At 58.4% G+C, this 53,526-nt stretch carries 62 protein-coding genes and 9 pseudogenes (1 of these 71 only partly in view); 23 read left to right on the top strand and 48 right to left on the bottom strand.

Going from position 1 to position 53,526, the window contains the following annotated elements:
• Together WM94_RS17340 and WM94_RS17335 are read left to right on the top strand one after the other, a co-directional pair.
• Window positions 1-225 carry the 3' portion of a heavy metal response regulator transcription factor gene (locus WM94_RS17340; RefSeq protein WP_004577572.1) on the top strand. It extends 453 nt beyond the left edge of the window, so only the last 225 of its 678 coding nucleotides appear in the window; its start codon lies off the left edge, out of view; it ends in the stop codon at window positions 223-225.
• Window positions 226-227: 2 nt separating this feature from the next.
• A complete protein-coding gene (locus WM94_RS17335) occupies window positions 228-1,604 on the top strand; it encodes a heavy metal sensor histidine kinase (protein WP_177342403.1) in 1,377 nt (458 codons plus the stop codon).
• A gap of 36 nt (window positions 1,605-1,640) precedes the next feature.
• Here WM94_RS17335 and WM94_RS17330 read toward each other — a convergent pair whose 3' ends face one another.
• Window positions 1,641-2,255, bottom strand: a complete 615-nt coding sequence (locus tag WM94_RS17330) for a DUF6088 family protein (protein ID WP_004374692.1) — start codon at window positions 2,253-2,255, stop codon at window positions 1,641-1,643.
• A gap of 315 nt (window positions 2,256-2,570) precedes the next feature.
• Between WM94_RS17330 and WM94_RS30195 the strand changes: the two genes are divergently transcribed.
• Entirely contained in the window at window positions 2,571-2,858 is a 288-nt protein-coding gene (locus WM94_RS30195) for a hypothetical protein (protein ID WP_016487034.1), read from the top strand.
• A 28-nt stretch (window positions 2,859-2,886) separates the two neighbouring features.
• Here WM94_RS30195 and WM94_RS17315 read toward each other — a convergent pair whose 3' ends face one another.
• The gene (locus WM94_RS17315; protein WP_004577575.1) at window positions 2,887-3,846 is read right to left on the bottom strand and encodes a site-specific integrase; all 960 of its coding nucleotides are present in this window, start codon (window positions 3,844-3,846) and stop codon (window positions 2,887-2,889) included.
• 181 nt (window positions 3,847-4,027) lie between these two features.
• On the opposite strand from WM94_RS17315, the gene WM94_RS17310 reads away from it, so the two are divergent.
• The 3 genes from WM94_RS17310 (at window position 4,028) to WM94_RS17300 (ending at window position 6,169) form a co-directional block, all read left to right on the top strand.
• Window positions 4,028-4,930: a DNA-binding protein gene (locus WM94_RS17310; protein ID WP_031325695.1), complete on the top strand. Its 903-nt coding sequence runs from the start codon at window positions 4,028-4,030 to the stop codon at window positions 4,928-4,930.
• 134 nt (window positions 4,931-5,064) lie between these two features.
• Window positions 5,065-5,709 (top strand): DUF6036 family nucleotidyltransferase, encoded by a 645-nt coding sequence (locus WM94_RS17305; protein ID WP_061551781.1) that lies wholly within the window; start codon window positions 5,065-5,067, stop codon window positions 5,707-5,709.
• Window positions 5,690-6,169, top strand: coding sequence for a hypothetical protein (locus WM94_RS17300; RefSeq protein ID WP_004374702.1), 480 nt, complete (start codon window positions 5,690-5,692; stop codon window positions 6,167-6,169). Before WM94_RS17305 ends, WM94_RS17300 begins: the two co-directional genes overlap by 20 nt.
• A gap of 769 nt (window positions 6,170-6,938) precedes the next feature.
• Here WM94_RS17300 and WM94_RS30190 read toward each other — a convergent pair.
• The 10 genes and pseudogenes from WM94_RS30190 to WM94_RS31155 form a co-directional block, all read right to left on the bottom strand.
• Window positions 6,939-7,091: a hypothetical protein gene (locus tag WM94_RS30190; protein WP_016487031.1), complete on the bottom strand. Its 153-nt coding sequence runs from the start codon at window positions 7,089-7,091 to the stop codon at window positions 6,939-6,941.
• A 155-nt stretch (window positions 7,092-7,246) separates the two neighbouring features.
• Complete coding sequence (locus WM94_RS17295) at window positions 7,247-8,722, bottom strand: DNA cytosine methyltransferase (RefSeq protein WP_004577579.1); 1,476 nt, start codon at window positions 8,720-8,722, stop codon at window positions 7,247-7,249.
• 168 nt (window positions 8,723-8,890) lie between these two features.
• Window positions 8,891-9,811, bottom strand: coding sequence for a recombination-associated protein RdgC (rdgC, locus tag WM94_RS17290; protein WP_061551784.1), 921 nt, complete (start codon window positions 9,809-9,811; stop codon window positions 8,891-8,893).
• Window positions 9,812-9,924: 113 nt separating this feature from the next.
• Window positions 9,925-10,713, bottom strand: coding sequence for a hypothetical protein (locus WM94_RS17285; RefSeq protein ID WP_004577581.1), 789 nt, complete (start codon window positions 10,711-10,713; stop codon window positions 9,925-9,927).
• 12 nt (window positions 10,714-10,725) lie between these two features.
• Window positions 10,726-11,046, bottom strand: a complete 321-nt coding sequence (locus WM94_RS17280) for an Arc family DNA-binding protein (RefSeq protein WP_024717873.1) — start codon at window positions 11,044-11,046, stop codon at window positions 10,726-10,728.
• 50 nt (window positions 11,047-11,096) lie between these two features.
• The gene (locus WM94_RS17275; protein ID WP_004577583.1) at window positions 11,097-11,501 is read right to left on the bottom strand and encodes a TraR/DksA family transcriptional regulator; all 405 of its coding nucleotides are present in this window, start codon (window positions 11,499-11,501) and stop codon (window positions 11,097-11,099) included.
• A 250-nt stretch (window positions 11,502-11,751) separates the two neighbouring features.
• On the bottom strand, window positions 11,752-12,258 hold the full coding sequence (locus WM94_RS17270; protein WP_004577584.1) for a hypothetical protein: 507 nt from the start codon (window positions 12,256-12,258) through the stop codon (window positions 11,752-11,754).
• Between the two features lie 113 nt (window positions 12,259-12,371).
• Window positions 12,372-12,872, bottom strand: a complete 501-nt coding sequence (locus WM94_RS17265) for a hypothetical protein (protein WP_004577585.1) — start codon at window positions 12,870-12,872, stop codon at window positions 12,372-12,374.
• Between the two features lie 59 nt (window positions 12,873-12,931).
• The gene (locus WM94_RS17260) at window positions 12,932-13,441 is read right to left on the bottom strand and encodes a hypothetical protein (RefSeq protein ID WP_231995369.1); all 510 of its coding nucleotides are present in this window, start codon (window positions 13,439-13,441) and stop codon (window positions 12,932-12,934) included.
• 15 nt (window positions 13,442-13,456) lie between these two features.
• Window positions 13,457-13,675, bottom strand: a pseudogene (locus WM94_RS31155) (SprT-like domain-containing protein); the annotation flags it as partial.
• 459 nt (window positions 13,676-14,134) lie between these two features.
• On the opposite strand from WM94_RS31155, the gene WM94_RS17255 reads away from it, so the two are divergent.
• Both WM94_RS17255 and tnpC read left to right on the top strand, forming a co-directional pair.
• Window positions 14,135-17,152 carry a Tn3 family transposase gene (locus tag WM94_RS17255; protein WP_026140367.1) on the top strand — a complete coding sequence of 1,006 codons (3,018 nt, stop codon included), beginning with the start codon at window positions 14,135-14,137 and terminating at the stop codon, window positions 17,150-17,152.
• The gene (gene tnpC, locus WM94_RS17250) at window positions 17,152-17,514 is read left to right on the top strand and encodes a Tn3 family transposase post-transcriptional regulator TnpC (RefSeq protein WP_017849612.1); all 363 of its coding nucleotides are present in this window, start codon (window positions 17,152-17,154) and stop codon (window positions 17,512-17,514) included. Before WM94_RS17255 ends, tnpC begins: the two co-directional genes overlap by 1 nt.
• Before the next feature lie 293 nt (window positions 17,515-17,807).
• Here the strand turns inward: tnpC and WM94_RS29290 are convergent, their stop codons facing one another.
• The 8 genes from WM94_RS29290 to merT (WM94_RS17215) all read right to left on the bottom strand — a co-directional run bounded on the left by WM94_RS29290 (window position 17,808) and on the right by merT (WM94_RS17215) (window position 22,011).
• The gene (locus WM94_RS29290) at window positions 17,808-18,020 is read right to left on the bottom strand and encodes a DUF3330 domain-containing protein (protein ID WP_032805095.1); all 213 of its coding nucleotides are present in this window, start codon (window positions 18,018-18,020) and stop codon (window positions 17,808-17,810) included.
• A 161-nt stretch (window positions 18,021-18,181) separates the two neighbouring features.
• Window positions 18,182-18,418: a broad-spectrum mercury transporter MerE gene (gene merE / locus WM94_RS17245; RefSeq protein ID WP_017849613.1), complete on the bottom strand. Its 237-nt coding sequence runs from the start codon at window positions 18,416-18,418 to the stop codon at window positions 18,182-18,184.
• Window positions 18,411-18,773: a mercuric resistance transcriptional repressor MerD gene (gene merD / locus WM94_RS17240; protein ID WP_017849614.1), complete on the bottom strand. Its 363-nt coding sequence runs from the start codon at window positions 18,771-18,773 to the stop codon at window positions 18,411-18,413. Before merD (WM94_RS17240) ends, merE begins: the two co-directional genes overlap by 8 nt.
• The gene (locus tag WM94_RS17235; protein ID WP_017849615.1) at window positions 18,770-19,189 is read right to left on the bottom strand and encodes a hypothetical protein; all 420 of its coding nucleotides are present in this window, start codon (window positions 19,187-19,189) and stop codon (window positions 18,770-18,772) included. Before WM94_RS17235 ends, merD (WM94_RS17240) begins: the two co-directional genes overlap by 4 nt.
• Before the next feature lie 20 nt (window positions 19,190-19,209).
• Entirely contained in the window at window positions 19,210-20,889 is a 1,680-nt protein-coding gene (merA, locus tag WM94_RS17230) for a mercury(II) reductase (protein WP_033869426.1), read from the bottom strand.
• A gap of 32 nt (window positions 20,890-20,921) precedes the next feature.
• Entirely contained in the window at window positions 20,922-21,356 is a 435-nt protein-coding gene (gene merC / locus WM94_RS17225) for an organomercurial transporter MerC (protein WP_003131881.1), read from the bottom strand.
• Window positions 21,357-21,368: 12 nt separating this feature from the next.
• Window positions 21,369-21,647: a mercury resistance system periplasmic binding protein MerP gene (gene merP / locus WM94_RS17220; RefSeq protein ID WP_003131880.1), complete on the bottom strand. Its 279-nt coding sequence runs from the start codon at window positions 21,645-21,647 to the stop codon at window positions 21,369-21,371.
• A 13-nt stretch (window positions 21,648-21,660) separates the two neighbouring features.
• Window positions 21,661-22,011, bottom strand: a complete 351-nt coding sequence (gene merT, locus WM94_RS17215) for a mercuric ion transporter MerT (RefSeq protein ID WP_023102385.1) — start codon at window positions 22,009-22,011, stop codon at window positions 21,661-21,663.
• Between the two features lie 52 nt (window positions 22,012-22,063).
• On the opposite strand from merT (WM94_RS17215), the gene merR (WM94_RS17210) reads away from it, so the two are divergent.
• The 3 genes and pseudogenes from merR (WM94_RS17210) (at window position 22,064) to WM94_RS17200 (ending at window position 24,022) form a co-directional block, all read left to right on the top strand.
• Window positions 22,064-22,537, top strand: a complete 474-nt coding sequence (merR, locus tag WM94_RS17210) for an Hg(II)-responsive transcriptional regulator (RefSeq protein WP_023102386.1) — start codon at window positions 22,064-22,066, stop codon at window positions 22,535-22,537.
• A gap of 33 nt (window positions 22,538-22,570) precedes the next feature.
• Window positions 22,571-23,395: pseudogene (locus tag WM94_RS17205) on the top strand (IS256 family transposase); the annotation flags it as partial.
• Window positions 23,396-23,605: 210 nt separating this feature from the next.
• Window positions 23,606-24,022 carry a SufE family protein gene (locus WM94_RS17200; protein ID WP_033869425.1) on the top strand — a complete coding sequence of 139 codons (417 nt, stop codon included), beginning with the start codon at window positions 23,606-23,608 and terminating at the stop codon, window positions 24,020-24,022.
• Between the two features lie 3 nt (window positions 24,023-24,025).
• Here WM94_RS17200 and yidD read toward each other — a convergent pair whose 3' ends face one another.
• The 9 genes from yidD to merT (WM94_RS17165) all read right to left on the bottom strand — a co-directional run bounded on the left by yidD (window position 24,026) and on the right by merT (WM94_RS17165) (window position 29,136).
• Window positions 24,026-24,358: a membrane protein insertion efficiency factor YidD gene (yidD, locus tag WM94_RS17195; protein WP_034389870.1), complete on the bottom strand. Its 333-nt coding sequence runs from the start codon at window positions 24,356-24,358 to the stop codon at window positions 24,026-24,028.
• Window positions 24,355-24,828 carry a phosphoribosyl-AMP cyclohydrolase gene (hisI, locus tag WM94_RS17190; RefSeq protein WP_034389874.1) on the bottom strand — a complete coding sequence of 158 codons (474 nt, stop codon included), beginning with the start codon at window positions 24,826-24,828 and terminating at the stop codon, window positions 24,355-24,357. Before hisI ends, yidD begins: the two co-directional genes overlap by 4 nt.
• Window positions 24,828-24,998 (bottom strand): transcriptional repressor, encoded by a 171-nt coding sequence (locus WM94_RS31150; RefSeq protein ID WP_196484667.1) that lies wholly within the window; start codon window positions 24,996-24,998, stop codon window positions 24,828-24,830. The genes hisI and WM94_RS31150 overlap by 1 nt, the downstream gene beginning before the upstream one ends.
• On the bottom strand, window positions 24,991-25,332 hold the full coding sequence (gene merD, locus WM94_RS17185; RefSeq protein ID WP_033869424.1) for a mercuric resistance transcriptional repressor MerD: 342 nt from the start codon (window positions 25,330-25,332) through the stop codon (window positions 24,991-24,993). The genes WM94_RS31150 and merD (WM94_RS17185) overlap by 8 nt, the downstream gene beginning before the upstream one ends.
• Complete coding sequence (gene merB, locus WM94_RS29280; RefSeq protein WP_033917449.1) at window positions 25,329-25,967, bottom strand: organomercurial lyase MerB; 639 nt, start codon at window positions 25,965-25,967, stop codon at window positions 25,329-25,331. Before merB ends, merD (WM94_RS17185) begins: the two co-directional genes overlap by 4 nt.
• Window positions 25,968-26,050: 83 nt before the next feature.
• Window positions 26,051-26,704, bottom strand: coding sequence for a phenylmercury resistance protein MerG (merG, locus tag WM94_RS17180; RefSeq protein ID WP_033869423.1), 654 nt, complete (start codon window positions 26,702-26,704; stop codon window positions 26,051-26,053).
• Between the two features lie 35 nt (window positions 26,705-26,739).
• Complete coding sequence (gene merA / locus WM94_RS17175; protein WP_034036508.1) at window positions 26,740-28,425, bottom strand: mercury(II) reductase; 1,686 nt, start codon at window positions 28,423-28,425, stop codon at window positions 26,740-26,742.
• A 71-nt stretch (window positions 28,426-28,496) separates the two neighbouring features.
• Window positions 28,497-28,772: a mercury resistance system periplasmic binding protein MerP gene (merP, locus tag WM94_RS17170; protein WP_003131872.1), complete on the bottom strand. Its 276-nt coding sequence runs from the start codon at window positions 28,770-28,772 to the stop codon at window positions 28,497-28,499.
• Window positions 28,773-28,785: 13 nt separating this feature from the next.
• Window positions 28,786-29,136, bottom strand: a complete 351-nt coding sequence (gene merT / locus WM94_RS17165; RefSeq protein ID WP_033869416.1) for a mercuric ion transporter MerT — start codon at window positions 29,134-29,136, stop codon at window positions 28,786-28,788.
• A gap of 71 nt (window positions 29,137-29,207) precedes the next feature.
• On the opposite strand from merT (WM94_RS17165), the gene merR (WM94_RS17160) reads away from it, so the two are divergent.
• Entirely contained in the window at window positions 29,208-29,648 is a 441-nt protein-coding gene (gene merR / locus WM94_RS17160) for an Hg(II)-responsive transcriptional regulator (RefSeq protein ID WP_003131870.1), read from the top strand.
• 162 nt (window positions 29,649-29,810) lie between these two features.
• Here the strand turns inward: merR (WM94_RS17160) and WM94_RS31030 are convergent, their stop codons facing one another.
• Together WM94_RS31030 and WM94_RS30815 are read right to left on the bottom strand one after the other, a co-directional pair.
• Window positions 29,811-30,026 carry a co-regulatory protein PtrA N-terminal domain-containing protein gene (locus WM94_RS31030; protein ID WP_017849619.1) on the bottom strand — a complete coding sequence of 72 codons (216 nt, stop codon included), beginning with the start codon at window positions 30,024-30,026 and terminating at the stop codon, window positions 29,811-29,813.
• Window positions 30,027-30,221: 195 nt separating this feature from the next.
• Window positions 30,222-30,338 (bottom strand): annotated as a pseudogene (locus WM94_RS30815) (type II toxin-antitoxin system RelE/ParE family toxin); the annotation flags it as partial.
• 262 nt (window positions 30,339-30,600) lie between these two features.
• On the opposite strand from WM94_RS30815, the pseudogene WM94_RS29265 reads away from it, so the two are divergent.
• From WM94_RS29265 to WM94_RS17135, 5 genes and pseudogenes are all read left to right on the top strand, one after another.
• A pseudogene (locus WM94_RS29265) lies at window positions 30,601-30,858 on the top strand (MerR family DNA-binding protein); the annotation flags it as partial.
• Between the two features lie 43 nt (window positions 30,859-30,901).
• Window positions 30,902-31,147, top strand: a pseudogene (locus WM94_RS17145) (transposase); the annotation flags it as partial.
• 13 nt (window positions 31,148-31,160) lie between these two features.
• A pseudogene (locus WM94_RS30810) lies at window positions 31,161-31,615 on the top strand (DDE-type integrase/transposase/recombinase); the annotation flags it as partial.
• 314 nt (window positions 31,616-31,929) lie between these two features.
• Entirely contained in the window at window positions 31,930-32,262 is a 333-nt protein-coding gene (locus tag WM94_RS17140; RefSeq protein ID WP_033979951.1) for a DUF2790 domain-containing protein, read from the top strand.
• A gap of 159 nt (window positions 32,263-32,421) precedes the next feature.
• Window positions 32,422-33,182, top strand: a pseudogene (locus WM94_RS17135) (OprD family outer membrane porin); the annotation flags it as partial.
• A 36-nt stretch (window positions 33,183-33,218) separates the two neighbouring features.
• Here WM94_RS17135 and WM94_RS17130 read toward each other — a convergent pair.
• The 6 genes and pseudogenes from WM94_RS17130 to WM94_RS17100 form a co-directional block, all read right to left on the bottom strand.
• Window positions 33,219-33,488, bottom strand: a complete 270-nt coding sequence (locus WM94_RS17130; RefSeq protein ID WP_033979952.1) for a hypothetical protein — start codon at window positions 33,486-33,488, stop codon at window positions 33,219-33,221.
• A 135-nt stretch (window positions 33,489-33,623) separates the two neighbouring features.
• Entirely contained in the window at window positions 33,624-34,202 is a 579-nt protein-coding gene (locus tag WM94_RS30185) for a hypothetical protein (RefSeq protein WP_153575891.1), read from the bottom strand.
• A 24-nt stretch (window positions 34,203-34,226) separates the two neighbouring features.
• Complete coding sequence (locus WM94_RS17115) at window positions 34,227-35,189, bottom strand: SdiA-regulated domain-containing protein (protein ID WP_011645027.1); 963 nt, start codon at window positions 35,187-35,189, stop codon at window positions 34,227-34,229.
• Window positions 35,190-35,233: 44 nt separating this feature from the next.
• Window positions 35,234-35,514 (bottom strand): annotated as a pseudogene (locus WM94_RS17110) (TraR/DksA family transcriptional regulator).
• A complete protein-coding gene (locus WM94_RS17105) occupies window positions 35,514-36,365 on the bottom strand; it encodes a universal stress protein (RefSeq protein ID WP_011645025.1) in 852 nt (283 codons plus the stop codon). The pseudogene WM94_RS17110 and the gene WM94_RS17105 overlap by 1 nt, the downstream one beginning before the upstream one ends.
• 14 nt (window positions 36,366-36,379) lie before the next feature.
• Window positions 36,380-37,867 carry a SulP family inorganic anion transporter gene (locus WM94_RS17100; protein WP_011645024.1) on the bottom strand — a complete coding sequence of 496 codons (1,488 nt, stop codon included), beginning with the start codon at window positions 37,865-37,867 and terminating at the stop codon, window positions 36,380-36,382.
• Window positions 37,868-38,376: 509 nt separating this feature from the next.
• Between WM94_RS17100 and WM94_RS17095 the strand changes: the two genes are divergently transcribed.
• Window positions 38,377-38,937 (top strand): recombinase family protein, encoded by a 561-nt coding sequence (locus WM94_RS17095; RefSeq protein WP_011645023.1) that lies wholly within the window; start codon window positions 38,377-38,379, stop codon window positions 38,935-38,937.
• Between the two features lie 3 nt (window positions 38,938-38,940).
• On the top strand, window positions 38,941-41,907 hold the full coding sequence (locus WM94_RS17090; RefSeq protein WP_019486346.1) for a Tn3 family transposase: 2,967 nt from the start codon (window positions 38,941-38,943) through the stop codon (window positions 41,905-41,907).
• Here the strand turns inward: WM94_RS17090 and WM94_RS17085 are convergent.
• Together WM94_RS17085 and WM94_RS29255 are read right to left on the bottom strand one after the other, a co-directional pair.
• Window positions 41,884-42,474 carry a DNA-binding protein gene (locus WM94_RS17085; protein ID WP_061551779.1) on the bottom strand — a complete coding sequence of 197 codons (591 nt, stop codon included), beginning with the start codon at window positions 42,472-42,474 and terminating at the stop codon, window positions 41,884-41,886. The genes WM94_RS17090 and WM94_RS17085 overlap by 24 nt on opposite strands.
• 507 nt (window positions 42,475-42,981) lie before the next feature.
• A pseudogene (locus tag WM94_RS29255) lies at window positions 42,982-43,068 on the bottom strand (AAA family ATPase); the annotation flags it as partial.
• A 192-nt stretch (window positions 43,069-43,260) separates the two neighbouring features.
• Here WM94_RS29255 and WM94_RS17080 point away from each other — a divergent pair.
• The gene (locus WM94_RS17080) at window positions 43,261-43,590 is read left to right on the top strand and encodes a four-helix bundle copper-binding protein (RefSeq protein WP_032489165.1); all 330 of its coding nucleotides are present in this window, start codon (window positions 43,261-43,263) and stop codon (window positions 43,588-43,590) included.
• Between the two features lie 185 nt (window positions 43,591-43,775).
• Here WM94_RS17080 and WM94_RS17075 read toward each other — a convergent pair whose 3' ends face one another.
• Genes WM94_RS17075 through WM94_RS17035 form a run of 9 tightly spaced genes read right to left on the bottom strand, consistent with a single transcriptional unit; the run spans window position 43,776 to window position 48,117 of the window.
• On the bottom strand, window positions 43,776-44,045 hold the full coding sequence (locus tag WM94_RS17075) for a hypothetical protein (protein WP_003458515.1): 270 nt from the start codon (window positions 44,043-44,045) through the stop codon (window positions 43,776-43,778).
• Window positions 44,035-45,666, bottom strand: coding sequence for an IS66 family transposase (locus tag WM94_RS17070; RefSeq protein WP_004423346.1), 1,632 nt, complete (start codon window positions 45,664-45,666; stop codon window positions 44,035-44,037). Before WM94_RS17070 ends, WM94_RS17075 begins: the two co-directional genes overlap by 11 nt.
• A 28-nt stretch (window positions 45,667-45,694) precedes the next feature.
• Window positions 45,695-46,039, bottom strand: coding sequence for an IS66 family insertion sequence element accessory protein TnpB (tnpB, locus tag WM94_RS17065; protein ID WP_004423345.1), 345 nt, complete (start codon window positions 46,037-46,039; stop codon window positions 45,695-45,697).
• On the bottom strand, window positions 46,036-46,326 hold the full coding sequence (locus WM94_RS17060) for a hypothetical protein (protein WP_004423344.1): 291 nt from the start codon (window positions 46,324-46,326) through the stop codon (window positions 46,036-46,038). Before WM94_RS17060 ends, tnpB begins: the two co-directional genes overlap by 4 nt.
• A 40-nt stretch (window positions 46,327-46,366) precedes the next feature.
• Window positions 46,367-46,708, bottom strand: a complete 342-nt coding sequence (locus WM94_RS17055; RefSeq protein WP_025999701.1) for a hypothetical protein — start codon at window positions 46,706-46,708, stop codon at window positions 46,367-46,369.
• A gap of 15 nt (window positions 46,709-46,723) precedes the next feature.
• Window positions 46,724-47,050, bottom strand: coding sequence for a hypothetical protein (locus WM94_RS17050; RefSeq protein WP_000091614.1), 327 nt, complete (start codon window positions 47,048-47,050; stop codon window positions 46,724-46,726).
• A 23-nt stretch (window positions 47,051-47,073) separates the two neighbouring features.
• The gene (locus tag WM94_RS17045) at window positions 47,074-47,409 is read right to left on the bottom strand and encodes a hypothetical protein (RefSeq protein ID WP_000741275.1); all 336 of its coding nucleotides are present in this window, start codon (window positions 47,407-47,409) and stop codon (window positions 47,074-47,076) included.
• A gap of 14 nt (window positions 47,410-47,423) precedes the next feature.
• Window positions 47,424-47,759 (bottom strand): helix-turn-helix domain-containing protein, encoded by a 336-nt coding sequence (locus tag WM94_RS17040; protein WP_001172026.1) that lies wholly within the window; start codon window positions 47,757-47,759, stop codon window positions 47,424-47,426.
• Entirely contained in the window at window positions 47,740-48,117 is a 378-nt protein-coding gene (locus WM94_RS17035; protein ID WP_003151133.1) for a type II toxin-antitoxin system RelE/ParE family toxin, read from the bottom strand. The genes WM94_RS17040 and WM94_RS17035 overlap by 20 nt, the downstream gene beginning before the upstream one ends.
• Window positions 48,118-48,308: 191 nt before the next feature.
• Between WM94_RS17035 and WM94_RS17030 the strand changes: the two genes are divergently transcribed.
• From WM94_RS17030 to WM94_RS17020, 3 genes are read left to right on the top strand one after another with little or no spacing between them, the layout of a single operon-like run.
• Entirely contained in the window at window positions 48,309-48,911 is a 603-nt protein-coding gene (locus WM94_RS17030) for a recombinase family protein (protein ID WP_010465829.1), read from the top strand.
• The gene (locus WM94_RS17025; RefSeq protein WP_010799689.1) at window positions 48,895-51,924 is read left to right on the top strand and encodes a Tn3 family transposase; all 3,030 of its coding nucleotides are present in this window, start codon (window positions 48,895-48,897) and stop codon (window positions 51,922-51,924) included. The genes WM94_RS17030 and WM94_RS17025 overlap by 17 nt, the downstream gene beginning before the upstream one ends.
• Entirely contained in the window at window positions 51,893-52,954 is a 1,062-nt protein-coding gene (locus tag WM94_RS17020; protein WP_082416175.1) for a site-specific integrase, read from the top strand. Before WM94_RS17025 ends, WM94_RS17020 begins: the two co-directional genes overlap by 32 nt.
• Window positions 52,955-53,526: the final 572 nt, after the last annotated feature.

Here is a 53,526-nt window from a genome sequence, read left to right as displayed (position 1 = left end):
ACCGCGAAGGAGTTTTCACTGCTGGAACTGCTACTGCGCCGGCGCGGCGAGGTGCTCCCGAAGTCGCTGATTGCCTCTCAGGTTTGGGACATGAATTTCGACAGCGACACCAATGTCATTGAGGTTGCGGTACGCCGGCTACGCGCAAAAATCGATGACGATTTCGATCTCAAGCTGATTCATACCGCCCGCGGCATGGGATACATGATGGATGCGCCGGAGTGAATATGAAGCACCTTTCGCTGACAGCACGCATGAGCCTGATGTTCATGTCCGCGGTAGTTGCAGTCCTGACGGTAGCAGGGCTGAGTTTCAATATGCTCAGCCAGCACCACTTCAAGATGCTGGATCGGCAGGCCCTGGTGGAGAAACTCGAATCCGCCAAACATATCCTCAACAATGCTCGCGGTGAAGCGAGCCTTTCGGAAGAATTACCGCAGTTGCGAGCCTTGCTGGGAGCCCATCAGGATCTGGCGGCCACTATCCTGGCCAGTGACGGTTCTGTACTGTTCTCCGACCCCAGAGCAGTCGAAGTACCAGAGCGTTTCAGACGTGAAAATGAGCAGAGCATGTGGGAGTGGCAGAACGGCCAACACATGTACCGCGGCATGACGGCGCAAATCTCGGTAGCCGATCAGGCTGAGCCGCTCACAGCTTTGCTGATTCTTGACGTCACCAATCACACACACTTTTTCGACACGCTGCAACGATGGTTCTGGATTGGATTGGTCATCAGTGCCCTGTTCAGTGCCGCGCTCGGCTGGGTGGTTGCTCGCAGCGGCCTTAGGCCTCTGCGGCAAGTCACTCATGTGGCCTCCGGGATGTCCGCTCGCTCGTTACAGGAACGAATCCCTCTCGAACCAGTGCCGCGGGAACTTCAGCAACTGGTTCTATCCTTCAATGCGATGTTGGCTCGGCTAGAGGATGCCTTCGTTAGGCTCTCCAATTTTTCGGCCGACATTGCCCACGAGCTACGCACGCCCGTTAGCAACCTGATGACCCACACCGAGGTCGTGCTGAGCAAGAAACGCGATATCAATGCCTATGAAGAGAATCTCTACTCCAACCTGGAGGACTTGAAGCGCATGTCTCGGATGATTGATGACATGCTTTTCTTGGCCAAGGCTGATAATGGCCTGATCATCCCCGAGCAGGCCAGGATCGAACTGGCTGACGTAGTCTTCAAGCTGTTTGACTACTACCACCTTCTGGCCGAAGAACATGGCATTGAACTATCGCTCACAGGCACAGGCCAAGTGCTGGGAGATCGGCTGATGCTTGATCGTGCACTTTCCAACTTGCTGTCCAATGCACTGCGCTACACGCCGGTGGGACATACAATTTCGGTTTTGATCCGCGAGACAGCGGACTCCACAACCTTCAGCATCGAGAACCCAGGGGACACAATTAGCTCAGAGCATTTAGAGAAGCTCTTCGACCGCTTTTACCGGGTCGACCCCGCTCGGCGGGAGGGAAGCCCGAGCAACGCCGGGCTCGGACTTGCCATCACCCGATCCATCATTGAGGCTCACAAAGGCCGCATCTGGTGCACCTCAGCCGCCGGCCTCACGGGCTTTCACATCGAATTGCCCCATTCCAGATGATGCCGATCTGGCGGTAAGTAGGCTACAGCTAAACCGCTAGCCCAACTTGACAGGGTGGGTGCAACTCGACTGAGCGCAGATTGCATTCGCCATCCAGATAGGTAACGAGCGGTGAGCTGACACCAGATCACCCCATTCGCTCTCGGGTAGTAGTTTATGAAGTTTGAAAACGGCATACCCCACGCTTGCCTCGCCAATCCAATCCAATGCTCGAATGGCTTCCCCCGCTCCAGTAGCGCCTAGAGCCATCAACCATCGAGGCGCATACCGAATCGACACGGTGGTCTTGCCTACCTGAAGCTCCCTAGAGCGTCCGTCGGTTAGAAAGACATAGCGAACTGGAACCTGTGTGCTCAGCCCTAATTTATTCGCGGCACGAGCCCCGTGGTCGACCAGCACTTCACCCAGCGCATTAGCCAGCGAGTGGACAACCTTCTCCGGTGCCGGCGGGCGCACGCCGAACCGAGTTTCGACTGCGGCAACATAAATGCCCCGAGCAACGCGAAACAGCTTTCCACCTTCGACCAGGCGAGAGAGTCCTCGCTGCACAGCATGGCGAGAACCATGATGCAGGAATCTGCTAGGTGTCAGAACCTCACCTTCTGGAAGCTGTTGAATGATGTCCAGGATTTTCTCGGGAAGAGCCTTCATTGTCCTGTCAAACCTCGTGAGTGGCCCTGCCAAGAACCACCAGAGGTGGCGACCATCTCATGCGGGACACATCATCGAACAATAGACCTGGTGCTTGGCTCCGTCCTGTGAGTACAGGCAATCTCTGTGCGAGTAGGTCTGGCCTGATGCCGTTTGGAAGTCGTAGCCCAAGACTCGTTCGTCCCGGTCATAGACCCTTATCAGCTCGGTCAGCTTCTCCATCGTCCAGTCATTGGATCCATTCAGCCTCGCAGGCAGTACAACCTGGACTGCCTCGACCAGCGTTCCCTCAGCGCGTCTTTGTAGCATGAACACTTGACCATTTCACTCAACGCGGGCGAATGGGAAGAGAAAAAACTAACGCCTTACCAGGTGGTCGTCCTTTGGAGCGAGTGGTCAGCAGCTGCCCGCGGGCGACTGAAAAATGAGCTGGAAATAGCCCGGCAAGAGAACATAAAAGCCAAAAAAGACAAGCAGGCATCCCGCAGTTACCTCTTCTTTGTGGGGGCCCAGGATGCCAAGAACCCTGCAATTTTCCATGTGCTGGATCATCGACTCATTTGCACCGCACATGACGAGCTGGTGTTCCCAGTGCGCAGCTAGGTGCAGATCGGGGCCGCGGAAGGCGGTCTTATGGCAGTCCCTCGGGCCAGTTTGAGATGTGTTGTAGCGCACTCAGTTGCCCAGGGAACACTCCTGTGCTCTCGACATAGCGCAATGCGGATTGCCCATCGCTCCAGCCTACGTACTGCATCAGCGCTTTGATATCCCAGCCGCTGCGGGTGGCCCAGGTGGCAAACCCGCGGCGCAGCGAGTGGCTACTGTACAGCTCCGAAGGCAGCCCTGCTGCCTGCAGTACGGCGCGCATGAGTGGGACAACGCTATTTGGGTGCAAGCCCTGCTCACCTAAGTGCCCCCAGCGATCAATTCCACGGAATACCGGCCCGCGTGCGATACCCGCAAGACTGATCCAGTCGACGTAGGCTTGTACTGGGCACAGCCTGGCCAGCGCCGGCGCGTTGAAGGTCTGGCCTTGGTTGTCCCGATCACCTTTGCTCCAGGGCAGGAACAGTTGCATGCCCTCCCCGGTCCGCACCTGGATGTGCTCGACCTGTAGGCGACATAGCTCATCACTGCGAAAGGCCCGCCAGAAGCCGATCAGTATCAGAGCGCGATCGCGGCAACAGCGCAGTAGCCGTGGCAAGTCGTCTTCCGCGCGGGCCTGCTCCAAAGCTTGTTCCAGCCACAACACGCACTGTTCGAACTGGCGCAGCTGCAAAGGTTCGGCCTGCTTCTCTTGGCGTGGGTGCAAAGTACGAATGCCCTTGAGGATCTGGCGGACCAGCGGAGTCTTGGTCGGATCCGGGAAGCCTTGGCTGACATGCCACTGCGCCAACGCCGCGAGGCGCAACTTCAAGGTATTGCTGGACAGGGTGGCGGCGTGATCGACCAGATAGCGCACGACTGTATCGCTAGTCGCCGGCAGAAAGCCACCCCACGTCACCTCGAAGTGCTCAAGCGCCTGCTGATAGCTCCGCCGGGTGTTGGCACGAGTGCCGGCCTGCAGGTACCGCTCGATCTCCTGGCTCATCTGAGCGCATCCCCTTGGTGTACCGGTGAGCGACTGCCAAACGACAAAAACACCGCATCACCTTGGATAATTCATGATTATCCAATTCTAGAATACGAGCGGAAAAAAACGAAGTTCTTGATAATATGCTATGTATTTACATAGTACATACCACAGAACGAAATCGTCAGGAGTTCCACTTATGGCCCGCGGTGGCATCAACAAAGCAATCGTGCAGAAAGCCCGGAATTCTCTACTCGCCCGCGATATCCACCCCAGTATTGATGCGGTGCGCATCGAGCTGGGCAATACCGGTTCAAAGACCACCATTCACCGCTACCTGAAAGAGCTTGAAGACGCCGAGCGCGGCCGGGATGCGGCCTTGATCCCGCTCAGCGAACAGTTGGCCAATCTGGTCAGCCAACTGGCAGATCAGCTAGAGGAGGAGGCGCAGGCCGCCGTGGCCCAGGAGCGCGAACAACTGGCCCGCGAACGGCTCGATTACCAGCATCGGTTTCGACAGGCCGAAAACCGCATCCAACAACTGGAAGGCCAGACCGCGCTCGACGCGGAACGACTTCAGACCACTCATCACGAGTTGCAGCAGGCACGCGAGCAACGGCAGCAGGCCGAGATCGAGAACGCCCGCCTACAGCAGGCTAATCGCGACCTGGAGGAGCGGCACAAGGATCGCGACGCACAGATCCACTCGCTGGAGGAAAAACACCGACATGCGCGCGACACCCTGGAGCACTACCGGCAGGCCAGCAAGGAACAGCGTGAGCAGGAACAACGCCGACACGAGTCGCAGATACAACAATTGCAACTAGAACTGCGGCAACTGCAGCAGACCTTGATAATCAAGCAGGACGAACTGACGCAACTGAACCGCGACAATGCACGCTTGCTCACCGAGGCGCGGCAGTTGCAAAAAGAGCGACATGCACAGCAACAGCTAGTGGCGCAGAAAACTCAGGCCCTGGAGGCTCTGCAGAGCACGCTGGCCGGCTCCGAACGCTCGAATGAAGCCCTTGAACAGCGTTGTCGCACATTGCAGGAGGAGGTGTCCCGGCTGAGCGAAGCATCCGCGCTTCAGGTGCAGTAGACGCAGGGCCTGCAGGAGCGCTTGGTCGAAGCCACTACACAGCTAAAGCTACTCGGGGTGCCGCTTGTGAACAGCGATGGCGCACGTAGCACATGAACCGGCACACTGAGCCTATGCACTGAGCGGAGGTGGAGATGACACTACTTGAGACTGCCGATGAGGGGGCTGCGGAACCTGTCCGGCTGACTACGCCGCTGGGCCAGGCCATTGGTAATCTGTTCGCCCGGGCCTTGCCGCTACTGGATGGCAATCCGCCAGGCTCACTCAAGGTCTTCGTCTTCGGCGGCTGCGCGGTGCACCTGCTCACCCATGCGCGTGGTAGTGCGGACATCGATGCGGAGATCGAGGCGGCCCGTGTGCTGCGTAAGGACGAGATCATGGCCGTCTACACACCGCCAGAGGGATATGAGGACGGCGACGGCCGCGACTTGCAGGTGTACCTGGACCAGAACTACACCAATGCCCTCGGGCCACTGCAGGAGGATTACCGCGAGCGCGCCATCCCCATGGAGGGTTTCGAGGGTGAGCAGCCGCTACATATCTTCGTTGCCGCCGGCGTGGATCTGGCCATCTCCAAGCTCGGCCGCTTTACGGAAAACGATCAATCTGATATCGAACAGCTCATCGAATGTGGCCGTGTCGATGTCGGCCAGTTTGTTACACTAGCAACAGAGGCAATCGATTATGCCGTGGGCAACCGAAGTGCAATGCTAGGCTGCCTGAAACTGGTCACAGCGAAGTACCTGGAGGATGGGCGAGATGCCACGTCTGGATCGTAAACAAAGCTTTGGCACGCTTCTGGAGACTGTCACCCAGCAGCGTCTTAGCCAAGTTGCGTCCGATGCTCTTGTGGAGCTCGCCAAGCAGTTGTGGTACGAAGAGCGCGACCTCGTGCCAGTACTGCAGCGTGAAGTGGCAGGCAAGCTGCGCGAGCCTGAACAGAAGCTGCGTGCGCTCTATCTCGTCGACCTGCTGCGTCGCTTTCCCTGTGTATCAACGGACAAAGCCGCGCGCCTAAAAGGCTTTGTCAGCAGTTGGTCAAACCTGAAACCAGCAGAGCGCTCACCGCGTGCGACCCAGCTTGTCTCTCGCTACCAACTCGACAAGCTGGCCTATGAATGGGGGCTTGAAGAGGACGTCAGCAAGCAGATGCAGGATGTCCTGGCTTTCCAAACCCGCCATTACGCGGCCACCCAGGGCGTGAAGACGGGCTATTCAGAGCCAACGCCCGTCAGCTAGCAGCAGAGCACGGCAAAATGGACGGGGAATGGCCAATTCAATAAATCACGACCAACGACTCGCTGATCTAACACGCGAGGCATTGGCCGACGTGAGCGAGGGTTTGGTGATCGATCACGCATTGGTCGAGACTTGGGCTGAGAGCCTTGATACCGACACCCCAGTACCTTTGCCAACTCCAGATCGGCCTACTTAATTCGCAGCAGGCCGAACTGATCCTCAGCGGTATCTGGCTGAAGCCATTACGCTAAGCGCGCCTTCGCTTGAGCAGGATTTCCAATCTGTTCGTTTAAGTGCGGCAAGTTACAGAGCGAATGCCCTAATTTTTGCCTTATCTCGGCACGCCCTCTTGTCGAAATAAACTCATTAATAACAATGAGTTACAGGACAAATGAGTGAATTTCCCCCTTGCCTCGGCATAACCTCAATCAGGCGTTCAGAGCCGTTTCTATAATTGACTATAAAAGCCTATAAAGCCCACCCTGAGCAGCTCAGCGACGCTAGAAAAATATTTAAATACAATCAGTTGCAGCGCGTATGTCCTAATTTTCCTTTATCTCGGCATGACCCCTGCAGCTGACGCCGCAGCCAGGACAGTGCTGGTTACAGCAGCGAAAGCATTTATCAAAGCGGATTGCACAGCTGGATCGTTGATTGCGAGAAGCATGATGGCCCCCTGAAAGTTGACTTGCTCCATGGGGATGCTTCACAGAAACCAGTAAATTCCAGGCACAAAAAAACCCGCTCGATCGGCGGGTTTCTGTAAGCCTTAGTGCTTGGCGCTGGGAGCGCCTTTGCTGCCTGAAGCCTTCGCAATTTCTGCCTTGATGGCTTTGTAGGCGCCAATCACAGGCGCAAAGTAAATCCGAGGCGCCTGTTTGGCAGCACTCAGGAATTCCGAAGTGAAAGTCGTTGCTTTCATGTGCTCGCCCCTCTCATGAGAAAGTATCTAATGACCTACATATAGCAAATAGGGAGAGAACCTTCAAGCGAGAGAAACAATTTCGCCAGCCAAAAGAAAACCCGATTCGCATAAGCGAACCGGGCAGGTGCAGCGTTCGGACGGAAGACCACCCGTCAGATCAACAAGGCCAATGTGCCAGTTTGGAATTTATCAGACTCTGAGCCCGTCACCTCATCCATCTCAGGATGGGCAGAACGAATCGGAAAGTTAACCACATTATTGCGGGATGCCATGAGCGCCCGCCCTATCTCCTCACCCACAGAAACAAACTTTGGAAAGCAGACACTCTGGCCGCAAATTTCATGACCAATAGTTTCAGAAACTCCATCAGTTAAACCTGCAGGAATCCCTTTGAGCCTTTCGTGTTCGGCTTTAGTGAAGAGCCTGCTGAGGCCTGTTTTTTCAGGATGCAATATGAACGGTTCGGTACTTCTTCCTTTTTTGTAGCCCGTCCCTAACGTGCCACAACCTGATTCATTTCCAGTTAGCAACTGCCTGGAGAATCCCTTGCCTTCAGACTTGTCTCTTTTCTCCTTAGTTGCTAAGTATTCATAGGATTTCCAAGATTCATCGTCGAGAGGTATATCATCGAGTATCGCATTGATGCATGTCTCTCTGACCTTGTTCACCTTCAGATTTTCAAACGAGAAAGAGTCCCCTAAACCATGCGTTATTGCCACCACAACCAGGCGTTTCCGGTGCTCCAGCGTCCCGTAGTCCCATCCATCAAGAACAGCTTCATGCACTTTGTATCCGAGGTGAATAAACACGCTTCGGATAGCTGCCATGGAAGCTGTATTTGCGTACTCCCCAACATTTTCAATCAGCGCAACACAGGGGTTGACATGACGGAGCCAGTTGAGATAATCCACGAAAAGCGCACCTGCATCAGCATGATCCTCTGCAAAATCGAGCTTATTCTTCACCTTTCCGCTACGTGATGCCCCAACACAAGGTATTCCCCCTGTCAAAAGCTCACATTGCGGGGTATGTTCACTGAGGTACACGTCTCGTACGTCTGAGTTTATAGCAATCGACTCTTCTGTCCAAATCTCATTATTGTTTCGCATTGAGCAGTCGAGATACTCGCTCTCCAACTCAACACCGACCTGAACGAATGAGCCTACACCGGATTGCATTAGGCCAGAGTGCACTGCGGCGTCTAGGACCCCGCCGCCGTGGAAGAGGCTGCATACAGCAAGCTTTTGTCCTCGCTCCAACTTTTCCTTCATGCGCTTGAGGCGCTCGCGGATCTTTGTCTGAATCTGCAAAGCAGTAATCACAATCCGGCCACGACGAATCGCAACTCGGACCTTATGGTCATCTTCAAAGACTTCACGGATTTGCTCAGAGCGCAAGTCGATTACTGGATGTACAACCCCATTACGCTCACGCTTAGATACGCTGATGCACTTCCCGGAAAAGCCAGTTGGAACCTCAATTAGTTCGAGACGTCGTGCAATCTTGTCTGACTTAATCGAGTACTTCTTGCCAATCTGAATACCGGCTGTCAGGAGGTGACGGCCTTCCATAAAGACACGTGAAACGCCCTTCGATTCGCCGATTTTTGCGTTGATGATGGTGGTCATTGTGGTGCTCCAAGTAGTCGACACAGCTCCCCAGGCGGGGACTGAGCCCGATTGGGGGAAATGACAAACTGGTTGTCTGTACTTCCTGGAATGCGTAACAGAGACCGATATTTTTCTCGGGCAACAAAAAGCCCCCGTCAACGCGGAGGCTTGGGTACCCTGCATGGCTCAGATCGACGCTGGCACATCCTCGCCACCCAGCACCTGGTAAAGCGCCGGGAGAAACTCGGCCAAGGTCATCATCATCAGCGCGAACGTCGCATCTGCCTGCGCTAAGGCGTCATCGCCCCCATCCTGCTCAGCCTGGGTCTGGAGCAGGTCCTCGAATTTGAGGCGCCGGATAACCAGCTTGTCGTCCAACATGAACGACAATTTGTCCTGCCAGGCCAGCGCCAGCTTGGTCACAAGCTTGCCGGTTGCAAGATGATTCTTGATCTCGCCACTGGTGAGATCCTGTCGCTTGCAGCGCACCGACCCACCCTCGTCACTGGTGTCCTGCAGTTCACATTCGTCCAGGACGTGGAAGCCCTCGCCCGCTTGCTCGTTCTTGAGCCAGTCAGTGAGGGTTGCAGTCGGAGCAATCTTGACCGTCACTGGCCGCACCGGCAGCGAACCGAGCACTTCACGAAGCGTGGAGAGCAGATCCTCGGCTCGTTTGGCACTCGCGTTATTGACGATAATCAGCCCGAGCTTTGGCGCGATGGCTGCCGTGATCACGCCGCGGCGGATAAACGCCTTCGGCAACATGGCCTGGATTGTCTTGTCCTTGATCTGGTCGCGCTCTTTCTTATACACCTTGCGCTGCTGCTCTTTCTCGATCTCCTCGACCTTTTCCTTCACAGCATCATTCACCACGCTTGCTGGCAGGATGCGCTCTTCCTTCCGAGCACTGATCAGGAAGAAATTACCGCTCTGGTGAACGAGCGGAGCCTCCTCTCCCTTGCCCAGAGGCGCGACAAAGCCGAAGGTGACCAGCTCTTGCGAACCGCACGCACGGGCGGGCTTCGACGCCAGGGCGGACTGCAGCGCCTCCGCCGCAAATTCAATATCTTGAGTCAGACGATAAACAGTCAGGTTCTTAAACCACATGGTCATGCCTTGTTAGGTGATTTGGGTGATGACAGTGCCCTCATGAGCACTGTCTTGGATGCTTGAGGTTGAAGCTTCTACGTGCTTCGGGATACTGCTAGGTGCTATGCCGATCAGCTGGCTGCCGTGTAGCGAAGGCAAGCGATCTCTTCGCGGGGGTTTGGCCGATCGAGCTCTGCCCACCATCCTCCCCACTCCTCACAGCTGACTGGCCGCGATGTGCCGGGCGCCACCTCTACGCAGAACTTGCCTACGTCCGACGACCAGGTGACCGCCAGCAGGGAGGCCTCAATTCCGTCCTTACCGCTCCAGTTCCAGTAACGGCCTGCACTTTCGGGGGCCACTTGAGACCAAATCCGGCGTGCACGGCCTTCAGAATCCTGCGGCCGGTCTTCATGCACGATCTCCACCGGGCACGTAGGCGACCCACTGCAGGGCGTGAGTAGCCCTTCAGTACCCACCTGTTGGAGCCAGGGCATTGGCGAGTTCATGTACGCGATGTAGTTGGCGAAGAGATTGGCCGTGTCACGCACCCCCACGGCCGTCGCGTACTTCAAGAGCTGAGCAGCCTGTGATGGTTGTGGCGCTGTGAGCAGCTTTCGCAGAAACACCGCTTCAGCGGCGGAGAACTGGTGACTGCCGACATGGCCGATGGCTCCCGACGGAACACTGAGCCCCGTTACATGCGCCTCGATCATTGCTTGGTCGAGCGCCATATCGAGAGACTCACCGCCCAGAAGAGCGTCGATGCCGATACGCACCATTGGGGCATTGGCTTTCCCAGTCCGCAGGGCTGGACCACGCAAGTAGAAATACCGCTGGGCGGCCTTCAAGAGCACAGCTGCAATGTCAGCAGTGCCGGCGCTGGTAGCGCCGGGGCCTACATCAAGCAAATTCCCCATGGTGTCCGTCTCTCACTGGGCGCTTGCGATCGACAGTCTTGGTGCCTGCTGCAGAGCAGGCTTCGAGGTTTCGTTGGCCTGAGCTGCCTTGAGTTCCGCCAGCTCTTGCTCCAGCTCCTCACAGCGCCGGGTAACCTGAGCCAGTGCACGAACCGTCAGATCACCCTGCTCATCCCGCTCAATGCTCAAAGCCAGGCGGTCGATGATTTCAGAGTTCATGCTGCGGTGATTTTCTTTCGAAATTTCTGCGATCTTCTCTCGCATGCCATCCGGCAGGCGGACAACAAACTTGTCAGCTGTGCGGGAGTTAGTGCGAGGCTGGGACTTAGGCATGGGGATAACCTCAGGAATGACCGGCTGTCGGTGCTTCAGGTGAAATGTGATTATGCGGCGCGAAGGTGCCGGGACTTGTTCTCGCGGCTCTCCTTGGCTTCCACCGTGAGAAGAGACCGGGGATTAGAGAGCAGGCGTCGCAAGCCGATTGGCTCACCGGTATCAATGCAATAGCCGTAACTGCCGTCGGCAATTGCCGACATCGCCAGTTTGATGTCGCGCAGACTTTGGTTCTCGCGCTCGATGCTGCCCAGAATTGATTGACGCTCTTGCTCGATCAGCGCTGCGTCAACTTCGTCTGGGGCTTTTTCCAAACCCGTCAGGTCGACTCGCAGCTGATCGATGCGCCCCATTGCGGTAGCACTTTCACCCACCAACAGGCTTTTGAAGAACGCTACCTGGTCAGGGTTCATGTACTGGTCTTCGGGCTGTTGCAACAGTTCCTCAGGGGTCATCAGTTGGGCCTCGTGATTAGTTGGGGCAATGTGCCTCGCGCCAGCGTCTCGGGTATCGATACGACAGGTTGATGGCACCATGCTGTCATTTTCACACGCATCGATATTACGTCCAGTATCTGAAACGCACAACACATAAATTACACATACGTGTTATGCATGCGACAGAAAAATATTCATCTCGACCGCCCTGGCTTTCCGCTGGGCAAGAAAAAACCCCAGCGCTGAGCGGTGGGGTTTGGGTGAATCGTTATGCAGCTGCCGGCTGAAGGCTCCGTTTATCTACGTAGATCTGTTGTACGAGATGAACCCGGTCTGGATTCTGCTGCGCGAATTGAGCAAGGGCGGCGCCCGGGCTACCACCACCACAACGGAACGTCTGAAGCGAATCTTCGTTTGGCACCGAGTAGACCAGCAAAAATGCGGTGTCCTCGTGATAGCGATTGGCTGCGTAGTCTGCAGCCTTGCCTGTCAGGCCAGCCATCTCAACGACCCACAGCATGGTCTGAGCTCGAACCTCAAGCTCGACCATCGCCTCTTCGCCAGCTCGTGGGAACTGTACTTGCGAGAAGTCGCGGTCAAGGTAGGCTTTCTTCGCTTTCTCATACCCACTGAGCATGAGATGAGCGAAATCGCCGAACTGGAACGCCAGCTTGGCGCGCAGAAGGTCCAGCGGCTGATAGAAATCAGGAGCCGTCCAATCAGCAGGCACACGGCCTTCAGTGGAGACTGCTACAGCGTGGGTTGGATTGGTCATGATCGCGGCACCTCATGTGCGTTAGGTTTGTGGGTGGTTATGGCGCACACGGGTATGTACGACCTCGCGGCCCTCTCACCCAATGGGATGCCCGGCGCCGGCGGGCAAACAACTCAGGCCGCTTGTGTGTCCAGGATATGAAGATCTGCAGGGACACTTACGACATCCCCAAGCCATCGCCGCACTGCATTCCGCAGGGTATCTTCAGGGCACCCAGGCTCAGCGCTCATCATGAATCCAAAAGCCTTGAAGCTCGCCTCGCGCACGGCCCACTCCAAGCTTGGTCCGCTCAGCGCCTCGACAAACACCGTCTGGTAGGTATGGTCAGTTCGGCAACGTCCCAGCAAGCCCGGAGCGGTTGCTCGTGCGAGGAGCACTGAAGCGCCAGTTGCGAGCTCGGCTCCATTCACTTCCGCTACCACCCGATCGCTGTGACTCACCGCGACGACATCCTTCAGGCTGAGCTGGGGTCGAGAGAGCTCTGACTTGGCCATGTCGAGCGCATGCTGCGCGGTGGCCGCAGCGAACAGTTCGCCGGTGACCACTCGGAATGCTTTCAAGCGGAAAGTCTCCGCGACTGCGGGGCGTTGATTGGTTTGCTCGACTTGTTGCATGTTGGGGCTCTACGCAAATTCACTGGGTGGTAATTGGAGGGTCTCGAAGGCGGATGACGTCAGCCAACACCCGCTCGCACCATTCGCACTTTCACCCCTCGTTGCTCGAAAGCCCTGGCTACGCGTACTTGACGCTCATCTTTGCCATCGCTGAAGACAATGGCGTGGGTCACTCCACCTGGCAGGGTGTCTGGGCTCAAATGCCTGAGCACCGAGCTCGACGGGACCTTCAGCTTCTTGCTCAATAGCTCACGATGCCGCTCACCCGTGATCAAGCAGTCAAGGACGACCTGCTTCACCTGGTGGTCAATGATGAGTTTGACTATTCGGTCCGCTTGATCGCTGTCGATCGTCGGACCTGAGGTGCTGATGAAGAGTTTCGAGATGATCGGCGCAGGCACTTTCTCTGCCTGCTGTACGAACTCCAGGAGCTCACCACACGTTTTGCAGCGGAGTATGGCTATCTTACGCGCCACCCGATTGTGCGTTTTGGTACTGAGCATGTGGTCATTGCCCTTACACCCGCACCTGTAGACAAAACCCTTTTTGACTGACTTCGACGTGTCCATGCTGTGACACCTGTCGGGGTCAAGCTTGAACACGTCTCGCATTACGCCCTGCCACTCTGCGCCATGGGGCGAGGGCTTGGTTCCCCAAACATTGCGCGTGATGTAATGCGCAACCTCGTGAGCGCAAATTTGATCCAGGTATTCATGTAGATTTTCTTTCGCCAGCAGTCGGTTGAACCGAAATTCCTGGTCCTTTAGCTTTCCAGTGTGCCTGTCGATCCTGTATCGGTACATGCCCCCCCGTTTTACCCGTGAGATCAAATCTCACAGGTATTTCAGGAAACACACGACCGAAGTGTGAAGACGCAAGCCCAAGGCACTCGGTGACTCGACTCCTAACAGCCTTCAACTCGTCGACAGGGCGCATCAGATTTCAGCCACTCGCAGCACCTGAAAGCTCAGCTGGGTGTCGTTAGCAGAGAAAGGTGTAGGCATGGCCGGGATCCTGGGTAGAGACAGAAAATATTACACGTACGCGTTATGTATCGTAAACCAACAAACCAGAATGATAGCCCGCTCCGCCATCTCCATGCATTAGCGAAAGGGGTTATGCCGAGATAAGGCAAAAATTAGGACATTCGTTCTGCAAGATATTGAACTAAAAGGAAATTTATTGAGTTCTTGATTGCTGGTCATCCCCCGCCTGACTAGCCGTCTATGCTGATGTTTTGCCTTACTTGGGGGATGAACTCAATGGCTTCGGTGGAAAGGACAGCCTACCCGCTCTTGCCCAGTCAGTTGCCAGCTAAGGAGCTGCATCGATGCTATTCCCTGTCTGATTCAGAGATCGAATGGGTCAATAACACCGCTAAGAGTCCAGCGCTATCGATTGGGCTGGCAATCCAACTAAAGGTGTTTCAGCAGCTACACTATTTTGTTCCGTTCGAGGAGCTTCCTCAGGAGCTCATCAGTCATGTCCGACAATGCCTTCGCTACGGCGCACGAATAGCTCCGCGCTACAGCAACCCCCGCACCCTTTACCGACACCAAGCGGCGGTTCGGCAGTACCTGCAGGTTACACCCTTCTATAGCAGCGACGGGCTAGCGATCACTGAGGAAATCGCACGTGACTGCGCTGTAGTGCTTGAGCAGCGAGTCGATCTCATTAATGCCATGCTTGATGAGCTGATTCAGCGTGGCTATGAGCTTCCGGCTTATTCGACGCTCAACAACATCGCAGAAACCGCTTTGGCGAGTGCTCAGGAAGTTACCTTCAACCTGATCGTGCTCCGAGCGCCAATCGAGGTGATCTACAAGCTAAAGGAGCTGCTCGACACGGATTTCGGGCGTCGGCAGAGTGACTTCAACGCACTCAAGCAGGCACCCAAGAAGCCTTCCCGCAAGCACCTGGAGGTGTTGATCGACCACCTGGCGTGGTTAGAGAGCTTCGGAGATCTGGATGCCATTCTTGAGGGGGTCGTCGATGCTAAGATCCGCCACTTCGCCACCCAAGCCGCCGCGTCGGACGTCGCCGAGCTGAAGGACTGCTCGCTGCCGAAACGCTACACACTGATGCTGGCCTTGATCTATCGGATGCGGGTGCGAACTCGGGATCACCTGGCCGAGATGTTCATCCGACGGATTTCGACGATCCACAAACGCGCCAAGGAGGAGTTGGAGCAAATCCAGGCGCGGCAACGCCAGAAGCTGGAGCAACTGGCGGCCACCCTGGATGGCGTGGTGCAGATTCTTGTTCAGGAACCGGATGACCAGGAGGCTGGCAGTCTGATCCGGGAATTCCTCTCTCCCGATGGCAACCTGGATCGGTTGCGCGAGACTTGCGCCGAAGTCCAGGCTACGGGCGGTAACAACTACCTGCCGCTGATCTGGAAGCACTTCAAGTCCCATCGCTCGCTGTTGTTCCGTCTGAGCCACCTTCTTCAACTGGAACCCACGACTCAGGATCGCTCACTTATCCAGGCGCTTCAGCTCATCCAGGACAGCGAAAATCTACACCGCGAGTGGATCGACGAGCATGTCGACTTGTCGTTTGCGTCGGAGCGCTGGGTTAAGGTCGTGCGTCGTCCTGCCAGTGAAGGGCCACCTACCAACCGGCGCTATCTGGAAGTCTGCGTGTTCTCTTACCTGGCCAGTGAGCTGCGCTCGGGTGATATGTGCGTGCTGGGGTCGGAATCTTTCGCCGACTACCGTAAGCAGTTGCTGCCCTGGGAAGAATGTTTCCATCGTCTACCGGCCTACTGCGAAAAGGTGGGGCTGCCTGGCACGGCGAAGGAGTTTGTCGCCTCCCTCAAGATTCAGCTGGAGGAAACCGCGCAGCATCTGGATGAAAAATTCCCTTCTTGCCGAGGTGACGTATCGATCAATGAAGCCGGCGAACCGGTGCTACGCCGAGTGATAGCGCGGGACATCCCGCCTTCGGCCATCTCGCTACAGACGGCGCTTATGCAGCGCATGCCGGCCAGGCACGTGCTCGACATCATGGCCAACATTGAGCATTGGATTCAGTTCACTCGGCATTTCGGGCCGATGTCCGGCAACGAGCCAAAGCTCAAAGAACCGGCCGAGCGCTACCTGATGACGATCTTCGCCATGGGCTGCAACCTTGGCCCCAACCAGGCCGCACGGCATCTGGCCGGTAATGTCACGCCGCACATGCTGTCCTATACGAATCGCCGCCATCTCTCGCTTGAGAAGTTAGACAAGGCTAACCGCGAGCTGGTGGAACTCTATCTGCAACTTGACCTGCCCAAGCTCTGGGGCGATGGCAAGGCGGTGGCCGCGGACGGTACGCAGTTCGACTTCTATGACGACAATCTGCTGGCCGGCTACCACTTCCGCTATCGCAAGATGGGGGCCGTGGCGTACCGACACGTGGCCAATAACTACATCGCGGTGTTCCAGCACTTCATCCCGCCTGGTATCTGGGAGGCAATCTATGTGATTGAGGGGTTGCTCAAGGTCGACCTCAGCGTCGAACCCGATACGGTGTACTCTGACACCCAGGGCCAGTCGGCCACGGTGTTCGCCTTCACTCATCTGCTGGGCATCAATCTGATGCCGCGTATCCGCAACTGGCGCGACCTGGTGATGTGCCGGCCAGATCGCGGCGTTTCGTATAAACACATCAACCGTCTGTTCACCGACACCGCCGACTGGCACCTGATCGAAACCCACTGGCAGGATCTGATGCAGGTCGCGTTGTCAATCCAGGCCGGCAAGATTTCCTCACCTATGCTGCTGCGCAAACTTGGCTCCTACAGTCGGCGCAACAAGCTCTATCATGCCGCGCAAGCGCTGGGCAGCGTGATCCGGACGATCTTCCTACTCAACTGGATCGGCAGCCGCGAGTTGCGCCAGGAAGTCACCGCCAACACCAATAAGATCGAGTCCTACAACGGCTTCTCTAAGTGGCTGTCCTTTGGCGGTGACGTGATCGCCGAAAACGATCCGGACGAGCAACAGAAACGCCTGCGCTACAACGACATGGTGGCCTCGTCGGTGATCCTGCAGAACACCGTGGACATGATGCGCATCCTGCAGAAGCTCGCCCGTGATGGCTGGCAGTTCACTGACGACGACGTATCGTTTCTCAGCCCCTACCTAACCAGCAATGTCAAACGTTTTGGGGAGTTCAACCTGAAACTCAAACGCCCACCGGAACCCTGGATCAAGGATTCCATTTTCCAGCAGGCTGCGGGATCAATGCGTGCGAAACAGATGTCTGACAGCAACGTTGAGGTGACGAACTGATGCATATCCCGCCAGCTTCGTTCCGCGTGACACCTTATGGGGACGTCGATACCAAGGTACTCGACTCTCTGCGTGCAAGCTACGACACCGCTCAGTTGCTCAACTTGGTCGACCGGCTGGATGCCTGCCTTGCTGAAATCGGAGGGGTCGGCAGCATTCGAGAAGACTTCCTACGCCTGCATGGCATGGCCATGACGGTACTGGAAGGTTTCCCCCTCACTGTGGCTACCAGTGATGTCGACAGTATTTGGGCGCAGGCGATGGCCCTTCAAGAGGATATTTCTGCTTTATGTTCATGCTTGCAGGCGGGTTCTAAACACGTTGCTCCTTTGGCAGCGCTTGCTCCTGACTATCAGGACTAGACTATTCGTGCAAATGGGCTGCCGGCAGACTGAATACAATGGAGGTGCAGAGTAAAACTGATGCTGCAGGACTGACGAGTAACTCTATAGCATCGCTGTACTGTGGGGTGAATTTGACTCTGGGTAGCCGGTTTTGACGCCCTGTAGGCACGCTGCCATCCTCCCGGGCATCGGCCTAGATAAAACTACTGACGAAGCCTTCGGGCTTACATTAGCCACGAGCGGACTTGCATTAAATCTCAATGGACTCACGCTTTCTAAAAAAAACCAGAGCCACTTTCCAGAGGCAAAGATTAGTCGTCGTGACGGGTACTGACCTCTGGTGTGCAGGGGTGATCAGGCTCGGATGCCGCTCTCTTATCCGCGCGCGATATGAAGCGCTGATAGCATTCAAGGCCACAGAAGTGCACGACGTACTCGGTACCTTCCGGCGTCAGTGCGGCGTCAAGGGAAATTTCCTTGCAACATTCGCAGCAACTGATAGTGGGGGTGTCGTTTGCGTTCATGATGGGGTTTCTCCATCGTCCAAGAAAACCTAGTAACTCTTCCACACCTGCGATCGAACCTGCGCGCAGATCGACCTGCGGCTGGCAGTGCAGCAACAATTCCCAACGCTCCCAAGCCTGCCGCAACTCGGCAGCGGAGACCGCGCCGTGCTCCGAGCGGGTCACGCCCGCTTCCGAAAGGCCCGTAGAGCCGCTCTCAGGAAGAGGACGAAGAGAACCGTCAGCACGAGCGTCGCGAGGCTCCAATGCTCGCTGACGAAGGCCCCGGCCGCAGTCCCCGAGAGCAGTAATGCCAGCACCGGCAGATGGCAGGGGCAAGTGAGCGCGGCGAGCACACCCCACGTGTAGGCGTGCCAGCGGGGCATCTTGATTGATTCGGATTGGTTGGTATTACGCATGGGTGTGACCTTCGATGGCACGATGAGTCAGCCCGGCCAACTCCGTTTTCACTGCGTCTAAAGCTGCCAGCCGGGTCGCGATTTGCCCAAGCAAGCGGTCGATACACCCGATCACATCGGTACTATCGTCTGCATCGAGCGCTCGACAGAGCCGCGCCAATTCGTCGAGCCCGATACCGGACTCAAAGGCGGCACGTACGAAGCACAGCCGCGCCAGGGACCGCTCATCGAAAATGCCGTAACCGCTTTCCGTGCGCCGCGCGGGGTGCAGCAAGCCGCGCAGCATATAATCTCGGACTATATGGACACTGACGCCCGCGTCCTCGGCCAATCTGGATATGGAGTAGGCATTCATCGCCGACACTCCCGACCTTCACCGCAAACTGGGGCGCTCAGATATTTCCTTCCGGCTAGGCGCTCAGGTAGCCAGATGAGCAACGGTGCAGCTCCCAGAGCCAGTAGCAGCCACAACCTGGAGAGATGCTCGCCGTTTTGGTCAAACACATAAGCCAATAGCGCACCAACTGCGAGCAACAGGAAGTGAGGCCCCGTTATGTAGCAGTGAAGGCGGCGACAACGCGTGGCGTTGACCAGGCAGGCGCCGCCCATCACGGCCAGCGCGGCGCCTGCTGCCAGGAACAACGCGGGGCGTCGATTAGACAGAACAATCGCTATCGTCGCCACGACGGCAGGCAGGCCCCAGAAGCTGACCAACTGCCATGTCTTGCGTAGGCTGTCGCACCTACCGAGATCGTCTGCCGTGTTGCTCATGTTTCAACCTCCCTCTCTCATTACCCTGCGCAGCAGGACAATTGTTTGACGTCTTTGTTAAAGGTCTGTGCGGCGAGTTTCAGTCCCTCGACCATCGTCAGGTAGGGGAACAACTGGTCAGCCAATTCCTGCACGGTCATACGGTTGCGGATGGCGAGTACCGCCGTCTGGATCAGTTCTCCTGCTTCCGGGGCCACAGCCTGCACTCCCAGCAGTCGGCCGGAGCCCACTTCGGCAACCAACTTGATGAAACCCCGCGTGTCGAAGTTGGCCAACGCGCGCGGCACGTTGTCCAGGGTCAAGGTGCGGCTGTCGGTTTCGATCCCGGCGTGCTGCGCTTCGGCTTCGCTGTAGCCGACGGTGGCCACTTGCGGATCGGTGAACACCACGGCCGGCATGACGTCGAGATTGAGCTTGGCCTCGCCGCCGGTCATGTTGATTGCCGCGCGGGTGCCAGCCGCTGCCGCGACGTAGACGAACTGCGGTTGGTCGGTGCAGTCGCCGGCCGCATAGATATCCGCTGCGCTGGTGCGCATGCGCTCGTCGATCTGGATGCCGCCGCGCTCGTCCAGCTGCACGTCGGCCGCTTCCAGGTTCAGGCCCTGGGTATTGGGCGTGCGGCCGGTGGCGACGAGCAGTTGGTCGGCACGTAACTCACCATGGTTGGTGGCCAGTACGAACTCGCCGTTGGCGTGGGACACCTGGCTGGCTTGCGTTTGCTCCAGCACTTCGATGCCCTCCATACGGAAGGCCTCCGTCACCGCCGCGCCGATGGCCGGGTCTTCGTGGAAGAACATCGCACTGCGTGCCAGGATCGTGACCTCGCTACCCAGCCGGGCGAAGGCCTGCGCCAGTTCCACTGCCACTACGGAGGCGCCGATCACGGCGAGCCGCTTAGGGATTGTATCGCTCGCCAGTGCCTGGTCTGAGGTCCAGTACGGCGTGTCTTTCAGTCCTGGAATCGGTGGAACGGCCGCGCTTGCGCCGGTGGCGACCAGGCAGCGGTCGAAGGCTACGATGTGCTCGCCACCCTCGGCCAGTTTCACGCTGAGCGTGTGGCCGTCCTGGAAACGGGCGGTGCCGCGCAGCACGCTGATCGCCGGCGTGCTCTCCAGGATGCTTTCGTACTTGGCGTGGCGCAGTTCGGCGACACGGTCTTGTTGCTGCGCGAGCAGACGTTCGCGTAGGACGGTCGGCGTCATGGCGGAAAGCCCGGCGTCGAACGGGCTCTCGCGGCGCAGATGGGCCACATGCGCGGCACGAATCATGATCTTGGAGGGCACGCAGCCCACGTTGACGCAGGTGCCGCCGATGATGCCGCGCTCGATCAGGGTGACGCGGGCACCGCCTTCCACCGCCTTGAGCGCGGCCGCCATGGCGGCGCCACCACTGCCGATGACCGCGACGTGGAGCTTGTCGCCCTCTTTCCCGGCGTCAGTGCTGCTCAACCAACCCCGTGCCTTATCGAGCAGGCCAGGACGGGCTTGTACCATGGCGTCTTCGAACGCCGCTCGATACCCCAGGGCCTCGACAGCGGCCTGCATCTGCTCACGGCTTGCGCCCTCGTCGACCTTCAGTTCGGCCTTCCCGCTGGCGTAGGAAACATCCGCCCGATGCACGCCCGGAATCTTCTCCAAGGCCTCTTTCACATGCACGACACAGGAGGCGCAGGTCATACCAATGATTTTCAGTTCGGTCATTTCGTTACTCATTAGATCGTCTCTTGTCAGGTTCACTGGTTTGGCGGCGTCGGACAGGCATCCGGCCCACAACGGCGATGAGCGGGCGACACGAGATCCCATATCGACACCCCAAACATGAGGGCCAGGCCGATATAGAGCAGCCAACCGCTCCGCCAGCCATAAGCCCGCATAAAAAATACCGCTGCCAGTACCAGGGTAGGACCGATCAGGCCGAGCGCAGTCCGTCGCCACTGCCGATGATTGAGCCAGCCGAGGGCATTGACGAGCAGAGCCAGTCCAGCAAACAGAGGCAGCAGCGTGGTGATGAACAGGCCTTCCCACTGGCTCAAAAAGCCCAGACCGAACGCGGCCCCCAGACTAGCAAGGGCGGGAAAGCACATGGCGCAGCCTATGGCAGAAATCAGCACGCCGACGGAGCCGGCTTTGTCACCGATCCGCGTGAACAGATTGAGAGGATTTGCCATCGGAAGTCCCTCCTATTGCTTGACGCTGGACGGATAGCCAGCGTCCTCGGTCGCCTTAGTCAGCGCCAGGGCATTGGTCTTGGTATCGTCGAAGGTGACGATGGCCTCGCGGTTCTCGAAACTCACCTCAGCCTTGGTCACGCCATCGACCTTGGTCAACGCCGTCTTCACCGTAATCGGGCAGGCGGCGCAGGTCATGCCCGGCACCGCCAGGGTGACGGTCTGCGTGGCCGCCCAGACGGGTGTGGCGACCAGGCTGGCGAGGGCTAAGGATGCGAGCAGTTTTCTCATGGTGAACTCCTGATCAGTAGAACAAGGGAAGGATGTAGGGGAAGCCGAGCGCGACCAGCACCAAGGCCGCCACCAGCCAGTACAGCAGCTTGTAGGAGGTACGTACCTGAGGGATGGCGCAGACCTCGCCCGGTGCGCAGGCTTGAGCGGGGCGGAAAATGCGCCGGTAGGCGAAGAACAGCGCCACCAGTGCCGCGCCGATGAAGAGCGGGCGGTACGGTTCCAGCACGGTCAGGTTACCGATCCAGGCCCCGCTGAATCCCAGGGCGATCAGAACCAGCGGCCCCAGGCAGCAAGCCGAGGCGAGGATGGCGGCTAGCCCGCCAGTGAAGAGCGCCCCGCGCCCGTTTTGAGGTTCAGACATACGCTTGCCCTTTCAAATTTGGTTTGGATAGCTTAAGCTTACTTCCGTAGTTATGTACGGAGTCAAGCGATATGGAAAAAATTTGGAGAATCTGACCATTGGCGTTTTTGCCAAGGCGGCCGGGGTCAATGTGGAGACCATCCGGTTCTACCAGCGCAAGGGCCTGCTGCCGGAGCCAGACAAGCCCTATGGCAGCATTCGCCGCTATGGCGAGGCGGATGTAACACGAGTGCGGTTCGTGAAATCGACCCAGCGGCTGGGCTTTAGCCTGGACGAAATCGCCGAGCTACTGCGGCTGGAGGATGGCACCCATTGCGAGGAAGCCAGCGGCCTGGCCGAGCACAAGCTCAAGGATGTGCGCGAGAAGATGGCCGACTTGGCACGCATGGAGGCCGTGCTGTCTGAACTGGTGTGCGCCTGCCATGCGCGGAAAGGGAACGTTTCCTGCCCGCTGATTGCGTCACTGCAAGACGGAACGAAGCTCGCTGCATCGGCGCGGGGGAGTCACGGGGTGACTACGCCTTAGCGTGCTTTATTTTCCGAATTCTGAGACGACCCCAATACTGTGTCGCGGCTCAAGAAGCAGTGGGAGGCTGAGCACGCCGAGTGGCAGAAGCGGGGCTTATCAGAGCAGCGCTACGTCTACTGGTGGGCAGACGGCGTGTACAGCAACGTGCGCATGGATGACCGTCTGTGTCTGCTGGTGATCATCGGCGTCACTGAGCAGGGCCGCAAGGAGTTGGTCGTCGTCGAGGATGGGCAGCGTGAGTCAGAGGCCAGCTGGAAAGAGCTGCTCACGGGGCTACGCGAGCGCGGGCTGACGACGGCCCCCAAGCTAGCGGTTGGCGACGGCGCCATGGGCTTCTGGGCGGCGTTGAGCAAGGTCTATCCAGAGACCGAGCACCAGCGCTGCTGGGTCCATAAGACTGCCAACGTATTGAATAAACTGCCGAAATCCGTGCAGCCCAAGGTCAAGGCCGACCTCCATGAGATCTGGATGGCCGAGACCCGCGATGAGGCGCACAAGGCTTTCGATCGCACGGTGAAACGCTTCGAGGCCAAGTACCCCAGAGCCATGGAGTGCCTGGCCAAGGATCGGGAGGAGCTGCTGGCGTTCTATGACTACCCGGCAGAACACTGGGTGCATATCCGCACCACCAACCCGATCGAGTCGACCTTCGCCACGGTCCGCCTGCGGAGCAAGCGCAGCCGGAACTGCGGCTCCAGAGCGACGACCCTGGCGATGGTCTTCAAGCTGCTTCAGAGCGCCCAGAAGCGCTGGAAGCGGATCAAGGGGTTCAACAAGCTGGAGCTGGTCGTGAACAACGTCCAGTTCAAGGACGGCGAACCCTTGACCGATCAGTCAGACAGGACTGCCGCCTGACCGGCCATACACAGAATTTGACAATAACTCGCGTTACTTAGCGGAAAGCGCTCGCCATGCCAAGCTAGATACCACCAGCCGTTATTTGCACACCGAAGCCGATGAGTGGCATCAAGAGCAGCAGCGCCACCGCTTGAAAACGCCCCCAAAAGCAGGGGCTGAAACGTTATAATAGCCGCGACTGTGATTCATCAACGCAAAGGATACGCCATGGCAACTTCAGGCGCAGAGCTAGCCCAACAGGAGCTGGTCGAAGAGTTTGAGATGTTTGATAACTGGATGGACCGTTATCAGTACATTATTGATATGGGAAAGCAGCTGCCTGACTTTCCGGAGGAGCGTCGTACGGAAGAATATAAAATCCAAGGCTGCCAATCCAACGTGTGGACGTGCCATGAACAGGCAGGCGACAAACTGGTGTTCAAGGCTACATCGGATGCTGCCATCGTATCAGGGTTAATTGCCGTATTGCTGCGTATCTATAGTGAGCGCACAGCCGAAGAGATCAATCAGACCGAGCCGCATTTCTTGAAAGATCTCGGGCTTGATAAGCACCTTTCACCCACGCGCAGTAACGGCCTGCACGCCATGTTAGAGCGTATCTATCAGGTGGCTAAGCAAGGATAAACGTTAGTGGCGGCAGAAGGTTGAGCGGCAACGCTCAGTAGGGCGGTCGTCATTTTCACGGCAGAGCGCTTCGCTGCGCCCACCGGGCACCGGATCCATGCCGCCTGGGCTGCCTGGGTGGCATTTCACGATGCGTTTGACAGCCATCCAGCCGCCTTTGAAAGGGCCGTGCACCTGGATGGCCTCGATGGTATAGGAAGAGCAGCTTGGCCAGAAGCGGCAGCGAGGGCCAAGCAGTGGGCTGATGGTGTATTGGTAAACGCGAATACAGCCCACCATCACTGCTGTTAGCAGCTTAAGAAAAACCTGTTTAATGGCGAACAGCCAATTTTTCACGGCGCTTTTTTACCGTATAGCGTGGCCGGATCAATCAGCGGCTCGCTGGTAATCTTGGCGCTGTCTGCACCGAGCGACACATAAAAGCAGCTGCGACGGCCGGAATGGCACGCGGGACCAGTTTGCTCCACCTGAACCAGCAGCGTATCACCATCGCAATCTAGCGCTGCGCTTTTAAGGCGCTGTTGCTGTCCTGATGTCTCACCTTTGCGCCATAGCTTTTGGCGCGAGCGTGAGAAGTAGCAAACTCGCTGCGTTGTTAACGTCTCTTCCAGGGCTTCTCGGTTCATCCACGCCATCATCAGTACTTCGCCCGTATCATGTTGCTGGGCAATGGCGGGAATCAGGCCGTCTTCATTAAAGCGAATGGCATCTAGTAGCGTTGCAAGCTTGGGCAGGGAAGCTGTTGTGGTCGCTGACTCTAACGCCTTAAAAAGCTGTTGAGGGGCGAGTTCATCAAATTGGGACATTAGGCATTACTCACGGATCGGCATGCTTGACATAAGCCCTGAAGCTCAATCGTTTGGCGCTCAACGTTGAAGCCTTGGCGCTGGGCCAGGGCGGCAAGCTGATCGCTAATTTCATCAAGGTGCAGCTCTTCGACGTAGCCGCACTGGCGACAGATAGTGAGGTTATGCACTGGACGCCAACTCGCCTAAAGAGGTCTCGATCACCATCAGCTCTTTTCGGCGCACATCGATCTTCCGACGCAGTTGCTCGACACATCCGTGTACGCACTTGCTATCGCCTGCATCCAACGCCCTGCAAAGTCGCGTTAACTCGTCGAGCCTGGGTCCCGACTCGAAGGCCACGCGCAGGAAACGCAACCGTTCCAGTGTTTTGGCATCGAAAACGTTGTAGCCACCTTCGGTTCGCCAGGCGGGATGCAACAACCCGCGCATCAAGTAGTCGCGCACAACATGCACGCTTACGCCTGCATCTTCAGCAAGCTTCGAAATCGAGTAGGCATTCATGCCGTGTTTCGCTCGCTGTCTTCTAACAGCTTATGCGCGATCAGATGTCCGAGACCGAATGCATTCTCGACAGGCACGAGCTCTATCCCCGGGTGCGTCGAAGCCCATGCATTTGCAACAGAAGGCGATGCAAAAAAATGCACATGACAGCAAAAGGAACAGCGAATGTCGGGTGAAGCATCCGGCGTTAGCAGAGACACCATTGTTTCCGCCGGTTCAACCTGAAGCACTGCTTCTGGCGCAACTGTGAGCGTAATCGGCCTGCCGGTGGCAGCACAGCGCGACGTGACACGGGCTGTTTTGCCAATCAAAGCGGGAAACATCAAGGTGTCGAGCGCACACCAGGTGTATAAACGGCGGCCATCCACTTCAAAAACGTGAGGGGTTTCGCGTAGCGTCAGGCCCAGTCCAATGATATTGCCCTGCTCGTCATATTCGGTACCGGGCGCCGGCTCAAGTACAGTTGCAACCCTCTGCCCAGACCATCCGAGTGCGGTGCCGAGCGCTTCGCGTGACACAGGCCTTCCCATCACAAGCTGACGAAGCAGGGTGACGAAGAGGGTTGCGAACTCTTCTGGATGATTGCCAGATGAGAGGCTCTCGGCAATCTTTTTGGAATATATAGTCTTGTCCAATTTCCACCTCCAACATCCAAGCAGCGGTTACGCGGCATAAACCCACCCTTGGCGATTACATGCCGCGCTTTTCAAAGATCACGTCAGCGTGCGCTTTGCCGGCGTTTCCATTCCTGGACCAGCAATTGCGCTTGCTGCACCTGTTCGGGCTTCATTTGAGCCGCATAGTCGGCAATGACTTTTGCTGCCGTTGGTTCTCCTGACGCTGCTGCCAGACTCATCCACTTGTAGGCCTGAACCTGGTCGCGCGCGACCTCACCGAGCCCCTTCGCAAACAGTTGAGCCAGCCTGACTTGAGCCTGCGTGTGTCCCTGCTCGGCAGAGAGGCGGTACCACTTGAACGCCTGTGCATCGTCGGCAGGAGCCGCACGCCCTTTCTTATACATACCGTCGACTTCGCTTGCGTAGAGGCGCCCCAGGTTGAACTGCGCATCAGCTTCACCCTGCTCGGCCGCCCTGCGAAACCACTGGATCGATGCAGCATGGTCTTGTTTTACGCCCATACCGCATTTGTAGGCAAGACCCATGATGTTCTGCGCCATGGCATCGCCCGCCCTCGCTTTCTTTTCCCAGCCGTCGACGGTCTCCGGCGCCAATGTTTCGATCGCTGCTCCCAGCTTAGAAAAGTCGTAGGCCGCCAGCGCATTGTTTGACAAGCCAAACGCTGCAGTACCCGCCAACAGAATGGTTAAGCATGCACGGGTGCAACGTGCTGTTAGTCTAATATCGCAAAACATAAAAACTCCTCTGTCGCTCTTTTCGTGTCCTTGGTTTAGCCCGCACAGCACGATAGCTGTGTCACATCCTTCGAGAAAGTCTGTGCCACCAGTTTGAGACCTTCCACCATGGTGAGGTAGGTGAAAAGTTGGTTGGCAAGATCCTGGACGGTCATGCGAGCCCGGATGGCAATCGCGGCAGTCTGGATGATCTCGCCTGCTTCCGGTGTTACAGCCTGAACCCCAAGAATGCGTCCAGATCCAGCCTCAGCGACAAGCTTGATAAAGCCGCGCGTGTCGAAGTTGGCGAGTGCACGCGGCACATTGTCGAGCGTGAGAGTACGACTGTCGGTTTGCAGGCCGATGCGCTGGGCTTCTGCTTCACTGTAGCCAACCGTGGCAACTTGCGGATCAGTGAACACGACTGCCGGCATAGCGTCGAGATCGAGCGTTGCGTCGCCGCCGGTCATGTTAATGGCCGCACGAGTGCCGGCCGCTGCCGCCACATAGACGAACTGCGGCTGGTCGGTGCAGTCGCCGGCCGCGTAGATGTTCGGGCTACTGGTGCGCATGCCCTTGTCGATGACGATGGCCCCCTGCGCATTGACGGCTACCCCCGCCGCTTCCAATGCCAGGCTGCGCGTGTTCGGTGTCCGGCCGGTGGCGACCAGCAGCTTGTCGGCGCGCACTTCGCCCTGTCCAGTGGTCAGCACGAATTCGCCGTCCACATGGGCGACTTGGCTGGCTTGCGTATGTTCCAGTACCTTGATTCCTTCGGCACGGAAGGCGGCTGTGACGGCCTCGCCGATGGCAGGGTCTTCGCGGAAGAACAGCGTGCTGCGCGCAAGGATCGTGACCTGGCTACCCAGCCGGGCGAAGGCTTGCGCCAGTTCCAGCGCCACCACCGACGAGCCGATGACGGCCAGGCGTTCGGGAATGGTGTCGCTGACCAAGGCCTCGGTCGAAGTCCAGTAGGGTGACTCTTTCAGGCCCGGAATCGGCGGCATGGCCGGACTGGCACCCGTGGCGACCAGGCAGCGGTCGAACATCACGACGCGCTCACCACCCTCGTTCAAACTAACGATAAGGCTCTGGTCGTCCTTGAAACGCGCTTCACCGTGCAGAACGGTGATGGCTGAATTGCCGTCCAGGATGCCTTCGTACTTGGCATGACGGAGTTCTTCGACACGGGCCTGCTGCTGGGCCAGCAGCCGCTCGCGCAAGATCGTCGGCGGTGTGGGTGGCATGCCGCCGTCGAATGGGCTTTCCCGGCGCAGATGGGCGATGTGGGCGGCGCGGATCATGATCTTGGACGGCACACAACCGACGTTGACGCAGGTGCCGCCGATGGTGCCGCGCTCAATCAGCGTGACCTGCGCGCCTTGCTCGACGGCCTTCAGTGCTGCCGCCATCGCGGCTCCACCGCTGCCGATCACGGCGACTTGCAACGGGCGCTCGCCGCCGCTGCCCTTGTCGGCGGCACCCATCCAGCCGCGCACCTTGTCGAACAGCCCAGTGCGGTTGTCGGTCGGCGGGGCATCGGCGAGCATCGCTTTGTAGCCCAGGCCAGCCACGGCGGCGGTCAGTGCGTCCGGCGCTGTGCCTGGATCAAGGGCGAGCTGGGCCGCGCCCTTGGCATAGGACACTATGGCAGATTGGACGCCGGGTACTTTTTCCAGCGCTTCCTTGACGTGCGCCGCGCACGAGTCGCAGGTCATGCCGGTGATTTTTAGATGGGTCATGCGACAGATCCTTTTTCGTTTGTGGTAGCAGACAAGGGCGTCAGATGTGCTGCGCTGCCGTTTTCAGTGCCTCACTTCTTGACGCTGGACGGATAGCCTGCGTCTTCGGTGGCCTTGGTCAGCTTCTGCACGCTGGTCTTGGCATCATCGAAGGTGACAACCGCTTCGCGTGTCTCGAAGGTCACGTTAACTTTGCTGACGCCTTCGACCTTGGAAATCGCCTTCTTGACGGTGATCGGGCAGGTGGAGCAGGTCATGCCCGGTACGGACAGCGTGACGGTCTGGGTGGCGGCGAACACGGGGGCAACGAAAGCGGCGAGAGCGAGGGAGGCAAACAGTTTTTTCATGATGAACTCCTGGTTAGTAGAAAAATGGCATGACGTAGGGAAAACCAAGCGCGACCAAGACCAACACGGCGACGAACCAGAAAATGAGCTTGTAGGTGGTGCGCACTTGCGGAATCGCGCACACCTCGCCCGGCTTGCAGGCTGCGGTCGGTCGGACGATGCGCCGCCAGGCAAAGAACAGTGCAACCAGCGCCGCGCCGATGAAGATCGGGCGATAAGGTTCCAACACCGTCAAGTTGCCGATCCAAGCGCCGCTGAACCCCAGGGCGATCAGAACCAGCGGCCCCAGGCAGCAAGCCGAGGCGAGAATCGCCGCAAGCCCCCCGGCGACAAGAGGGGCGCGCCCGTTTGATGGTTCAGACATGCATTTCTCCTTTCGAGCATTTGATCGATGGTTTAAGGTTAGTCCCGTAGTCATGTACGGAATCAAGCGGTATGAAAAACAATTTGGAAAGCCTGACCATTGGCGCTTTCGCCAAGGCGGCCGGGGTCAACGTGGAAACCATCCGGTTCTATCAACGCAAGGCGCTGTTACCCGAACCGGACAAGCCCTACGGCAGCATTCGCCGTTACGGTGAGGCGGATGTCGCCCGGGTGAAATTCGTTAAATCCGCGCAACGGCTGGGCTTTAGCCTCGATGAAGTGGCCGGGCTGTTGAGGCTGGATGACGGTGCTCACTGCGATGAAGCGCGTGTGCTCGCCGAGCAGAAGCTTGGGGATGTGCGTGGCAAGCTCGCGGATCTGCGACGGATCGAGTCAGTTTTGGAGCAACTGGTTCACGACTGTTGTGCGAGCCACGGGACTGTTTCCTGTCCGCTGATCGTTTCGCTGCATGGGGACAACTCGGGCGTTAACCGAGGATTTCCCGTTGCGTAAGGCGCCCCTGTTGGTCGGCTTGCGCTTAGAAAAAAGCGGCGCTCAATGAGCGCCGCTGAATGGCCAAAGGAGCACTTGCAAAGGGCACAGTTTGGTATTGCTATTTGCCCTCGCGCCTCAGCAGAGTGGGCTCACGTTGCATCTGGTCGAGTAGCACAGGCTCTACTTTGCAGGCGGACAGGCGGGCTGCGCTTCGCTACGGCCTGCCGCCGTGGGGCCCAGTTGCTTAATCTCCTTGACGGTTTCCGCCACCAGGGTCGCTTCAGCCCTCTCGCGTGCAGCAATTCGCTCAATCGCTCGGTCGCTCCCGCCCTCGGCCCATACGGTGGATGACAGCAGAGTCGCACCCACTACCAGCAGCAGTCTTAGGTGTTTCATAACGGCGATCTCCTCTCGGGTTTTCGATCCACGATTCAACTCTACCTCCGTAGTTAAGTACGGAATCAAGGAGAGAGGAGATGAAGGTCCTGGATTATGGCGCTGAGAGGAAATGGCAGGGCTCCGCCATGAAGACGGCGATTGCTTCAGGGCCGTCTAGGGCTGCTGCTGGGTCGTAGTCGTAAATTTTTTCGCTCATTCTGACCTCCACTCGCTGGCGAGTTTTTTAGCCGCTTCAATATCACGGCTTTGGCTGCTTTTGTCGCCGCCGCACAACAGCAAAACGAATTCATCACCTCGCTGCTGGAAATAGGGGTTGGGGGAGCAACGGAACAGAAAGTGCACTTAAGCTCAGTCGCTGCCCCGCAAACCCTTGCAACGTCTGGATAGTTTCGAAAAACGACCGTTTTATGAAACCGTTTCCGCTATCGCGAGGAAAGGTCACCAACACCCGAAAATCAGTGCAATAAACCTTTCTCACGAATCAAAGTTCGTTAATTCGCAGTCGCTGACGAGTAAAACGAACTCTAATTCGGCTTACGTTGGTTTTCAGTTCCATTGCTCCCCAACCCCCGATGTCGCCCGGGTGAAATTCGTAAAGTCCGCGCAACGGCTGGGCTTTAGCCTCGAAGAAGTGGCCGGGCTGTTGAGGCTCGATGACGGCGCTCACTGTGATGAAGCGCGCGTGCTCGCCGAGCAGAAGCTTGGGGATGTGCGTGGCAAGCTCGCGGATCTGCGACGGATCGAGTCTGTTTTGGTGCAACTGGTTCACGACTGTTGTGCGAGCCACGGGACCGTTTCCTGTCCGCTAATCGTTTCGCTGCATGGGTAAAACGCTCTGCGTTGGCCAGTGGTTGTGAAGGGAACCAGCGGACAAGGTCTACGGCTGCCGCGGCTGTGAAGCCGCACCGGTCACCGCCGACAAACCGGCTCAACTGATCGAAAAGAGCATGGCCAGTCCTAGCGTCCTGGCGATGCTGTTGATCACCAAATACGTCGATGGTCTGCCGCTGCACCGCTTCAAAAAAATCCTCGGTCGTCACGGCGTCGATATCCCCCGCCAAACCCTGGCGCGCTGGGTGATCCAGTGCGGCGAGCACCTGCAACCGCTGCTGAATCTGTCTACGAAAACAGCCCGGCGTGCCGCGTCGGCACGAAGGCCGTATTGCGGTGCAAACCAGCGATACGCGTTGGTGCTCGGACGGCTTTGAGTTCCGCTGCGAGGACGGAGCCAAATTGAGCGTAACCTTCGCCCTGGACTGCTGTGATCGCGAGGCCATCGGCTAGGTCGCGAGCCCGACCGGGTACAGCGGCGATGATATCCGCGACTTGATGCTGGAAAGCGTGGAGAGGCGCTTCGGTGATCAACTGCCCGCCACGCCGGTGCAATGGCTAAGCGATAACGGCTCGGCGTACACCGCCGACCAGACGTGCCTGTTTGCTCGACAGATCGGCTTGCAGCCGGTGACCCCCCAGTTCGCAGCCCGCAGAGCAACGGCATGGCCGAGAGCTTCGTGAAGACGATCAAGCGTGATTACGTGGCGCACATACCTAAGCCGGATCGAGAAACGGCACTACGTAACTTGGCCAATCCCTGTGATCCTGCGTGGTCGTCTTACTTTGCCCAACGTCGAGCTGCGATAGACGTGGATTGATTGCCCGGTACTAGACCATGGTGCTGACGAAAGACTTGAGCCGGATGAGGCGCGACTCTCATGCCCGGTTCTTTGGGGGCGGTGGCGCAGTAATGCGCTGCTGTTACCCGACGAAAGTGTACTTAAGCCCTACCATCTTATCTCGGCGCCATAAACCAGGACCTTCATCTCCTCCCTCCTTGATTCCGTACTTAACTACGGAGGTAGAGTTGAATCGTGGATCGAAAACCCGAGAGGAGATCGCCGTTATGAAACACCTAAGACTGCTGCTGATAGTGAGTGCGACTCTGCTGTCATCCACCGTATGGGCCGATGGCAGTTCCGATCGCCTGTACGGTAAGATGATCCAGGCCAACGAGCAATCCATGCGCGAATACGCTAGCGCCCAAGGCAAGAACCCGCCAGAAGTCACTCACTACCGCTATGGCATGAAGCTCGACATCGCCAAGGTCATTCACGTCACGTCGACCAATGGCAACTGCGATGTGATGCCTGCGCAAATGACCTACGAGGATTCGAGCGGAAACCTGCATATTCTGGAGTACCGCGTATCAGGAACGGACTGCAGGAGCCAGCACTGAGCATTGTTGACGTGTTGCTGACGGAAAAGTAATTTTCACGTCACCCTGACGTTATTTTGCATGTGGAAGTATGTAAGAAGCGCACCCGGCTATGCCCGGCGCGCTTCGGCATATACACAACCGCACAATGAAAAATCTGCCAAAACATCAAGAGCGTTTATGAACAACAAGGCCCTGTTGGGACTTTCTCAGATCGTCTTGAGCATCAGCGCTGCGCAGGCTGCAATGGCCGCCGAGGAAAAAGGCGAGGGATTCATCGAAGGCAGCAGCCTGAGCATCCTCAATCGAAATTTCTACTTCAACCGTGATTTTCGCAAAGGCCAGTCCAGCAGTACAGGAAATGGCTACTCGGAAGAATGGGCCCACGGAGTCATAGGCCGATTCGAGTCGGGCTCGGCCAGGCCGAGGACAATTACTCCAAGCTCGGCGGCGCCGTAAAGACCCGTTTCCTGGACACTGAAATCAAAGTAGGCGATGTCTTCCCTGTCACGCCTGTCGTGCAGTACGGCGATTCGCGACTGCTTCCGGAAAGCTTCCGCGGCGTCACCGCATACAACACCAGTGTCGAGGGCTTGGTGCTACAGGGCGGACGCCTGCACGCGATGAGCCAACCCAGCTCCAGCAGCATGCGGGATGATTTTGCAACCTTCTACGCAGGCGAAGTCGGCTCTCCGTGGATAGTCGGCGGTGATTACACACCCAACGACAACCTTGGCTTCAGCCTTTACACCAGTTGTCTCAAGGATGCCTGAAACCAATACTATACCGGCACTACCTGGAGCTACCCGCTTGCAGATGATGTCGCCTTGGTCGGTGGTTTGAATTACTACAAGGCCGTCGATGAGGGGAAGCAGCTCCTCGGCAGTTTTGAGAACGATATCTGGAGCGGCAAGGTCGGCCTCCGTGTCGGGGCGCACACCGGCGAGGGACGGAGACGGCCGACGTGAACCAGATCGCTATTGTGCCTTGCTATCGCCCTTCGGGGACTCCATTCCAATGTGTTGGTTCATGTTCTCCATCATTGTATTGCAGTTTTTCATCATCTTGGACATTTCCTGCATGTCCATCATCGGCATATGGTTGCCGTCCATCATGTGCATGTCCTCACCCTTATTTGTCTCGGCACTGCTTTGGGCGGGGGCTTTGGCCTGTTCGGCAAATCCCGTGGCAACAGTTCCAAGGGCTATGAAGGTAGCAAGGACGGTGTAGGTAATGGCGTTACGCATGGCGACTCTCCTCATCTACGACCTTGGTTTCCAGCCAGGCTGTGTATTGAAGAGTTGATTGCTCCACTGTCCTCCTGTTTGGCTCCTTTGGTTTGGAGGATGGTTTCAGGCGCCTGAGGTAGGCGCCTTTTTCGGTCAACAAGTCTTCGGCTTCATCGCTCTGGACTCTGCGAGCTGGCTTGACAGCACCGCGTTGTCTTGCACGAGAAGCTGCTTTTCTGTGGCCAACTGGCTCAATTGGCTTTCAGTTTGGCTTAAGCGTTCCGCCAGCAGGCTTCGCTCCCGTTCATTGACGGCCAGGTAAGTCCGCGTCTCAGCCAAACGCTGCTCACCTTGGCCATGGCGCTGCTCCAGTGCCTGATGCGACTGTTGCAAGTCGGTGAATTGAAGTAAGACGTGTTCATGCGCAATCTGACTCTGCGCGAGCGTCGCTTGCGTCGTGAGCAGGGTGCTCTCTAGACGATCATGGTCCTGCACCAGGCGTTGTTCCTGCGCCTGCAGTTCGCCCAGGCGGGTTTGCTGCGCGAGCAGACGCTGCCGGAGCGCTGCCAATTCGTGTTCCAGGCGCTGCTGGCGTTGCTCAGTGGCCTGGCGCTCGTCGCTGCGTTGTTGCGCGACCGATGCCTGGTAGTGCTCAAACTGCTCCCGCGCTTGTTGGGGAGCCCGCAGAATTCGGAAAAAATCGTACGCTAACAGCTCAAGTGTCCCGACCACGCCCGACAGTAGCTTGTTGGCTGGTCAATCTGGTTCACGGGTAAAGCGATAGAACAGGTTTGGCTCACTGACCACGTACAAATACCCTTCATCATCGATGGTTACGCCTTCGGCCTGGGGTATGCCTTTCAGCAAACCAGCAAAACCCCTCGCCAAGGAACGGAAACTCACCACCTTGCCCTCATCGGTCATTTCAATCAGCAGTTTCGACTCGTCGCTGAGCAGTATGAGATGGCCACTCTGTTGGTCGAAGACGACCGAAGACAAGTCAGTGGCAAATACCTTGTCCTTTACCAAGTTGGACAGGTCGCGCACGTGCAGGGAAAAACCTCCTGCCAGGCTGGCACGAAGGCCGCCCACTTCCAGCAATTGGCGAGGGTCACGCTCCTTGGTCACAAACAAGCGATCACCTTTCAGGTCGTAGGCGAGCCCTTCAAGGCCTTTGTTGTCCTCCTTGCCAAGCGCCAGGGTCAGAGCTGGATACTGGTCCCGGCTCAATGAACGATCGGGAGAAAGCTTACCGTCTTCGGCGATGGGGACATCCACAATAACCAGGCTCTGCCGGCGCTCCTCGGCGATTACCAGCTGGCCGTTGCCGGCATAGGAGACCGCCTCCACATCGTGGAAGCCATCCAGGTTGTAACGCCTTTCCACATCACCGTCACGACTAAGGGCCAATAGTTCGTTTGGGCCGTTGGTGACTGCCCACAGCAGGTTTAGGTCAGGGTCAAAGGTCAGACCCGAAAGATTGTTGTCCACACCGGGGACCGCCTTAGCATCCAGTTCAACCCGATAGCCAGGCAGCCACACAGAGCGCTCCTGCCAATCGTCGGTGTGCCAGCTGGTCTTTATCCAGAAGTACAAACGATCATCAAGGTGATGGGTGCGGACTTGGAATACGGTGAGCAACACAAGGCACAGCAGTGCCCACATCCAAGCGCTTGCTTTCCGTGTTCGGCTCAGCCAGTTTTTAGCCATCAAATACATTAGGAGCCTCGTTATTTGGGCTGACGCCACGAGTCGTGACGATTTCAATCCGACTCGGTGCGACTCGCACAGGTGATGCACAATGGCGTGGCCGGATCGAACTCCAGACGGCCCGAGGCGATCAACTCGCCGCATTGGTTACACCAGCCATCATTGCTTGCTGCTGGAGTGCATCAATTCTCGACAGACGCCCTACCTTGCTTTGATCCAGCTCTACCGATTGCGAGCGAGACTCAGCGTCTTCCAGCAATTGATCCAGCTCGGCAGCCCGCTGTTCCAGCAGGGTCTTGAAATGGGCAAGATCCAGGGCGTCGTCCATGGACATTAACGCAGCAGTAACAACGGACTGGTGGTGGTGCGGAGCATGCTGGTCGTGGTGCTACCGACCAGGAACTGCCGGATACGTGAATGGCCATAGGCCCCCATCACCAGCAGATCAATGCCATGCTCTTTCTGATAGGCGTGGAGGGTAGGCTCTATCTCGCCGTTCAGGGCCTCGGCGCGAACAGTGAATCCGGCGTTGAGCAGCACTTTCTGCGCCCAGTCCAGCTGCGCCGACGATTCGTCGCTCACGGGCCCAACCATGACCAGGTGGATCGGCAGCCCCTTCAGCAGGGGGCTGGCCGCCAGCATCTCCACACCCTTGCGGGTAGTAGCGCCGCCATCGAAGGCGAGCATCGCGCTCTCAGGCTTTTGGAAGTTGGCCGGGGTGACCAGAATCGGTCGGTGCATGATACGGATCACGCTCTCCAGCTGGCTTCCGACATGCTGACTCAGACCACCGCTAGATTCGCCCTGGCGACCGATGACCAGCAGGCGCGTTTCGGTTTGCAGCTCTTGCAGGCTTTCCAGCAGATCGCCATGACGTTGCTTGGACTCCGGCGCGGCCACGCCATCCTTAATGGCCCGCTCTTTTGCGGCCGCAAGCATGATCCGCCCTTGTTCAAGGGCCAACTTGCCACGCTGTTCATCCAGGGAAGCAAGCTCATCGAGCAGATGCTCGCGGCTGCCAAGGCCGATATTGCCACTCAGATCGGCCGTAACCGGGTACTGGCGCTGATCCAGCACATGCAGGAAGGTCAGCGGGGCTTCCAGGCTCAGACTGGCCCAGGCCGCGTAGTCGCACACGGCTGGAGCCGAGGCGGAAGCGTCTATACAGGCAATTACTTGGGTCATTGTTGTTCTCCTTCTTAGTGGCCCATGAGTTGATCAATGGCGTCGGGTTTATCGTGAACACCGAAGCGATCCACGATAGTGGCGCTCGCTTCGTTGAGGCCCAGCACTTCAACTTCGGTGCCTTCGCGGCGGAATTTGATGACCACTTTGTCCAAAGCGGCAACGGCGGTGATATCCCAGAAGTGAGCACGGTTCAGGTCGATGGTTACCTTGTTTAGGGCTTCTTTGAAGTCGAAGGCCGCGACGAACTTGTCTGCCGAGCTGAAGAACACCTGGCCGGTGACGTTATAGCTACGATGCTCGCCGGCTTCGTCCAGCAAAGAGCTGATCGCCATGTAATGGCCAACCTTGTTGGCGAAGAACATCGCGGCCAGCAGTACGCCGGCCAACACGCCGAAGGCAAGGTTGTGGGTGGCGACCACGACCACCACGGTGACGACCATGACAATGTTGGTCGACAACGGGTGCTTCTTCAGGTTGCGCAGCGAATCCCAACTGAAGGTGCCGATGGACACCATGATCATCACTGCCACCAGCGCAGCCATCGGGATCTGCTTCAGCCAGTCGCCGAGGAATACCACCATCAGTAGCAGGAATACGCCTGCGGCCAGGGAGGACAGACGAGAACGACCGCCGGATTTAACGTTGATGATCGACTGACCAATCATCGCGCAACCTGCCATACCGCCGATTAGGCCCGAAGCAATGTTGGCCACGCCTTGACCCTTGCACTCGCGGTTCTTGTCACTGGAGGTGTCGGTCAGGTCGTCGACAATGGTCGCGGTCATCATCGATTCCAACAGACCGACCACAGCCAGTGCTGCCGAATAAGGGAAGATGATGGCCAGCGTCTCGAATGTCAGCGGCACGTCAGGCCAGAGGAAGATCGGTAGCGTATCCGGCAGTTCACCCATATCACCGACCGTGCGGATATCCAGCCCAACCGACATGGCGACGGCGGTCAGCACGATGATGCACACCAGCGGCGATGGGATGAGCTTGCCGATCTTGGGGACATAGGGGAACAGATAGATGATGCCGAGGCCTGCGGCTGTCATGGCGTAGACGTGCCAGGTGACATTGGTCAGCTCGGGCAGCTGAGCCATGAAAATCAGGATCGCCAGTGCATTGACGAAACCGGTCACCACCGAGCGCGAGACGAAGCGCATCAGCGATCCGAGCTTCAGGTAGCCAGCAGCGATTTGTAGCACGCCACATAGCAGCGTGGCGGCCAGCAGATATTCAAGACCATGGTTCTTGACCAGGGTCACCATCAGCAGTGCCATTGCACCGGTTGCGGCCGAGATCATTCCGGGGCGACCACCGACAAAGGCGATAACCACGGCGATACAGAAAGAGGCGTACAGGCCGACCTTGGGGTCGACGCCGGCAATGATCGAGAAGGCGATGGCTTCAGGGATTAGGGCCAGTGCGACCACAATACCGGCGAGGATGTCGCCACGGATGTTGGATAACCAGGTTTGTTTTAACGAGTGGAGCATCAGAATTCCCAAGGCAATGGATCGCGCAGAACAGCATGGCGCAGGCCATGTGCAGCTGGTCGATACGAGGTCAAATTGTCGGATGTAGAGGAGCTGTGGCGGGTGTTAAAACCTAAAGCACAGCAGAACGCGACCGCTGGCAGAGCAAGCAGTCACAGATGATGCGGGGGGCGAAGCGCTATGGCGGCGTAGGCAGCCAGATCATGTTTTGCAGGGTAAGCATGAGGTCTTATCGAGTGTCTTTAGTAACTCAATGGCCGCAACAGTCTACAGGAAGAGGGCAATTTCTGCGAGTCACCCCCGGACTAGGGCGTCCTGTTTGGATGTCAGCCTGAGCTATACCCTAACTGGATGTCAGGCAAGGCCGCACCGCGCCGTCAGAATAGAATCCGCTTTCACATTCTTTGACACATGCTTGCCAAGGTCATAGATTTCAGCCTGACAAATTCAAGGCTTCGGGCGCAATGGAACCAAAAACCAACGTAAGCCCTACAGCCCATGGAGGCATCTTGCAGGGACAACGCATCGGTTATGTCCGGGTCAGCAGTTACGATCAGAATCCGGAACGACAACTTGAGCAAGTTGAGGTCGGCAAGCTGTTCACCGACAAAGCCTCGGGCAGGGACACCCAGCGTCCCCAGCTGGAGGCCATGCTCGGCTTCGTCCGCGAGGGCGACACCGTTGTGGTGCACAGCATGGATCGCCTGGCCCGTAACCTCGATGACTTGCGACGCCTGGTGCAGAAGCTGACCCAGCGCGGCGTGCGTATCGAGTTCCTGAAAGAGGGCCTGGTGTTCACCGGCGATGACTCGCCGATGGCCAACCTGATGCTGTCGGTGATGGGGGCCTTCGCCGAGTTCGAGCGCGCCCTGATCCGTGAGCGGCAACGGGAGGGCATCGCCCTGGCCAAGCAGCGCGGCGCGTACCGGGGCCGCAAGAAGGCCCTGTCCGACGAGCAGGCTGCTACCCTGCGACAGCGGGCGTCGGCCGGCGAGCCCAAAGCGCAGCTTGCCCGCGAGTTCAACATCAGCCGGGAAACTCTCTACCAGTACCTACGCACGGACGATTGATACATGCCGCGTCGCTTGATCCTCTCGGCTACGGAGCGGGATACCCTGCTCGCGTTGCCGGAAAGCCAGGATGACCTGATCCGCTACTACACCTTCAACGACTCCGACCTGTCGCTGATCCGCCAGCGGCGCGGCGACGCCAACCGCCTGGGCTTCGCGGTGCAGCTCAGCCTGCTGCGATATCCAGGCTATGCGCTGGGCAGCGACAGCGAGTTGCCCGAGCCGGTCATCCAGTGGGTGGCCAAGCAAGTTCAGGCCGACCCAACGAGTTGGGCGAAATACGGCGAACGCGACGTGACTCGCCGCGAGCACGCCCAGGAACTGCGCACCTACCTACAACTGGCCCCGTTCGGCCTGTCCGACTTCCGCGCCCTGGTGCGCGAGCTGACCGAGTTGGCCCAGCAGACCGACAAGGGTTTGCTGCTGGCCGGCCAGGCGCTGGAGAGTCTGCGGCAGAAGCGGCGCATCCTGCCGGCGCTGAGCGTGATTGACCGGGCCTGCTCGGAAGCCATTGCGCGGGCCAATCGCCGGGTCTACCGCGCCCTGGTCGAACCACTCACGGACTCGCATCGGGCCAAACTGGACGAGCTGTTGAAGCTCAAGGCCGGCAGCAGCATCACCTGGTTGACCTGGTTGCGGCAGGCCCCACTAAAACCGAACTCCCGGCACATGCTCGAACACATCGAGCGGCTGAAGACATTTCAGCTGGTGGATTTGCCCGAAGCTCTGGGCCGGCACATCCACCAGAACCGCCTGCTCAAGCTGGCCCGCGAGGGTGGGCAGATGACGCCCAAAGACCTCTGTAAGTTCGAGCCGCAGCGGCGCTACGCGACCCTGGCCGCCGTGGTGCTGGAGAGTACGGCGACCGTGATTGATGAGCTGGTCGATCTGCACGACCGCATCCTGGTCAAGCTGTTCAGCGGCGCGAAGCACAAGCATCAGCAGCAGTTCCAGAAGCAAGGCAAGGCGATCAACGACAAGGTGCGCCTGTACTCCAAGATCGGCCAGGCCCTGCTGGAGGCCAAGGAAAGCGGCAGCGATCCCTACGCCGCCATCGAGGCGGTGATTCCCTGGGACGAGTTCACCGAGAGCGTCAGCGAGGCCGAGCTGCTGGCCCGGCCGGAGGGCTTCGACCATCTGCACCTGGTTGGAGAGAACTTCGCCACCCTGCGCCGCTATACGCCAGCCTTGTTGGAGGTGCTGGAACTGCGCGCCGCCCCGGCTGCGCAAGGCGTGCTGGCGGCCGTGCAGACCCTGCGCGAGATGAACGCCGACAACCTGCGCAAGGTGCCGGCCGATGCGCCCACCGCCTTCATCAAGCAGCGCTGGAGGCCGCTAGTGATAACCCCGGAAGGCCTCGACCGGCGCTTCTACGAAATCTGCGCCCTGTCAGAGCTGAAGAACGCGCTGCGCTCCGGCGACATCTGGGTCAAGGGCTCGCGGCAGTTCCGCGACTTCGACGACTACCTGCTGCCGGCAGAGAGGTTCGCCGCGCTCAAGCATGCGCAGGCTCTGCCCCTGGCGATCAACCCGAACAGGAACCAGTACCTGGAAGAGCGCTTGCAGCTGCTGGACGAGCAGCTGGCCACCGTCACCCGCCTGGCCAAGGACAACGAGCTGCCCGATGCCATCCTCACCGAGTCGGGGCTGAAGATCACCCCACTGGATTCCGCGGTGCCCAATACCGCGCAGGCGCTGATCGACCAGACCAGCCAGTTGCTGCCGCGCATCAAGATCACCGAACTGCTGATGGACGTGGACGACTGGACGGGCTTCAGCCGCCACTTCACCCACCTGAAGGACGGTGCCGAGGCCAAAGACCGGACATTGCTGCTGGCAGCGATCCTGGGCGATGCGATCAACCTCGGGCTGACCAAGATGGCCGAGTCGAGCCCCGGCCTGACCTACGCCAAGCTGTCCTGGCTGCAAGCCTGGCACATCCGAGACGAAACCTACTCGGCGGCCCTAGCCGAGCTGGTCAACCACCAGTACCGTCATACCTTCGCCGCTCACTGGGGCGACGGCACGACCTCTTCTTCCGATGGCCAGCGCTTCCGGGCGGGCGGTCGGGGCGAAAGCACCGGGCACGTCAACCCGAAGTACGGCAGCGAGCCGGGGCGGCTGTTCTACACCCATATCTCCGACCAGTACGCACCGTTCAGCACCCGCGTGGTGAATGTCGGCGTGCGCGATTCCACCTATGTGCTCGACGGCTTGCTGTACCACGAGTCCGACCTACGGATTGAGGAGCACTACACCGACACGGCTGGCTTCACCGATCACGTCTTCGCCCTGATGCACCTGCTGGGCTTCCGCTTCGCACCGCGCATCCGCGACCTCGGCGAAACCAAGCTGTATGTTCCGAATAGCGTCCAGGACTACCCGACATTGCGCCCAATGGTTGGCGGCACCCTGAACATCAAGCATGTCCGCGCCCACTGGGACGACATCCTGCGCCTGGCCAGCTCGATCAAGCAGGGCACCGTCACTGCCTCGCTGATGCTGCGCAAGCTCGGCAGCTACCCGCGCCAGAACGGTCTGGCCGTGGCCTTGCGCGAACTGGGCCGGATTGAGCGCACACTGTTCATCCTCGACTGGCTGCAAAGCGTAGAGCTACGTCGCCGCGTGCATGCCGGACTGAACAAGGGCGAGGCGCGCAACTCCCTGGCCAGGGCGGTGTTCTTCAACCGCCTCGGCGAAATCAGGGATCGGAGCTTCGAGCAGCAGCGCTACCGGGCCAGCGGTCTCAACCTGGTGACGGCCGCCATCGTGCTGTGGAACACGGTGTACTTGGAACGCGCCACCCAGGCGATGGGCGAAGCGGGGAAGTCGGTGGATGGCGAGCTGCTGCAGTACCTGTCGCCGCTGGGGTGGGAGCACATCAACCTGACCGGCGATTATGTCTGGCGGCAGAGCCGCAGGCTGGAGGACGGGAAGTTTCGGCCGCTAAGGCTGCCCGGAAAACCTTAGCGTACGATTTTTTCCGAATTCTGCGGGCTCCCCTTGTTGCAGTTGCCGGGTCAGTGCGGCCGCCTCGGCGGCGCGGTCAGCCAGACGTTGTTCGAGCCCGGTCTTTTCACTGCCCAGGCTGGCCAGGGCGATCTCCTGACGCTGCAGGGTGTCAGCCAGCCCCTGGCTGCGCGTAGTGGCTACGGCAAGTGCCTGGGCCTGCTGCTCCTGAACGCTGAGTTGCGCGTCGCGCTCGACGAATGCCTGCTGCAACTGTTCCTGCAACGCGTCGGCCTCTGCCTGGTGAGCCGCTACGGCCTGCTGGAGTTGGACGGCCGCCTCCGCCTGAACTTTTTCGTACAGTCCTTTCAGCGCCAGGACCAGCTCCGCGGGCAATCCCAGTTCGGCCTGGGCCAGCGTGCCGGGATGCGCGGCTTTCCAACGCTTTAACAACGGAGCAATCGTGCTTTTGCTGCCCGTCCCACCCAGGGCGACGCGGATGCTGTCAATGGTGGGGTTGTGGCCCGCAGCCACCAGTTGGGTGGCCGCCTGGGCAACATGCAGGTAGAGGACGCCGGAACGGGCCATGAACACCTCGGATTTTTTCGTACCGTATTATGGAAAACGTAATACCTCGATTTAAGTACAGAATAGTTCAGCCGACTGAGACCGTCAGTTGACCCACGATAAGCGCGGTTATCGTGAGTTAAGTCATCGCGATCGAGGGTTGTGTCTATAATCTGCGGTACACATGGCCTAAACAGGCGCTTCGTGATGACAGCCGGCAATAATGGGGTTGTAAGCCGGAAACCCAGAAATTTCCGTCAGCCGATCAACATGGCTTGTCTCGCGCTTGGTCGATGAGTTCCTGCATCGCCCGCATGACTTCTTCGTGGGTGTATGTTGGCGCTGATGGAAAATTGACCCACCCTGCCGATTGAAATTTGACCCAGGGCGGATTGCTGATTTTGTTACCAGCAACTGTGGATAAGTCTACCAGCGCAGCTGCTGTTGCCCCCACTCCTTCGCTAGCCCAGTTCAGTTGTTTAAGACCTGCCACACGCAGCCATGTAGCAGGCCGTCGTCGCCATGAAATCAGAACGGCTCATCGTCCTCCGGTTCCTGGCTGCCCTTACGCTTTCGCTCCCGTGATTTGATCTTGGCCTGGGCCGCCAAGCTACTGACTGCCACATCGCCACCAACTGCGCCCGCAGAGCCCCGGTGCGGTTGGATTTACCTTACAACATTGTAATGAAGTTTTTCGAAACGGGCTCGGTAGGAGCGTGTCATAATTCAGTGTCTGCTAACAGGCTGATGAGCCGTATCGGTCAGTAGGCACCGACGACATACAACTATCGAACCCTGGAGAACGCAATGACAAACTCAATGTTCGCTTCCTGTATCCAAGCTTGTTCGAACTGCGCCCTTGTGTGCGAAACGTGCGCCTCTGCTTGCCTGCGTGAGGATGACGTAAAAATGATGGCACGCTGCATCGAGCTTGACCGCGACTGCGCGGACATTTGTAGGTTGGCCGCCATACTGATGAGTCGCGAAAGTGATTACGCTAAAGAATTTTGTGCCCTTTGCGCCAAGATCTGCCGTGCATGCGGAGAGGAATGCGCGAAACATCAAGTGGATCACTGCCAAGAGTGTGCCAAAGCGTGCATGAAGTGCGCTGAAGAATGCGAGCGCATGGCTGCGTAACATTCGCGACTTGCTGCTCTGGCAAAGCTCGTCATCTCGTTGCCAGAGCAGCTTCGCCGGAATGACCTTATATCCCAGCATGTGCAGTTGAAGCTAAGCCAGCTGACTTGCTAGCAGAAAAGGCCTAGATATCCGCTGGCCGAGCTCACCCAAACCGTAAGCGTTCATTCCACGACGTACTGGACTTACTTTACGTCCCGAAGGGGCCTTAGCAATTCCGGTGAGACCTTGTACTGTTTCGTGCCGTTCTCGGCCAGGACGATCACGCTCTTGCGGTTGATCTTGGTGACGATCCCCATAGTCAAGCCAGTTCGGCTTTCGAAGGTCACCTTCAGCCCCACGTGCAGCCGACTCAGCGCCTGCAGGTTTTCTTGATCTTGCAGTTCATCAATGCGCCGGCAGATCATTCGGTTCAGCTCCAATAGCTGATCGATGCTCATGTCTTCAATGCGCATGGAGGGTGCCCTTTGGCTGTGCGGTCTGTCGATCAGAATGGCGCGGATCGATCAGCGAGCGTAACGGATTATCGGCGAACCGGGTCTTCCAGAGCCGAGGCGTCAGGTCAGCGACCTTGCTGGCCGGGTGCTGACTGATGCGCTGCAGCACGTCCACCAGATAGGTGTACGGGTTGATGTCGTGCAGTTTGCACGTAGTGATCAGGCTCTGGATGATGCCCACGTGTTCCGCGCCGAGTTCAGTCCAGCAGAACAGCCAGTTCTTGCGTCCCATGGGAATGGGGCGCAGGGCCCGTTCCAGGTGGTTGGTGTCTGGCTGGACGTCTGGGTCTTCCAGGAAGACGGTCAGGCTGGCTTCACGGCTGAGCACGTAGTTCAGTGCTTTGGTCAATAAATCACTGGGCAGCAGACCGCCCTGTGCCAGTTGATCCCGGCACCATTGGAAGAAGTCGCTGACCACCGGCTTTGAGTGGAGCAGCCGGTACTGGCGTTTCTTTTCGCCGGTCAGTTGCTGGACGCGGATCTCTTCTTCGTTGGTGTATAGCTTGGCAATCTGCTGAAGGGCTTCGGTGGCAGTTATCGGGTGGTCCTTCTGCGCCTCAATGAAGTAACGACGACTGTGCACCCAGCACTGCGCGTGGATGATGTTCTGCTGTGCGGCGGCATAGCGGGCATAAGCAGCATAGCCGTCACTGATCAGAGTTCCGCTGAACTGTTCGTTCAGTACCTGCTCGATATGGGCTCGGCCTCGACTGTTCGAGTAAGTGAACACCACTTCATCGGCATCGCCGTATAACGGCCAGAACCAGCCGGATTTCATCTTGCCTTTTTGTGGGCCTGCCCGACCCTGGTGGCCAGCTTTAATCGGCGTCTCATCCATCGCCAACACCCGGCTGCGCAGAACATTGTCGGTCTGGGCATCCACGATCGGCCGCAGCAGATCAATAGATCGCTTGATCAGATTGGTGAGGGTGCTGCGGCTGAGGGTAATACCCGCTTGCTGGATGCGTTGGTGTTGGCGATACAGCGGTAGGTGAAACTGGAACTTGTCGACCATCAGACCCGCCAACAAGCTGACGTCGGCCAGGCTGTTGTCCAGTACGTTGGACGGGGCCGGCGTGGTCACGGGCTTGTCGCTGCCCTTGCGCCGAAATACGGGGCGTTCCACTTGCAACACCACGTAACTGGACGTCCGCTGGGCCAGCCGATAGGTCGTTTTGGTGCCAAGGATGTCGTACTGGTCGGCGTCGGGGCCGCTTAGCTCCGGCGGCAGGTGTTCAACAACTTCCACTGGCACGTCCGCTGTAAAACGCAGACCCGTATCGTTCAGGCAGTCGTCGTCCCGCTGTTTCTTTCCGGTGCCTCGCTGATAAGCCCGAACCGGGCGTTTCTCCGCATCGAGAGGCTTCTCCGGGCTAGCCGCATCATTCGATTGGAACAGGCCGCCCTGCTCCGGGAGGTCATACACCTGCTTCTCGGACTTGGGGCCGAACAGCTGCTTCTTGAACCAGTCCAACTGCCGCTGCATGACCTGTAGCTGCTCACGCAACAGGGCATTCTCCTCGGCCAGTACCGAGTAGGAAGGGGCGTTGGAATAGGACGCGGAAGCCATTGAATTCATGGCCGATATTATACCGGAACACAACCCGCTACGTGCCCCGAAAACGCTTGAACTGACGGTACTTTTGCACCTCGATACCGTCAATCAGCAACTGGAGATCAGTCAGGTTTAAGGGGCGCTGTCCCGAAGAAGACGGCCGTACCCGGAACTGCCCCTGCTCCAGTCGCTTGGCCCACAGGCAGTAGCCCGTGGGCGTGAAATACAACATCTTCATTTGGGTCTTGCGACGGTTAACGAAGACAAAATACTGCCCGCTGAGCGGATCTTGCTTGAGTTGATTGCGGACCAGAGCGCTCAGCCCCCGGAAGGATTTGCGCATATCCGTGGGCTCGGTGCACAGCCAGATCCGGGCCTGGCTATCCAGACCGATCATCTGATCTGGCTCAGCCTTAGCTCAACACCATTACCCAGGCTCAGCACGATATTCCAGCCGCTTCCGGGAGAGGCCGAGTCATCCATCAGCGATGACAGATCCAGGAAGCTGGCATAACCAGAATCCGCAGCCTCACCGACCGGCTGACTCAACAGGCGCTTGCGCCAACTACAGAAGCTGGCATAACCGAGTTTGTGCTCCTTGCAGAACTGCGTGGCCGACAGGCCGCTGTCACGCTGCTGACCGATTAGGACTTGCCACTGTTCTGCGGTGCGGTGTTTTCTCATGGGGTTGTAAGCCGGAAACCCAGAAATTTCCGTCAGCCGATCAACATGGCTTGTCTCGCGCTTGGTCGATGAGTTCCTGCATCGCCCGCATGACTTCTTCGTGGGTGTACGACTTGGCGTTGGGGTCGTCGGCCTCTCGGAGAGCTTCCTCGACCTCGCGGGTCATCCGCGCATATTCTTCCGGCCACAGCGCTTGCTCCATGCGCAGCGACGCCTGCCCAAGCAGGTGCAGCAGGCCGAACAGCCGCATGTCATTGGTGGCGACGACGTGCTCTCGAATCCGCTCCTGGATCACCTCGCAGGCCCGATGCGCCTCTGGCGTCGCCGTGCCCTCGTAGCCGGCTGGGAGTTCTGCTTCTTCAGCGATTCGCGCCCAAGCGATAGCCGGTGGACAGGTTCATTTGCTCATCCACTTGCGCAGCAGACGCTTTTTCAGGGAGGCGCGCTCTTGCGGATTGCGTCCCTTGTGGTTGGCAATGCGATCCGCCGTGGCGGCCTGGCGCTTGATGGGCCAGTAGGAGCGGCCATCCTTACCCATCGACCAGACGTTGCTGACCTGGTTTTCCAGTAGAGGCAGATGGGCGCATAGAGCTTCCGGCGACGCGCTGGCCAGCGCGGTGCGCTCGTGAGTTCGCCAGCGCTGATGCCAGAGTTTCTTGTCCTCGCGCTCGCTACGGCAGGTCGTGTGCCCAACGATGGGCGTTTTGCGGCGGCTGCGGCTCATGATGTGGTTGTCTCCAAGAACATTCAGGACAGGCTTTCTGGGTAGAGCGCCGTCAACCGGGACAGGGTTTCTTGCACTTGTTCCAGCGAGGTCATCAGATGATCAACCTGATCCTGAAGATCCACGGCGAGATCAAATAGCTCAGCCACTCGGCTGCGTGATCCCTCGTTGAACGCGGCCATTGCCAGTTGATGCAGCTTCAACAGGTCGGTGCGCAGTTGCGGAGGTGCGCCGTCTGCGCTGTCATTCAAATCGCCGCGCAGCACGTCCACGGCATCGACTGCACGCAGCAGTGCCGTGGTATCGAAATTCTCGGGAGTCAGTTCGTCCCATTCGTCGTCGGTGATGCGGGCTGCCATCAGGAGGGCTCCGATTAAGCGGTTGCGAGCGTTAGATGCCCGATCGGCTCGGCTGCTGGCCGTACCTTGATTTCGATGTCGTAGCCGAGGCGATTCAGACAATCCATCAGCTTGCGTTCGGATAGATTGGTGAAGTCGCCGCGCATCATGCCCGACACCTTCGGTTGCGGGATGCCCATGCGTTTGGCCGCCGCTTGTTGAGTCAGCCCAAGGGCGCGCATGGCCCTCCTGATCTCGACCACCAGGCCGGTCTTGATCTTGAGCTTTTCAGCGTCAGGCAGTCCAAGGTCGGCAAAGACGTTGCCCGAGCTGCGCTGAACCTCGACGCCTTCAATGATTCGTTTTTGCATTTCGTAGCTCCTGTGCCAATACCTCGGCCACCTTCAGCCGAGCGCGGATGATGTCCATGTCGGCCTTTGGCGTGGCGATTCCGCTCTTGCTCTTCTTCTGGAAGCAGTGCAGGACGAACACCGCTTCCGCAAACTTGACCGTGTATACCGCTCGATAGGTGCCGCCGGCATCGTCTTCGACGACCTCCAGCACGCCGGCACCACCGAACCCCTTGAGCACCTTTGCTGCGTCATCCTGATCGCCTATCTGCGCCAACGAGAGCGCGTAACCGAAACGGCGACGCACGTCGGACGGCAACGCCATCAAATCCTTGTGGCTGCTCGCGATCCATTCGAGCGGTTTTTCTTTGTTTGTCATGACGGAATTTTATACCTGTTCAGGTAATGATGTAAACGCGGCAACCTCAAGGAGGTGTCGTAAAACATTTGTTTTGCGACAGGCTGTCAGCCGCCGCTGTGCTACCTGTGCAACACCCCCTCAAAAATGTACGGAAAACTCTATCGCTATTCACTATTATGCGGAAACCTGTTTTTGATGGTTATCCGCCTATGTTGGTTGGCTACATGCGCGTGTCGTCGGACTCCGACCGCCAGAGCACGGACTTGCAGCGCGACGCGCTGCTCGCCGCCGGCGTCGATCCGCGTCACCTGTTTGAGGATCGTGCCTCTGGCGCGAAGGATGACCGTGCCGGCTTGGCGCGGGCGCTTGAGTTCGTTCGAGCCGGCGATGTGCTGGTGGTGTGGAAACTCGACCGGCTCGGTCGCTCGCTGTCGCACCTGCTCGCCATTGTGACTTCGCTCAAGGACAAGCGGGTGGCGTTCCGCTCGCTGACAGAGAACCTGGACACTACGACGCCCTCGGGCGAATTCCTGTTCCAGGTGTTCGGTGCGCTCGCGCAGTACGAGCGCGCCTTGATTCAGGAGCGCGTCGTCGCGGGCTTGGCCGCCGCACGCAAACGCGGCCGGATCGGCGGCCGGCCGCAGGCGATCACTGGTGAGAAGCTGGACGCCATCGTCGCCGCGCTCGATGGCGGCATGTCTAAGGCGGCGGTGTGCCGCAACTTCAATGTCAAGCGCACTACGTTGATCGAAACATTGACGCGAGCAGGTTGGCGTGGTGCGGGAAGGACGGTCGATGAGCAACAAGAATAAGCTACTCACCGTCTTTTCTGACGCAGAGCAGGAAGCCTTGTACGGCCTACCGGACTTCGACGATGCTCAGCGGCTGGAATACCTGGCGTTGACCGAATCTGAACTGGCGTTCGCCAGCAGCCGGCCTAGCCTGCAGGCCCAAGTCTATTGCGTCTTGCAGATCGGCTACTTCAAGGCCAAGCATGCTTTCTTCCGCTTCGATTGGCATGAGGTCGAGGACGATTGCGCCTTCGTGCTGAGTCGCTATTTCCACGGCGAAGCGTTCGAACGCAAGGCGATCACCAAGCATGAGCACTACAGCCAGAGGGGTCAGATCGCCGAACTGTTCGGCTACCGGTCGTGGGCGGCTAGCTTCCTGCCGCAACTGGCACAGCAGGCTGAACAGATCGTGCGGCGCGACGTAATGCCAGGATTCGTGGCCGCCGAACTGATCGTTTGGCTCAGCGAGCACAAAATCATCCGGCCCGGCCACACCACCTTACAAGAGCTGGTCAGTGAAGCCCTGTCCACCGAACGCAGGCGCTTGGGCGGCTTGCTGGCAGAAGTGTTGGACGAATCGGCCAAAGCTGCGCTGGGCCAGCTCCTGGTGCGTGACGACACCCTGTCTCAACTGGCAGCGCTCAAGCAGGACGCTAAAGATTTCGGCTGGCGTCAGATGGCAGGGGAGCGCGAGAAGCGCGCCACGCTGAAGTCCTTGCACGGGATCGCCAAGGCGCTGCTGCCCAAGCTCGGCATCTCGCAGCAGAACCTGCTGTACTACGCGAGCCTGGCGAACTTCTATACCGTCCATGACCTGCGCCACCTGAAGGCGGAGCAGACCCGGCTCTACCTGCTGTGCTATGCCTGGGTACGTTACCGGCAGCTCACCGACAACCTGGTCGACGCGATGGCCTTCCACATGAAAAAACTTGAGGACGAGAGCCGCACGGGTGCGAAACAGTCCTTTGTCGCCGAACAGCTGCGACGCCATCAGGAAACGCCGCAGGTTGGCCGCCTGCTGTCGCTGTACGTGGACGACAGCGTGGCCGATCCGACGCCGTTCGGCGAGGTGCGCCAACGCGCCTACAAAATCATGTCCAGGGAATTGCTGCAAAACACGGCGCAGCGCATGAGCGTCAAGCCACTGAACAAACTGGCGCTGCACTGGCAGGCGGTGGACGGCCTGGCCGAACGCATTCGACGCCATCTACGGCCGCTGTACGTCGCGCTCGACTTCGCCGGCACGGCCCCCGATAACCCATGGCTCGCGGCGCTGACTTGGGCCAAGAGCGTGTTCGCCAAGCAGCAGCGCCTATCACAACGGCCACTCGACGAATGTCCGGCGGCAACGCTGCCGAAACGCTTGCGTCCGTACCTGCTGATGTTCGATGCCGAAGGCACGCCGACAGGCCTGCATGCCGATCGTTACGAATTCTGGCTTTACCGTCAGGTCAGGAAACGCTTCCAGGCGGGCGAGCTCTACATTGACGACAGCTTGCAGCACCGGCATTTGTCCGACGAGTTGGTTTCGATGGACGAGAAAGCCGCCGTGCTCGCGCAGATGGACATCCCCTTCCTGCGGCAGCCGGTCAGTGCCCAGCTCGATGCACTGGCGGCCGAGTTGCGTGCGCAATGGGTGGCGTTCAATCGCGAGCTGAAACAGGGCAAGCTGACGCACCTGGAATACGACAAGGACACGCAGAGACTGACCTGGCGCAAGCCCAAGGGGGAGAACCAGAAGGCGCGCGAGCAAGCTCTCTACGAGCAACTGCCATACTGCGATGTCGCCGACGTGTTTCGCTTCGTCAACGGCCAGTGCCAGTTCCTGTCGGCGCTGACACCATTGCAGCCACGCTATGCGAAGAAGGTAGCCGACGCCGACAGTCTGATGGCGGTGATCATTGCCCAAGCCATGAACCACGGCAACCAGGTTATGGCACGTACCAGCGACATCCCGTACCACGTCCTGGAGAGTACCTACCAGCAGTACCTGCGCCAGGCGACGCTACATGTGGCCAACGATTGCATCAGCAACGCCATCGCCGCACTGCCGATCTTCCCGCATTACTCGTTCGACCTCGATTCGTTGTACGGTGCCGTTGATGGGCAGAAATTCGGCGTCGAGCGACCAACTGTGAAGGCGCGCTACTCGCGCAAATATTTCGGCCGCGGCAAGGGCGTCGTCGCCTACACGCTGCTGTGCAATCACGTGCCGTTGAACGGCTACCTGATAGGCGCACACGAGTACGAGGCTCACCACGTGTTCGACATCTGGTACCGCAACACGTCGGACATCGTGCCGAGCGCGATCACCGGCGACATGCACAGCATCAACAAGGCCAACTTCGCCATCCTGCACTGGTTCGGACTTCGTTTCGAGCCGCGCTTCACCGACCTCGACGACCAGTTGCAGGAGCTGTATTGCGCCGATGATCTGGCATTGTACGAGAAATGCCTGATCCGGCCGGCTGGCCAGATCGACCGGCAACTCATCGTCGGTGAGAAGGCGAACATCGACCGAATCGTCGCCACACTGGGCCTGAAGGAAATGACGCAGGGCACGCTGATCCGCAAGCTGTGCACCTATACGGCGCCGAACCCGACGCGGCGCGCAATCTTCGAGTTCGACAAGCTCATCCGCAGTATCTACACACTGCGCTACCTGCGCGACCCGCAACTGGAGCGTAATGTTCACCGCTCGCAGAACCGCATTGAGTCCTATCACCAGCTACGCTCGACCATCGCCCAAGTCGGTGGGAAGAAGGAATTGACCGGCCGCACCGACATCGAAATCGAGATCAGCAACCAGTGCGCCAGGCTGATCGGCAACGCGATCATCTTCTACAACTCGGCGATCCTGTCCCTGCTGCTGACGAAGTACGAGGCAGCTGGCAATGCCAAGGCGCTGGCGTTGATCACGCAGATGTCGCCAGCGGCCTGGCGGCACATCCTGCTGAACGGGCATTACACCTTCCAGACTGACGGCAAGTTCATCGACCTGGATGCGCTCGTGGCGGGACTGGAGCTGGGCTGACGGAAATTTCTGGGATTCCGGCGTACAACCCCATAATGACGAAAACCTCCCCACCAGGCGGCACGAAGAGCCGACAGTACTTGCGCGTACCCCCGGTACGCTCACCACCCCCGAACAATTGGCTGAGCAACATCAGCGTTTTCTCGCCGCCGCGACAACCGACAACACCCGGCGCACCTACCGCTCGGCCATTCGCCACTTTCTCGCCTGGGGCGGCGTGCTGCCGTGCGATGAAGCCGCGCTGATTCGTTATCTATTGTCTTTTGCGGAAGTATTGAACCCGCGCACCCTGGCCCTGCGCCTCACGGCGCTGTCGCAATGGCACCGTTATCAGGGTTTTCCTGACCCTACCGCCAGCGCCACCGTGGGCAAAACCTTGCGCGGTATTGAGCGGGTGAACGGGCGGCCTCGACAAAAAGCCAAGGCCCTGGTCCTAGAGGATCTCGAACGCATCGTGGTGCACCTGAACACGCTCGACGGACTGGCGACACTGCGGGACAGTGCACTGCTCCAGGTCGGGTATTTTGGTGCGTTCCGGCGCAGCGAATTGGTCACGCTGGAGATGCAATACCTCGAGTGGGAGCAGGAAGGTCTACGGATCACGCTGCCCCGTTCCAAGACCGATCAGGAGGGCGAGGGACTCGACAAGGCGATCCCATACGGCGACAGCATCTGCTGCCCCGCGACAGCGCTACGCCGGTGGTTGGACGCGGCTCAGATCGTTCAGGGGCCACTGTTCCGGCGCATCAGCCGCTGGGGCGTACTCGGCGAGGTGGCACTGCACGAGGGCAGCGTGAATACCATCCTGACGGCACGTGCCGAAGCCGCAGGGCTGTTGTATGTGCCCGAACTGAGCAGCCACAGTCTGCGTCGGGGACTGGCTACCAGTGCGCATCGGGCTGGGGCGGATTTCCTTGAGATCAAACGACAGGGTGGCTGGCGGCACGATGGCACCGTACACGGCTATATCGAGGAAGCTGGAGCTTTCGAGGAGAATGCGGCTGGCTCGTTATTACGACGCAAACCGTAGCCAAGGTTTGTAAGCAGGGCTGGTTAGAATCCCAAGTGGCCACCCTCTATTCTCGACCGTCCTTCCGCAGCACATGAGCAGTTCCCTTAAAAACAGTTACTTACAGAACGAATGTCCTAATTTTTGGCTTATCTCGGCACGCCCCCCGAAAGGCTTTTGCTCAGGCTGCCGGCGCGGGCTGCGGGTAAAAAAAAACCTCAGCATGGCTGAGGCTTCTGGTGAGAGTGATACTTCAGGGCTACCTAGGCACGAGCTTTACGGCAGCGAGAAGGATCCGGTCATAGCGCATGACCAATTGTTTGAGACGGCGGCTAGAAACGTTGTCCTTGATCGCTTTCGCCACCATTCGCTCATGCCGTGCTTGAGCACGGCGCAGCCTCTGCCCTTGAATTCCCGCCCACAGATTGAGAGGCATTTCCGGACCAGTAGGGGTCGAGTTGAGTGTTTGCGGATTCCACGGTCATCTGGCCACCCATTCCATAAGCATCTGACCACCGATTCCACGGTGATCCGGCCACCCATTCCACGCGTATCCGACCACTGATTCCACGGTCATCCGGCCACTCAACCGG

Origin of the sequence: Pseudomonas sp. ABFPK (assembly GCF_001586765.1) — a bacterium.
In the GTDB taxonomy this organism is placed as follows: domain Bacteria; phylum Pseudomonadota; class Gammaproteobacteria; order Pseudomonadales; family Pseudomonadaceae; genus Aquipseudomonas; species Aquipseudomonas asiatica.
This window is presented reverse-complemented; position numbering and strand designations above follow the sequence as displayed.

Excerpts from the sequence above, each read along its gene's own strand:
- WM94_RS17265 (WP_004577585.1), bottom strand. The coding sequence starts at position 12,872 with ATGCAACAAGTCGAGCAAACCAATCAACGCCCCGCAGTCGCGGAGACT.
- hisI (WP_034389874.1), bottom strand. The coding sequence starts at position 24,828 with ATGTCCCAATTTGATGAACTCGCCCCTCAACAGCTTTTTAAGGCGTTA.
- WM94_RS17235 (WP_017849615.1), bottom strand. The coding sequence starts at position 19,189 with ATGAGCAACACGGCAGACGATCTCGGTAGGTGCGACAGCCTACGCAAG.
- WM94_RS17310 (WP_031325695.1), top strand. The coding sequence starts at position 4,028 with ATGGCCCGCGGTGGCATCAACAAAGCAATCGTGCAGAAAGCCCGGAAT.
- WM94_RS17040 (WP_001172026.1), bottom strand. The coding sequence starts at position 47,759 with ATGCAAAAACGAATCATTGAAGGCGTCGAGGTTCAGCGCAGCTCGGGC.
- WM94_RS17305 (WP_061551781.1), top strand. The coding sequence starts at position 5,065 with ATGACACTACTTGAGACTGCCGATGAGGGGGCTGCGGAACCTGTCCGG.
- WM94_RS17060 (WP_004423344.1), bottom strand. The coding sequence starts at position 46,326 with ATGAGAAAACACCGCACCGCAGAACAGTGGCAAGTCCTAATCGGTCAG.
- merR (WP_003131870.1), top strand. The coding sequence starts at position 29,208 with ATGAAAAACAATTTGGAAAGCCTGACCATTGGCGCTTTCGCCAAGGCG.
- WM94_RS17270 (WP_004577584.1), bottom strand. The coding sequence starts at position 12,258 with ATGACCAATCCAACCCACGCTGTAGCAGTCTCCACTGAAGGCCGTGTG.
- merD (WP_017849614.1), bottom strand. The coding sequence starts at position 18,773 with ATGAATGCCTACTCCATATCCAGATTGGCCGAGGACGCGGGCGTCAGT.
- merP (WP_003131872.1), bottom strand. The coding sequence starts at position 28,772 with ATGAAAAAACTGTTTGCCTCCCTCGCTCTCGCCGCTTTCGTTGCCCCC.
- WM94_RS17035 (WP_003151133.1), bottom strand. The coding sequence starts at position 48,117 with ATGACAAACAAAGAAAAACCGCTCGAATGGATCGCGAGCAGCCACAAG.
- WM94_RS17285 (WP_004577581.1), bottom strand. The coding sequence starts at position 10,713 with ATGGGGAATTTGCTTGATGTAGGCCCCGGCGCTACCAGCGCCGGCACT.
- WM94_RS17280 (WP_024717873.1), bottom strand. The coding sequence starts at position 11,046 with ATGCCTAAGTCCCAGCCTCGCACTAACTCCCGCACAGCTGACAAGTTT.
- WM94_RS30190 (WP_016487031.1), bottom strand. The coding sequence starts at position 7,091 with ATGAAAGCAACGACTTTCACTTCGGAATTCCTGAGTGCTGCCAAACAG.
- WM94_RS17315 (WP_004577575.1), bottom strand. The coding sequence starts at position 3,846 with ATGAGCCAGGAGATCGAGCGGTACCTGCAGGCCGGCACTCGTGCCAAC.
- merC (WP_003131881.1), bottom strand. The coding sequence starts at position 21,356 with ATGGCAAATCCTCTCAATCTGTTCACGCGGATCGGTGACAAAGCCGGC.
- merA (WP_033869426.1), bottom strand. The coding sequence starts at position 20,889 with ATGACCGAACTGAAAATCATTGGTATGACCTGCGCCTCCTGTGTCGTG.
- WM94_RS17100 (WP_011645024.1), bottom strand. The coding sequence starts at position 37,867 with ATGCTCCACTCGTTAAAACAAACCTGGTTATCCAACATCCGTGGCGAC.
- WM94_RS17075 (WP_003458515.1), bottom strand. The coding sequence starts at position 44,045 with ATGCGCATTGAAGACATGAGCATCGATCAGCTATTGGAGCTGAACCGA.
- WM94_RS17025 (WP_010799689.1), top strand. The coding sequence starts at position 48,895 with ATGAGCAACAAGAATAAGCTACTCACCGTCTTTTCTGACGCAGAGCAG.
- merE (WP_017849613.1), bottom strand. The coding sequence starts at position 18,418 with ATGCGTAATACCAACCAATCCGAATCAATCAAGATGCCCCGCTGGCAC.
- WM94_RS17300 (WP_004374702.1), top strand. The coding sequence starts at position 5,690 with ATGCCACGTCTGGATCGTAAACAAAGCTTTGGCACGCTTCTGGAGACT.
- WM94_RS17330 (WP_004374692.1), bottom strand. The coding sequence starts at position 2,255 with ATGAAGGCTCTTCCCGAGAAAATCCTGGACATCATTCAACAGCTTCCA.
- merR (WP_023102386.1), top strand. The coding sequence starts at position 22,064 with ATGTACGGAGTCAAGCGATATGGAAAAAATTTGGAGAATCTGACCATT.
- merT (WP_023102385.1), bottom strand. The coding sequence starts at position 22,011 with ATGTCTGAACCTCAAAACGGGCGCGGGGCGCTCTTCACTGGCGGGCTA.
- merG (WP_033869423.1), bottom strand. The coding sequence starts at position 26,704 with ATGTTTTGCGATATTAGACTAACAGCACGTTGCACCCGTGCATGCTTA.
- WM94_RS17295 (WP_004577579.1), bottom strand. The coding sequence starts at position 8,722 with ATGACCACCATCATCAACGCAAAAATCGGCGAATCGAAGGGCGTTTCA.
- WM94_RS17200 (WP_033869425.1), top strand. The coding sequence starts at position 23,606 with ATGGCAACTTCAGGCGCAGAGCTAGCCCAACAGGAGCTGGTCGAAGAG.
- WM94_RS31030 (WP_017849619.1), bottom strand. The coding sequence starts at position 30,026 with ATGAAACACCTAAGACTGCTGCTGGTAGTGGGTGCGACTCTGCTGTCA.
- WM94_RS17255 (WP_026140367.1), top strand. The coding sequence starts at position 14,135 with ATGGCTTCGGTGGAAAGGACAGCCTACCCGCTCTTGCCCAGTCAGTTG.
- WM94_RS17050 (WP_000091614.1), bottom strand. The coding sequence starts at position 47,050 with ATGAGCCGCAGCCGCCGCAAAACGCCCATCGTTGGGCACACGACCTGC.
- merA (WP_034036508.1), bottom strand. The coding sequence starts at position 28,425 with ATGACCCATCTAAAAATCACCGGCATGACCTGCGACTCGTGCGCGGCG.
- WM94_RS17020 (WP_082416175.1), top strand. The coding sequence starts at position 51,893 with ATGCGCTCGTGGCGGGACTGGAGCTGGGCTGACGGAAATTTCTGGGAT.
- WM94_RS17140 (WP_033979951.1), top strand. The coding sequence starts at position 31,930 with ATGAAACACCTAAGACTGCTGCTGATAGTGAGTGCGACTCTGCTGTCA.
- merT (WP_033869416.1), bottom strand. The coding sequence starts at position 29,136 with ATGTCTGAACCATCAAACGGGCGCGCCCCTCTTGTCGCCGGGGGGCTT.
- WM94_RS17130 (WP_033979952.1), bottom strand. The coding sequence starts at position 33,488 with ATGCGTAACGCCATTACCTACACCGTCCTTGCTACCTTCATAGCCCTT.
- rdgC (WP_061551784.1), bottom strand. The coding sequence starts at position 9,811 with ATGTGGTTTAAGAACCTGACTGTTTATCGTCTGACTCAAGATATTGAA.
- WM94_RS17030 (WP_010465829.1), top strand. The coding sequence starts at position 48,309 with ATGTTGGTTGGCTACATGCGCGTGTCGTCGGACTCCGACCGCCAGAGC.
- WM94_RS29290 (WP_032805095.1), bottom strand. The coding sequence starts at position 18,020 with ATGAACGCAAACGACACCCCCACTATCAGTTGCTGCGAATGTTGCAAG.
- merD (WP_033869424.1), bottom strand. The coding sequence starts at position 25,332 with ATGAATGCCTACTCGATTTCGAAGCTTGCTGAAGATGCAGGCGTAAGC.
- WM94_RS17045 (WP_000741275.1), bottom strand. The coding sequence starts at position 47,409 with ATGGCAGCCCGCATCACCGACGACGAATGGGACGAACTGACTCCCGAG.
- WM94_RS17105 (WP_011645025.1), bottom strand. The coding sequence starts at position 36,365 with ATGACCCAAGTAATTGCCTGTATAGACGCTTCCGCCTCGGCTCCAGCC.
- WM94_RS17085 (WP_061551779.1), bottom strand. The coding sequence starts at position 42,474 with ATGGCCCGTTCCGGCGTCCTCTACCTGCATGTTGCCCAGGCGGCCACC.
- merP (WP_003131880.1), bottom strand. The coding sequence starts at position 21,647 with ATGAGAAAACTGCTCGCATCCTTAGCCCTCGCCAGCCTGGTCGCCACA.
- WM94_RS17275 (WP_004577583.1), bottom strand. The coding sequence starts at position 11,501 with ATGACCCCTGAGGAACTGTTGCAACAGCCCGAAGACCAGTACATGAAC.
- WM94_RS17090 (WP_019486346.1), top strand. The coding sequence starts at position 38,941 with ATGCCGCGTCGCTTGATCCTCTCGGCTACGGAGCGGGATACCCTGCTC.
- WM94_RS17080 (WP_032489165.1), top strand. The coding sequence starts at position 43,261 with ATGACAAACTCAATGTTCGCTTCCTGTATCCAAGCTTGTTCGAACTGC.
- WM94_RS17335 (WP_177342403.1), top strand. The coding sequence starts at position 228 with ATGAAGCACCTTTCGCTGACAGCACGCATGAGCCTGATGTTCATGTCC.
- WM94_RS17115 (WP_011645027.1), bottom strand. The coding sequence starts at position 35,189 with ATGTATTTGATGGCTAAAAACTGGCTGAGCCGAACACGGAAAGCAAGC.
- WM94_RS17260 (WP_231995369.1), bottom strand. The coding sequence starts at position 13,441 with ATGGACACGTCGAAGTCAGTCAAAAAGGGTTTTGTCTACAGGTGCGGG.
- WM94_RS17070 (WP_004423346.1), bottom strand. The coding sequence starts at position 45,666 with ATGAATTCAATGGCTTCCGCGTCCTATTCCAACGCCCCTTCCTACTCG.
- tnpB (WP_004423345.1), bottom strand. The coding sequence starts at position 46,039 with ATGATCGGTCTGGATAGCCAGGCCCGGATCTGGCTGTGCACCGAGCCC.
- tnpC (WP_017849612.1), top strand. The coding sequence starts at position 17,152 with ATGCATATCCCGCCAGCTTCGTTCCGCGTGACACCTTATGGGGACGTC.